Annotated in this window: 54 protein-coding genes, 2 tRNA genes and 1 pseudogene (1 of these 57 running past the window's edge); 32 read left to right on the top strand and 25 right to left on the bottom strand. The window is 64.7% G+C overall.

Annotated features, from left to right (window positions below; all coding sequences use genetic code 11):
• A protein-coding gene (locus tag CH292_RS02760; RefSeq protein ID WP_020111397.1) for an alpha/beta hydrolase crosses the window boundary here: on the bottom strand, positions 1-683 show its 5' portion. Its footprint begins 349 nt before the window's first position; only the first 683 of its 1032 coding nucleotides appear in the window; the start codon lies at positions 681-683; its stop codon lies off the left edge, out of view.
• A gap of 117 nt (positions 684-800) precedes the next feature.
• On the opposite strand from CH292_RS02760, the gene CH292_RS02755 reads away from it, so the two are divergent.
• Positions 801-2183: a wax ester/triacylglycerol synthase family O-acyltransferase gene (locus tag CH292_RS02755; protein WP_019664534.1), complete on the top strand. Its 1383-nt coding sequence runs from the start codon at positions 801-803 to the stop codon at positions 2181-2183.
• A gap of 11 nt (positions 2184-2194) precedes the next feature.
• Here the strand turns inward: CH292_RS02755 and metG are convergent, their stop codons facing one another.
• Positions 2195-3751 (bottom strand): methionine--tRNA ligase, encoded by a 1557-nt coding sequence (gene metG / locus CH292_RS02750; protein ID WP_094653945.1) that lies wholly within the window; start codon positions 3749-3751, stop codon positions 2195-2197.
• A gap of 20 nt (positions 3752-3771) precedes the next feature.
• On the opposite strand from metG, the gene CH292_RS02745 reads away from it, so the two are divergent.
• The 3 genes from CH292_RS02745 to rsmA all read left to right on the top strand — a co-directional run bounded on the left by CH292_RS02745 (position 3772) and on the right by rsmA (position 6843).
• Positions 3772-4602, top strand: coding sequence for a TatD family hydrolase (locus CH292_RS02745; RefSeq protein WP_037183572.1), 831 nt, complete (start codon positions 3772-3774; stop codon positions 4600-4602).
• A 201-nt stretch (positions 4603-4803) separates the two neighbouring features.
• Positions 4804-5931 carry a resuscitation-promoting factor gene (locus CH292_RS02740; RefSeq protein ID WP_094653944.1) on the top strand — a complete coding sequence of 376 codons (1128 nt, stop codon included), beginning with the start codon at positions 4804-4806 and terminating at the stop codon, positions 5929-5931.
• 36 nt (positions 5932-5967) lie between these two features.
• Positions 5968-6843, top strand: a complete 876-nt coding sequence (gene rsmA / locus CH292_RS02735) for a 16S rRNA (adenine(1518)-N(6)/adenine(1519)-N(6))-dimethyltransferase RsmA (RefSeq protein WP_019664538.1) — start codon at positions 5968-5970, stop codon at positions 6841-6843.
• Between the two features lie 11 nt (positions 6844-6854).
• Here rsmA and CH292_RS02730 read toward each other — a convergent pair whose 3' ends face one another.
• Complete coding sequence (locus CH292_RS02730) at positions 6855-7841, bottom strand: YafY family protein (protein WP_019664539.1); 987 nt, start codon at positions 7839-7841, stop codon at positions 6855-6857.
• A 70-nt stretch (positions 7842-7911) separates the two neighbouring features.
• On the opposite strand from CH292_RS02730, the gene CH292_RS02725 reads away from it, so the two are divergent.
• The 4 genes from CH292_RS02725 (at position 7912) to CH292_RS02710 (ending at position 11873) form a co-directional block, all read left to right on the top strand.
• A complete protein-coding gene (locus CH292_RS02725) occupies positions 7912-8847 on the top strand; it encodes a 4-(cytidine 5'-diphospho)-2-C-methyl-D-erythritol kinase (protein WP_027498738.1) in 936 nt (311 codons plus the stop codon).
• Positions 8847-10643 (top strand): ABC-F family ATP-binding cassette domain-containing protein, encoded by a 1797-nt coding sequence (locus CH292_RS02720; RefSeq protein ID WP_094653943.1) that lies wholly within the window; start codon positions 8847-8849, stop codon positions 10641-10643. Before CH292_RS02725 ends, CH292_RS02720 begins: the two co-directional genes overlap by 1 nt.
• Positions 10644-10734: 91 nt before the next feature.
• Entirely contained in the window at positions 10735-11199 is a 465-nt protein-coding gene (locus tag CH292_RS02715) for an N-acetyltransferase (protein WP_094653942.1), read from the top strand.
• Positions 11196-11873 carry a DUF4166 domain-containing protein gene (locus CH292_RS02710; RefSeq protein ID WP_094653941.1) on the top strand — a complete coding sequence of 226 codons (678 nt, stop codon included), beginning with the start codon at positions 11196-11198 and terminating at the stop codon, positions 11871-11873. The genes CH292_RS02715 and CH292_RS02710 overlap by 4 nt, the downstream gene beginning before the upstream one ends.
• 9 nt (positions 11874-11882) lie before the next feature.
• Here the strand turns inward: CH292_RS02710 and CH292_RS02705 are convergent, their stop codons facing one another.
• The 3 genes from CH292_RS02705 to CH292_RS02695 form a co-directional block, all read right to left on the bottom strand.
• Complete coding sequence (locus tag CH292_RS02705) at positions 11883-12494, bottom strand: hypothetical protein (protein ID WP_020111388.1); 612 nt, start codon at positions 12492-12494, stop codon at positions 11883-11885.
• Positions 12495-12586: 92 nt separating this feature from the next.
• The gene (gene pnuC, locus CH292_RS02700; RefSeq protein ID WP_094653940.1) at positions 12587-13240 is read right to left on the bottom strand and encodes a nicotinamide riboside transporter PnuC; all 654 of its coding nucleotides are present in this window, start codon (positions 13238-13240) and stop codon (positions 12587-12589) included.
• On the bottom strand, positions 13240-14901 hold the full coding sequence (locus tag CH292_RS02695; protein WP_020111386.1) for a peptide chain release factor 3: 1662 nt from the start codon (positions 14899-14901) through the stop codon (positions 13240-13242). The genes pnuC and CH292_RS02695 overlap by 1 nt, the downstream gene beginning before the upstream one ends.
• Positions 14902-15046: 145 nt before the next feature.
• On the opposite strand from CH292_RS02695, the gene CH292_RS02690 reads away from it, so the two are divergent.
• Complete coding sequence (locus tag CH292_RS02690) at positions 15047-16681, top strand: fatty acyl-AMP ligase (RefSeq protein ID WP_094653939.1); 1635 nt, start codon at positions 15047-15049, stop codon at positions 16679-16681.
• 87 nt (positions 16682-16768) lie between these two features.
• On the opposite strand, the gene pth is transcribed toward CH292_RS02690, so the two are convergent.
• From pth to CH292_RS02675, 3 genes are all read right to left on the bottom strand, one after another.
• Positions 16769-17347, bottom strand: a complete 579-nt coding sequence (gene pth / locus CH292_RS02685) for an aminoacyl-tRNA hydrolase (protein WP_094653938.1) — start codon at positions 17345-17347, stop codon at positions 16769-16771.
• Between the two features lie 89 nt (positions 17348-17436).
• A complete protein-coding gene (locus CH292_RS02680; protein ID WP_170945143.1) occupies positions 17437-18078 on the bottom strand; it encodes a 50S ribosomal protein L25/general stress protein Ctc in 642 nt (213 codons plus the stop codon).
• 154 nt (positions 18079-18232) lie between these two features.
• The gene (locus tag CH292_RS02675) at positions 18233-18865 is read right to left on the bottom strand and encodes a TetR/AcrR family transcriptional regulator (RefSeq protein WP_094653937.1); all 633 of its coding nucleotides are present in this window, start codon (positions 18863-18865) and stop codon (positions 18233-18235) included.
• Between the two features lie 60 nt (positions 18866-18925).
• Between CH292_RS02675 and CH292_RS02670 the strand changes: the two are divergent.
• Positions 18926-19690, top strand: a pseudogene (locus CH292_RS02670) (DMT family transporter); the annotation flags it as partial.
• Positions 19691-19733: 43 nt separating this feature from the next.
• Here CH292_RS02670 and CH292_RS02665 read toward each other — a convergent pair.
• Positions 19734-20912, bottom strand: coding sequence for an aminotransferase class V-fold PLP-dependent enzyme (locus CH292_RS02665; protein WP_033190831.1), 1179 nt, complete (start codon positions 20910-20912; stop codon positions 19734-19736).
• Positions 20913-21083: 171 nt separating this feature from the next.
• On the opposite strand from CH292_RS02665, the gene egtA reads away from it, so the two are divergent.
• Genes egtA through egtD form a run of 4 tightly spaced genes read left to right on the top strand, consistent with a single transcriptional unit; the run spans position 21084 to position 25342 of the window.
• A complete protein-coding gene (gene egtA, locus CH292_RS02660; RefSeq protein WP_094653936.1) occupies positions 21084-22313 on the top strand; it encodes an ergothioneine biosynthesis glutamate--cysteine ligase EgtA in 1230 nt (409 codons plus the stop codon).
• The gene (egtB, locus tag CH292_RS02655; protein ID WP_179277894.1) at positions 22310-23608 is read left to right on the top strand and encodes an ergothioneine biosynthesis protein EgtB; all 1299 of its coding nucleotides are present in this window, start codon (positions 22310-22312) and stop codon (positions 23606-23608) included. The genes egtA and egtB overlap by 4 nt, the downstream gene beginning before the upstream one ends.
• The gene (gene egtC / locus CH292_RS02650; protein ID WP_033190832.1) at positions 23601-24335 is read left to right on the top strand and encodes an ergothioneine biosynthesis protein EgtC; all 735 of its coding nucleotides are present in this window, start codon (positions 23601-23603) and stop codon (positions 24333-24335) included. The genes egtB and egtC overlap by 8 nt, the downstream gene beginning before the upstream one ends.
• A gap of 11 nt (positions 24336-24346) precedes the next feature.
• Positions 24347-25342, top strand: a complete 996-nt coding sequence (gene egtD / locus CH292_RS02645; RefSeq protein WP_094653934.1) for an L-histidine N(alpha)-methyltransferase — start codon at positions 24347-24349, stop codon at positions 25340-25342.
• Here egtD and CH292_RS02640 read toward each other — a convergent pair.
• From CH292_RS02640 to CH292_RS02605, 8 genes are all read right to left on the bottom strand, one after another.
• The gene (locus tag CH292_RS02640; protein WP_094653933.1) at positions 25316-26695 is read right to left on the bottom strand and encodes an ABC transporter permease; all 1380 of its coding nucleotides are present in this window, start codon (positions 26693-26695) and stop codon (positions 25316-25318) included. The two genes, egtD and CH292_RS02640, sit on opposite strands and share 27 nt — an antisense overlap.
• Positions 26692-27444, bottom strand: a complete 753-nt coding sequence (locus tag CH292_RS02635; protein ID WP_094653932.1) for an ABC transporter ATP-binding protein — start codon at positions 27442-27444, stop codon at positions 26692-26694. The genes CH292_RS02640 and CH292_RS02635 overlap by 4 nt, the downstream gene beginning before the upstream one ends.
• 83 nt (positions 27445-27527) lie before the next feature.
• Positions 27528-28181 carry a response regulator transcription factor gene (locus CH292_RS02630; protein ID WP_027498735.1) on the bottom strand — a complete coding sequence of 218 codons (654 nt, stop codon included), beginning with the start codon at positions 28179-28181 and terminating at the stop codon, positions 27528-27530.
• A 31-nt stretch (positions 28182-28212) separates the two neighbouring features.
• Complete coding sequence (locus tag CH292_RS02625) at positions 28213-29397, bottom strand: sensor histidine kinase (RefSeq protein ID WP_094653931.1); 1185 nt, start codon at positions 29395-29397, stop codon at positions 28213-28215.
• A gap of 26 nt (positions 29398-29423) precedes the next feature.
• Positions 29424-30002, bottom strand: coding sequence for a hypothetical protein (locus CH292_RS02620; RefSeq protein WP_037161441.1), 579 nt, complete (start codon positions 30000-30002; stop codon positions 29424-29426).
• Between the two features lie 340 nt (positions 30003-30342).
• Positions 30343-31326, bottom strand: coding sequence for a ribose-phosphate diphosphokinase (locus tag CH292_RS02615; protein WP_019664562.1), 984 nt, complete (start codon positions 31324-31326; stop codon positions 30343-30345).
• Positions 31323-32807 carry a bifunctional UDP-N-acetylglucosamine diphosphorylase/glucosamine-1-phosphate N-acetyltransferase GlmU gene (gene glmU, locus CH292_RS02610; protein ID WP_052061959.1) on the bottom strand — a complete coding sequence of 495 codons (1485 nt, stop codon included), beginning with the start codon at positions 32805-32807 and terminating at the stop codon, positions 31323-31325. The genes CH292_RS02615 and glmU overlap by 4 nt, the downstream gene beginning before the upstream one ends.
• Positions 32808-32861: 54 nt before the next feature.
• A tRNA-Gln gene (locus CH292_RS02605) sits at positions 32862-32932 on the bottom strand.
• 233 nt (positions 32933-33165) lie between these two features.
• Here CH292_RS02605 and CH292_RS02600 point away from each other — a divergent pair.
• The 4 genes from CH292_RS02600 (at position 33166) to CH292_RS02585 (ending at position 39266) form a co-directional block, all read left to right on the top strand.
• Positions 33166-33792 carry a TetR/AcrR family transcriptional regulator gene (locus tag CH292_RS02600; RefSeq protein WP_019664564.1) on the top strand — a complete coding sequence of 209 codons (627 nt, stop codon included), beginning with the start codon at positions 33166-33168 and terminating at the stop codon, positions 33790-33792.
• Positions 33793-33982: 190 nt separating this feature from the next.
• Positions 33983-34621 (top strand): ScbR family autoregulator-binding transcription factor, encoded by a 639-nt coding sequence (locus CH292_RS02595; protein WP_019664565.1) that lies wholly within the window; start codon positions 33983-33985, stop codon positions 34619-34621.
• A 95-nt stretch (positions 34622-34716) separates the two neighbouring features.
• Complete coding sequence (mfd, locus tag CH292_RS02590; RefSeq protein ID WP_094653930.1) at positions 34717-38355, top strand: transcription-repair coupling factor; 3639 nt, start codon at positions 34717-34719, stop codon at positions 38353-38355.
• Positions 38355-39266: a MazG family protein gene (locus tag CH292_RS02585; protein ID WP_020111372.1), complete on the top strand. Its 912-nt coding sequence runs from the start codon at positions 38355-38357 to the stop codon at positions 39264-39266. Before mfd ends, CH292_RS02585 begins: the two co-directional genes overlap by 1 nt.
• 151 nt (positions 39267-39417) lie before the next feature.
• Here CH292_RS02585 and CH292_RS02580 read toward each other — a convergent pair whose 3' ends face one another.
• From CH292_RS02580 to efeU, 6 genes are all read right to left on the bottom strand, one after another.
• Entirely contained in the window at positions 39418-40059 is a 642-nt protein-coding gene (locus CH292_RS02580) for a dihydrofolate reductase family protein (RefSeq protein WP_094653929.1), read from the bottom strand.
• Between the two features lie 64 nt (positions 40060-40123).
• Positions 40124-40495: a hypothetical protein gene (locus CH292_RS02575; protein ID WP_249277164.1), complete on the bottom strand. Its 372-nt coding sequence runs from the start codon at positions 40493-40495 to the stop codon at positions 40124-40126.
• Between the two features lie 11 nt (positions 40496-40506).
• Entirely contained in the window at positions 40507-41034 is a 528-nt protein-coding gene (locus CH292_RS02570; RefSeq protein ID WP_094653927.1) for a DUF3558 domain-containing protein, read from the bottom strand.
• A gap of 89 nt (positions 41035-41123) precedes the next feature.
• Complete coding sequence (gene efeB / locus CH292_RS02565) at positions 41124-42368, bottom strand: iron uptake transporter deferrochelatase/peroxidase subunit (RefSeq protein ID WP_094626283.1); 1245 nt, start codon at positions 42366-42368, stop codon at positions 41124-41126.
• Positions 42349-43515, bottom strand: coding sequence for an iron uptake system protein EfeO (gene efeO / locus CH292_RS02560; protein WP_094626284.1), 1167 nt, complete (start codon positions 43513-43515; stop codon positions 42349-42351). The genes efeB and efeO overlap by 20 nt, the downstream gene beginning before the upstream one ends.
• Positions 43512-44369: an iron uptake transporter permease EfeU gene (gene efeU, locus CH292_RS02555; RefSeq protein ID WP_019664573.1), complete on the bottom strand. Its 858-nt coding sequence runs from the start codon at positions 44367-44369 to the stop codon at positions 43512-43514. The genes efeO and efeU overlap by 4 nt, the downstream gene beginning before the upstream one ends.
• Before the next feature lie 151 nt (positions 44370-44520).
• Between efeU and CH292_RS02550 the strand changes: the two genes are divergently transcribed.
• The 11 genes from CH292_RS02550 (at position 44521) to CH292_RS02500 (ending at position 54488) form a co-directional block, all read left to right on the top strand.
• The gene (locus CH292_RS02550; protein ID WP_033190783.1) at positions 44521-45246 is read left to right on the top strand and encodes a lytic transglycosylase domain-containing protein; all 726 of its coding nucleotides are present in this window, start codon (positions 44521-44523) and stop codon (positions 45244-45246) included.
• A gap of 202 nt (positions 45247-45448) precedes the next feature.
• Positions 45449-46735: a phosphopyruvate hydratase gene (gene eno, locus CH292_RS02545; RefSeq protein ID WP_020111364.1), complete on the top strand. Its 1287-nt coding sequence runs from the start codon at positions 45449-45451 to the stop codon at positions 46733-46735.
• A 30-nt stretch (positions 46736-46765) separates the two neighbouring features.
• Entirely contained in the window at positions 46766-47446 is a 681-nt protein-coding gene (locus CH292_RS02540) for a septum formation initiator family protein (protein WP_230594178.1), read from the top strand.
• Positions 47443-47970 carry a DUF501 domain-containing protein gene (locus CH292_RS02535; RefSeq protein ID WP_094653926.1) on the top strand — a complete coding sequence of 176 codons (528 nt, stop codon included), beginning with the start codon at positions 47443-47445 and terminating at the stop codon, positions 47968-47970. The genes CH292_RS02540 and CH292_RS02535 overlap by 4 nt, the downstream gene beginning before the upstream one ends.
• Positions 47967-48911, top strand: a complete 945-nt coding sequence (locus CH292_RS02530) for a Ppx/GppA phosphatase family protein (protein WP_094653925.1) — start codon at positions 47967-47969, stop codon at positions 48909-48911. The genes CH292_RS02535 and CH292_RS02530 overlap by 4 nt, the downstream gene beginning before the upstream one ends.
• Positions 48912-49029: 118 nt before the next feature.
• Positions 49030-50460, top strand: coding sequence for a short-chain fatty acid transporter (locus CH292_RS02525; RefSeq protein ID WP_026347701.1), 1431 nt, complete (start codon positions 49030-49032; stop codon positions 50458-50460).
• A gap of 46 nt (positions 50461-50506) precedes the next feature.
• Positions 50507-50580, top strand: a tRNA-Leu gene (locus CH292_RS02520).
• 451 nt (positions 50581-51031) lie between these two features.
• Positions 51032-52207, top strand: coding sequence for a site-specific integrase (locus tag CH292_RS02515; protein WP_094653924.1), 1176 nt, complete (start codon positions 51032-51034; stop codon positions 52205-52207).
• A gap of 258 nt (positions 52208-52465) precedes the next feature.
• Positions 52466-52888: a hypothetical protein gene (locus CH292_RS02510; RefSeq protein WP_256977867.1), complete on the top strand. Its 423-nt coding sequence runs from the start codon at positions 52466-52468 to the stop codon at positions 52886-52888.
• Between the two features lie 63 nt (positions 52889-52951).
• Positions 52952-53569: a hypothetical protein gene (locus tag CH292_RS02505; protein WP_094653923.1), complete on the top strand. Its 618-nt coding sequence runs from the start codon at positions 52952-52954 to the stop codon at positions 53567-53569.
• A gap of 547 nt (positions 53570-54116) precedes the next feature.
• On the top strand, positions 54117-54488 hold the full coding sequence (locus CH292_RS02500; protein WP_094653922.1) for a hypothetical protein: 372 nt from the start codon (positions 54117-54119) through the stop codon (positions 54486-54488).
• 212 nt (positions 54489-54700) lie between these two features.
• On the opposite strand, the gene CH292_RS28795 is transcribed toward CH292_RS02500, so the two are convergent.
• The gene (locus CH292_RS28795; RefSeq protein WP_179277893.1) at positions 54701-54838 is read right to left on the bottom strand and encodes a hypothetical protein; all 138 of its coding nucleotides are present in this window, start codon (positions 54836-54838) and stop codon (positions 54701-54703) included.
• Positions 54839-54996: 158 nt separating this feature from the next.
• Between CH292_RS28795 and CH292_RS02495 the strand changes: the two genes are divergently transcribed.
• The 3 genes from CH292_RS02495 (at position 54997) to CH292_RS28495 (ending at position 57489) form a co-directional block, all read left to right on the top strand.
• Positions 54997-56037: a hypothetical protein gene (locus CH292_RS02495; RefSeq protein ID WP_143545715.1), complete on the top strand. Its 1041-nt coding sequence runs from the start codon at positions 54997-54999 to the stop codon at positions 56035-56037.
• Between the two features lie 28 nt (positions 56038-56065).
• A complete protein-coding gene (locus tag CH292_RS28500; RefSeq protein WP_143545714.1) occupies positions 56066-56269 on the top strand; it encodes a hypothetical protein in 204 nt (67 codons plus the stop codon).
• A 185-nt stretch (positions 56270-56454) separates the two neighbouring features.
• Positions 56455-57489 carry a hypothetical protein gene (locus CH292_RS28495; protein WP_143545713.1) on the top strand — a complete coding sequence of 345 codons (1035 nt, stop codon included), beginning with the start codon at positions 56455-56457 and terminating at the stop codon, positions 57487-57489.
• Positions 57490-57671: the final 182 nt, after the last annotated feature.

Below are 57671 nucleotides of genomic sequence, written 5' to 3'. Positions count from 1 at the left end.
AAGACTGCGCACTTCGATGCGTTGGCGTGTTCGAGCTTGCCGCTGGGGTCCATGTCGGTCAGCGGCGACATGGTCGCGATACCAGCCGGTGTCGGCAGTCCGAGATCGCGCAGCATCAGAGCGACCATGAAGGCGAGGTACCCGCCTGCGGAGTCGCCGGCGATGACGATCTGGTCGGCGCGGTACCCGGATTCCAACAGGAAGCGGAAACCGTCGACGCCGTCCTCCACCGCATGTGCGATGGGGTTGCGCGGCATCATCCGGTAGTCGACCGACAGAACCGGAGCGTCCGCGCTGGCCGAGACACGTGAAGTCAGACGCCGGTGGCTGTTCAGCCCGCAACAGACGAAGGCGCCTCCGTGCAGGTAGAGCACCACGCGGTCGTTGGAAACGCCCTCGGCGCGGATCCATTCCGCCTCGCACTCGGCGAGCGTGACCTTGCTGTGGCGGGTTCCCTTGAGCGGCGGCACCAGCATTCCCGCGTAATCGACGAGGCCCATCGGCCACGGAAGAGCGGACGTCTTGGACCACACCGTGAGGAAGGGGCGAACCGTGAGCTGCAGATACGTCGAAAGAGCGCGCGAGTGAAAGCTGCGACCGTGCATGTCGAGCCTGGTGGGGACGCCTCCGGGCGTCGGCTGGGGCAGAGCGGTGAGCACGGTGGTCATCGTCCTCGCCTCCATTTCGCGTCTTCTTGGAACTCCTGGTAACGGACAATAACCCGTGACCTAGTCTGTCTAAACATGCGGCCGTGTTCGATGTCACACCGTGATCGAAACTAGGCGGAAAGGTGATCGCAGATGGCGCTCATGCCTGTTACCGAGTCCATGTTCTTGATCGCGGAGTCTCGCGAACACCCTATGCACGTCGGCGGATTGCAGTTGTTCGTTCCGCCTGGTGACCCCCACGAATTTGCAGAAGAAATCCACAAACAATTCACAACGGGCGACGTGCACGATCTGTTTCGAAAACGCCCCGGCCGACCGGTGAACGTCATGGGAAGCCTCGCCTGGTCGAGGGAAGACGACATCGATTTCGAATACCACGTGAGGCGCGTGGTACTGCCTGCGCCTGGTCGCATCAGAGAACTCTTCCAATTTCTCTCGCTGCACCACAGTGCACCCCTCGACCGGTACCGGCCGATGTGGGAACTGCACATCATCGAGGGCCTCGCCGACGGCCGGATCGCGCTCTACACCAAGGTTCACCACTCGCTCGTTGACGGCGTGTCCGCGCTCAAGCTGATGTTGAACACCCTCACCACCGACCCCGACGACCGCACCGGCGTCGCCACGTGGGATCCGTCGCTGTTCCGGGAGAAGAAGCGCAAGGAAGCGCCGGGAGCGCTGGAAAGGGTCTCCGGGGGGTTGTCTCTCGGTCGCAAGCTTGCCGGCGACATCGCGGACTTCGTACCTGCCGCAGCACGATTGGGCGTGCGCGCCGTCCGCAACGAAGGTGCGCAACTGCCGCTGCGTGCGCCGCGAACGATGTTCAACGTGCCGATCGGTGGTGCGCGACGCTTCGCGGCCGAAAGCTGGTCGATCAGCCGAATGAACGCGGTCGCAAAGGCATTGGACGTTACCCTGAACGACATTCTGCTCGCCATGTGCTCGGGAGCCCTACGGGGATATCTGATCGATCAGGACGCCTTGCCTGAATCACCCTTGATCGCAATGGTTCCCGTCTCGCTCCGCAAGCCGGGCGAGGACAGCGGACCGGGCAACTCCGTATCCACCATCCTGTGCAATCTCGGTACACACCAACCGGATCCGCTGGACCGGCTCGCCACCATCACCGACTCCACCGTCAAGGGCAAGGACATGATGCGGGAGTTCAACACTCTCGAATCCCTCGCCTTCGGCGCCGTCACCATGCTGCCACTGCTCTTCGGACCGGTACCCGGCTTCGTCAACAACACCCCGCCGCCGTTCAACGTCATCATCTCCAACGTCCCCGGAACGAAGGACGAACTGTACTGGAACGGCGCCAAACTCGACGGAATCTACCCGGCGTCCATCGTCTGCGACGGCATGGCGCTGAACATCACCGTCGCAAGCAACGGCGACTCGCTCAACTTCGGCCTCATCGGCTGCCGTCGCAGCGTCCCACACCTGCAGCGCATGCTCACACACCTGGAGAACTCACTGGAGGAACTGGAGAAGGCGGTCTCGGCGTCTGCGTGAGGGGTGAACCCTCAGACGTCCTTCACCTCGTATTTGGGGAAGACCGGTGACGGTGCGGGCAGAGGCGAACCCGGCACTACGCGGGTGCCGATGTCGGAGAACTGGTTCGCCGGGCCGCCGAGGAGTTCGAGGATGCGAGCCGCCGATCCTGGCATGACCGGCTGCACCAGAATGCCGACGATGCGCAGGACTTCGAGCGTCACGTACAGCACGGTGGCCATACGGTCCGGATCGGTCTTGCGCAGTACCCACGGTTCCTGCTGGGAGAAGTAGCGGTTGGTCTCGCCGAGCACCGACCAGATTGCTTCCAGAGCCGTGTGCAGCGCTTGGACGTCGAATTCGCGTCGGCAGATCTCGAGCAGCGCATCGGCGCGGGCCAGCAAAGCTTCGTCGTCGGTCGTGAACGGCCCCGGCGTCGGGACCTTTCCTTCGAGGTTCTTGGCCACCATCGTCAGCGAGCGCTGCGCGAGGTTGCCGAGCTCGTTGGACAGGTCTGCGTTCATGCGGGTGACGATGGCCTCGGCGCTGTAGCTACCGTCCTGGCCGTAGGAGACCTCGCGCAGCAGGAAGAAGCGCAGCGGGTCCAGGCCGAACTCGTCGACGAGCGCGAACGGGTCGACGACGTTGCCGACCGACTTCGACATCTTCTCGCCCTTGTTGTTCAGGAATCCGTGCACGAACACACGCTTGGGCAGCTCGATGCCCGCGGACATGAGGAACGCCGGCCAGTACACGGTGTGGAAGCGCGTGATGTCCTTGCCGATGATGTGCAGGTCGGCGGGCCAATACTTGGCGAACTTCTCCGACGATGCGTCCGGGTAGCCGACGCCGGTGAGGTAGTTGGTCAGGGCGTCGACCCAGACGTACATGACGTGCTCGGGATCGTTCGGGACCTGCACGCCCCAGTCGAACGTGGTGCGCGAGATGGACAGGTCCTTCAGTCCACCCTTGACGAAGCTGACGATTTCGTTGCGCCGCGTGTTGGGCGCGATGAAGTCGGGGGTGGTGTCGTACAGCTCGAGCAACTGGTCCTGGTACGCCGACAACTTGAAGAAGTACGTCGACTCCTCGGTCCACTCCACCGGCGTGTTCGTCTCGGTGGCCACGCGGGTCCCGTCGTCGGCGACGGTCGTTTCGCCCTCGGTGTAGAACGCCTCGTCCCGTACCGAGTACCAACCGGAGTACGTGTCCAGGTAGATGTCGCCGCGCTCGACCATCTTCGACCAGATCGCCTTGCTGGCCTCGTGGTGATCGGCGTCCGTCGTGCGGATGAATCGGTCGTAGGAGATGCCGAGTGTCTCGTCGAGCTTCTTGAACACGTCGGAGTTGCGCGTCGCGAGGTCGCGGACGTCGATGCCCTCTTTGGTGGCCGTCTGCTGCATCTTCAGGCCGTGCTCGTCCGTGCCGGTCAAGAACATGACGTCGTATCCGTCGAGTCGCTTGAATCGAGCGATCACGTCCGTCGAGATGTACTCGTATGCGTGGCCGATGTGCGGGACACCGTTGGGGTACGCAATGGCGGTCGTGACGTAGAAGGTGGGCCGTGAGGCATCAGCTGGCGCAGTCATGGTGCGCCTACTCTATCGGCGTGAGTAGAGAACGTCCTGCACCACCTTTGCCGGAAGCGCTGTCGCCACTCGTCGACGCGCACACACACCTCGACGCCTGCGGCGCATCCGACGCCGGGAGCGTGGCCGAGATCCTGGATCGGGCCGAGTCCGTCGGCGTCGGGAGAGTCGTGACCGTCGCCGACGACCTCGAGGCCGCGCGCTTCGCCGTCGACGCCGCGAACTGGGACTCTCGGGTCTGGGCGGCCGTCGCGATCCACCCGACGCGGGCGAACGTTCTCGACGACGACGTCAGGGCGGAGATCGAGCGGTTGGCGTCGGATCCTCGGGTCGTGGCCGTCGGCGAGACGGGGCTCGACTACTACTGGCCGGGCAAGCTCGACGGGTGCGCGACCGTCCCCGAGCAGCAGGACGGTTTCCGCTGGCACATCGACCTGGCAAAGCGGCTCGGTAAGCCGTTGATGATCCACAACCGCGAGGCCGACGGCGACCTGCTGTCCGTGTTGACGGACGAGGGCGCGCCGGAGACGGTGATCTTCCATTGCTTCTCCTCGGGTCCGGAGACCGCGCGAGCGTGCATCGACGCCGGCTACGTGCTCAGCCTCTCCGGCACGGTCAGCTTCAAGAACGCCCATGCACTGCGCGAAGCGGCCGTGCTGATTCCGGACGGCCAACTGCTCGTCGAGACCGACGCGCCGTTCCTGACGCCGCATCCCTTCCGCGGTGCACCGAACGAGTCGTACTGCCTTCCGTACACGGTGCGCGCATTGGCGGACATCCGCGGTGCCGATCCGGTCGAGCTCGCGTCGCACGTCACCGCCAACGCCGAGCGGGTGTACGGCCTCTCCTGACGCCTACTTTCGCTCACCTTCCAGTCATCCGCTCGTGTTGCAACCTGTGCGAGTGACTGAAACGTGTGCGGCAGCGGCCCCGGGTGACCGAACGTCACGTTCGCTCCGGACCGGGCGAGCAGAGTTGCGGTAGCTCCATCAATTCGTTACCGTACCGTGATCCAGCCGACGGGCTCTGCCCGAAGAACTCAGGAATTGCTTGTGTCCAGTATTGCTCGCCTGAACTCCTCCAGGTCCACGGTGTTGTACCTGGTGGTCGCTGCGCTGCTGGCCACTCTGATCGTCGGGGGCGCCACCGCGGTCGCACGTCACAAAACGGTGACGATCGACGTCGATGGCGAAATGATCACGCTCAGCACCATGACGGGAGACGTCAACGGTGCTCTGCAGGCCGCAGGCTACGAAACAGGCGACAAGGACCTGGTAGCACCCTCGGGTGACTCGGAATTGTCGGATGGTGAGACGGTCGTCCTCCGTCGCGCTCGAGAGCTGAGTGTGACGGTGGACGGCCAGCCTCAGCAGATCTGGACGACCGCGCTGACCGTCGACGAGGCGTTGCAGCAGATGGATCTGGCCGAGGATGTGCACGTGTCCGCGTCGCGCGGCGAACGTCTTCCGCTGGAGGGCACCGAACTGGACGTGGCGTTGCCCAAGGCAGTGTCCCTGGTCGACGGCGCCGCACCTGCCGCACCGCTGACCCTGGCTGCGCCCACCGTGCGTGAGTTCCTGGAGGAAGCGGGCAAGCCGCTCGAGCAGGCCGACACCGTGACCCCCGCGCCGGACGAGAAGGTCGAGGACGGCACCGAGATCGTCGTCACCCGTGACCGTACCGAGACCAAGACCGAGACCACCGACGTCGAGCCTCCGGAGCAGCGCATCGAGGACCCGACGATGAACATGTCCAGGACCGTCGTCGAGAACCCGGGTTCGCCGGGCGTCTCCGACATCACCTGGGAGATCAACACCGTCAACGGCCAGGAAGTGGGCCGCGAGAAGGTCGACGAGGACATCCAGGTTCCCGCACAGCCCAAGGTCGTGCGTGTCGGAGCGAAGCCGGGAACCGAGGTCCCGCCCGTCGAGAACGGTGCGATCTGGGATGCGCTCGCGCAGTGCGAGGCAACCGGCAACTGGGCCATCAACACCGGCAACGGCTTCTTCGGCGGCGTGCAGTTCGATCAGAACACCTGGGAACGTCAGGGCGGACTGAAGTACGCCCCCCGCGCGGACCTGGCCACCCGCGAGGAACAGATCGCCATCGCGTCCGTCACGCAGAAGTCCCAGGGTTGGGGCGCCTGGCCCGCGTGCACCTCGCGACTCGGCTATCGGTGACGAACCATCGAGTGACGGGTGCGTAGAGTTTTCACAGTGTCCGAACATGTGAGAGAACCCGCGGCGCTGCTCGGACCCGCGGAAGTACGGTCTCTCGCCGCAGAACTGGATGTCCGTCCCACCAAGCAACTCGGACAGAACTTCGTCCACGACGCCAACACCGTCCGTCGCATCGTCGCCTCGGCGGGTGTCGGGGGAGCGGACACCGTGCTCGAGGTCGGCCCCGGACTCGGCTCGCTGACGCTGGCGCTTCTCGATGTCGCCGACGCTGTGATCGCGGTCGAGATCGATCCCAAGCTCGCTGCACGGTTGCCGCAGACGGCGGCTGAACGAGCGCCGTCACACGCCGACCAGTTGACCGTCGTCGAGTTCGACGCGCTTCGGGTCACTGCTGCGGACATTCCCGGTGACCCGTCCGCTCTGGTCGCGAACCTGCCGTACAACGTGGCGGTTCCGGTTCTGCTGCACCTGTTCTCGCAGTTACCGACGCTGCGCACCGCATTGGTCATGGTGCAGGCCGAGGTTGCGGACAGGCTCGCGGCGGACCCGGGTAGCAAGATCTACGGAATCCCGAGCGTCAAGGCCAACTTCTTCGGCACCGTCAAACGTGCAGGCTCAGTCGGGCGTTCGGTGTTCTGGCCGGTGCCGAAGGTCGAATCAGGACTGGTTCGTATCGATCGGTACGCCGAGCCTCCGTGGCCGATGGACGACGAGCACCGCCGTCGTGTCTTCGCCGTCGTCGACGCAGCATTCGCGCAGCGCCGAAAGACGTTGAGAGCAGCGCTTGCCGGATGGGCGGGTTCGCCGGTAGAAGCCGAGCGGCGTCTGCGTGAAGCCGACATCGACCCCAGTGCCCGCGGGGAAACCATCGACGCCGCGGCATTCGTGCGGTTGGCGGGCACTCGAGCCTGAGGGTTCACCCCTCATCGCTCGACTGTCGAGCGCACACTCGCCAGATACCGTTCGCTGAGAAGGCGGTGTCGCTGAGCCACTTTCAGGCACTCGTCGCGCAGTTCGGGCGGGTCGAGGACGGTGAACGGCGTGTCGAAGGCCGAGAGCCATCGTGCGATGGAGGCGAGTGAGTCACCGGACAGGATGAGGGTGCACGCGTCCTCGGAGCCGGATTCGAGGGTGCCCCACTGCTCGTCGACCATCGGTGCGATCGTTTCGATGGATGCCGCCAGTTCGATGCGTGCCTGCACTCGGGTGAAGGTGCGGTCGATTCCGGCGGCGACGAATGCCGCGGCACCGCCGTCGGGAAGTGGTCGCGGGGTGAATCGCGGGCCGGTGGGGATCTTGGGTTCCAGCCTGTCCACGCGGAAGGAACGCCAGTCCTCGCGCAGCAGGTCCCACCCGAGCAGATACCAGCGTGCCCCCGAACGCACGAGGCTGTAGGGCTCGACTTCGCGGCGGGCTTCCGTGCCGTCGTGGCGGCGGTAGTCGAACCTGAGGCGTTCGTGGTTGTGACAGACCCCGGCGACGGTCGACAGCACCGTGGCGTCGACCGCAGACACCGCCGTGCGTTCGACGACGTCGATCCGCAATGCGTCGAGGCGGTGCTGGATGCGCGACGGCATCACCTGGCGCAACTTGGTCAGCGCGCGCAGCGACGCCTCCCCGATGCCCGCTACGGAGCCTCCTGCTGCGGATTGGAGGCCGAAGGCGACGGCGAGAGCTTCGTCGTCATCGAGGAGCAGCGGTGGCATCTCGGCACCCGCACCGAGTTGGTATCCGCCGCCCACCCCGGCCGTCGCGTTCACGGGGTACCCGATCTCGCGGAGTTTGTCGACATCGCGGCGGACGGTGCGCGGCGTGACGTTCAGCCTGTCGGCCAGGTCGGCTCCGGCCCAATCACGACGTGTCTGAAGCAGTGACAGCAGCTTGAGCAGTCGTGCAGATGTTTCCCGCATGGGTTCGATGATGGCAGGTATTGCGGACGGATGCTGTCCTCGAACCGATGCTCGATTAGTCTTGAACACCGTGCTCTCAGTTGTCCACAGTCCCGTTGTCGTTCGGGCTCCGTCCAAGGTCAACCTGCATCTGTCCGTGGGTGACCTCCGCGAGGACGGCTACCACGAACTGACGACCGTCTTTCAGGCGCTCTCGCTGTCCGACGAGGTCTCGGTGGTGCCGTCGCAGGGGCTGAAGGTGATCGTCAAGGGCGCCGACGCGAAGAGTGTGCCGACGGACGAGCGGAACCTCGTGTGGAAGGCCGCTGTGCTTCTGGCGGACAAGGTGGGGCGTGAACCTCTCGTCGAGATCACGATCGACAAGGGAATCCCCGTCGCGGGCGGCATGGCCGGTGGTAGTTCCGATGCCGCGGCGACCCTCGTCGCACTCGATTCGCTGTGGAAGCTGGACCTCTCGCGCAGCGAACTCAGTGATCTCGCCGCTCAGCTCGGCAGTGATGTCCCGTTCGTTCTGCACGGCGGAACGGCGGTAGGTACGGGCCGCGGCGAGAAGCTGCTTCCGGTGTTGTCACGCAACAGTTTCCACTGGGTGCTGGCGCTGGCCAAGGGCGGATTGCAGACTCCTGCCGTCTTCGCCGAACTGGACGAGCTGAGGGCGAAAGGCGATCCGCCCCGATTGGGCGATCCGGACGCCCTGATGCAGGCCCTGGTGAGCGGCGACGCCCACGCTCTCGCTCCACTTCTGGGCAACGACCTCCAAGCCGCGGCGGTGTCGCTCCTCCCGCAGCTGCGTCGTACGTTGCGAGCAGGCCTGACCGCAGGTGCTCTGGCCGGGATCGTGTCCGGATCCGGCCCGACCTGCGCATTTCTCTGTGCCGATTCCGATACCGCGGTGTCGGTCGGCGCCGAACTCTCCGGTGCAGGCGTCTGCCGTACCGTGCGTGTCGCGAGCGGACCCGTTCCCGGCGCTCGTGTAGTCACTAGTGAATCGATTGGTTTCCCCTGATGGTCAATCTCGTCAATCTCGAAAACGTCTCCAAGTCCTTCGGTGTCAAACCGCTGCTCGACGGCGTCTCGCTCGGTGTGCAGGAGGGCCAGCGCATCGGCATGGTCGGCCTCAACGGAGGCGGCAAGACAACCACTCTCGAAGTGCTCGCAGGTCTCGAACCACCGGATTCCGGGCGCGTCAGCCGCGTCGGCGGGCTGCGGATGGCCGTCGTGACGCAGCGCGGGGTTCTGCCGCCGGGATCGACCGTCGGACAGGTCGTTCTGGATCCGCTCGGCATGGCCGAGCACGAGTGGGCCGGTGATTCGCGGGTCCGCAACATCCTGACCGGCATCGGTATCGCGGACCTCGGTCCTGCGGGCAGCTCGGGTCTCGACGCCACCATCGACAACCTGTCCGGCGGCGAGCGTCGCCGTGTCGCGTTGGCGGCAGCCCTGGTTCAGGATCTGGATCTGCTGGTGCTGGACGAGCCGACCAACCACCTCGACGTCGAGGGTGTGCAATGGCTTGCGGCTCATCTGGTGTCGCGGCGCAGTGCGCTCGTCGTCGTGACACACGATCGGTGGTTCCTCGACACCGTCGCCAACCAGACGTGGGAAGTAGTCGGCGGCAAGGTCGAGACGTACGAGGGTGGGTACAACGACTGGATCTTCGCGCGCGCCGAACGTGCCCGCCAGGCCGATGCGTCGGAAGAGCGTCGTCGAAACCTCGCACGTAAGGAGCTCGCCTGGCTGCGGCGCGGTGCTCCGGCTCGAACGTCCAAGCCCAAGTACAGGATCGAAGCCGCCGAGGCCCTCATCGCCGACGTGCCTGCGCCTCGAGATTCCGTGGCATTGGCGTCGTTCGCAAAGCGCAGGCTCGGACGGGTCGTCATCGAACTCGAGGACGCCCGCCTCGAAACTCCCGACGGCCGTGAGCTGGTGAAGGACTTCACGTGGCGTCTGGCGCCGGGTGAACGCGTCGGACTCGTCGGCGTCAACGGTTCCGGCAAGACGACGCTGCTGCGTACCCTCGCGGGCGAGCTGGAACCGGCGACCGGCAAGAGGATTCAAGGTCAGACCGTGGAGATCGGTTGGCTGAGACAGGAATTGGACGATCTGCCGAAGAACCTGCGTGTTCTCGACGCCGTCAAGGAAGTCGCGGAGCGAATCACCCTCGGTGACAAGGAGATCTCCGCCGGTCAATTGGCCGAACGATTGGGGTTCACGCCTGCGCGGCAACGCACGCCCGTCGGCGACCTGTCCGGCGGCGAGCGTCGCAGGCTTCAGCTGACGCGTGTGCTCATGGCCGAGCCGAACGTGCTGCTGCTGGACGAGCCGACCAACGACCTGGACATCGATACGCTGCAGCAGCTGGAGGACCTGCTCGACGGTTGGGCCGGAACTCTCGTCGTGATCAGCCACGATCGTTACCTGATCGAACGTATCTGTGATTCGACGTGGGCTCTGTTCGGTGACGGCAAGCTCACCAACCTGCCCGGAGGGATCGAGGAGTACCTGCGGCGTCGTGCGGTTCTCGCGGCCGAGGCGACGCCGGATTCCCTGACGACCGGGGGGACGGCGAAGAAGGCGGTGCGCGACGCCGCGTCCGAGCGGGCAGCGCGTAAGGAACTGAGCAAGCTCGAGAAGCTGGTGGTCCGGTTGTCGGATCGCGAGATCGCGCTGCACGCGGAACTCGCGGAAGCGGCCACGGATCCGGGCAAGCTCGTGGAACTCGACGCTGAGTTGAAGAAGGTTCTGGCGGACAAGGACGTCGCCGAGGAACGCTGGATGGAACTGGCTGCCGAGCTCGACTGACCTACGTGAGTGGCAATGTGGTGCCTATGGTCACTCCGCGGGCTCCGCTCCTGCCCCTGCCCTACATTTCCGCTCACATAGGGTGGGGTGCATGAACCCGACGCTGGTGCTCATGGACCCCGATCGAGTCCGGCAATGGCTCGCGGGTACCAGGGAACGGTACGTGGCCGAACGCGTCGCGACGGGAGAGACGCAGGCCGAGGCGGAAGCCAATGCGGAGATTTCCTACCGGCTCACGTTCCCCGGTGGAGTGCCCACGCCGACCCAGCGCATCTTCGACGTGTTCGACGACGACGTACGCGTCGGCTACCTGTGGATCGCTCCGCGAAACGACGCGGAACCGCTGCACTGGTGGGTGTGGGACATCGAGATCGACGAGGAGTTCCGCGGTCGGGGGCTCGGCCGGGCGACGATGCGGCTGGCAGAGGATTCCGCTCGGTCGGAGGGAGCTGTGTCGTTGGGGCTCAACGTCTTCGGTGGCAACGCCGTCGCTCGGCAGTTGTACACCTCGTTGGACTATCGGGAAACGTCGATTCAGATGAGGAAAGACCTATGACATCCGTCGTGCGTACCGCTCTCGGTAGCGAGTTCGAGAAGCTCCATCCGAAGGTGCAGTGGAGGTTCGGTCTCGCATCCGGAGACCACCGATGCCAGCTCGGCGTGGGTGTCATGGAAGAAATGCGGCACTCGACGTTGATTCCGCCGCCGGTGCTGTGGCTCGGCGGAAAACGTGGGCTGTTTCCCGGTGGGCGGGGGACGGACGTGCCGTTCACGATCGAAAACTATGCGTACGTCGACGCTGTCGGCCGCGAGACCATGGCGTTCATTCGTCGGTTCGCGTTCGCCGGATCACCTCAGGGGATGAACTCGGTGATGGTGACGCCCGCTCGCACGCCCGGCGCGGACTTCGCGCTGGACTACCTCGGCTTCTCCTCGGACATGATCGTCCAGACGACGTGCTCGGTCGACTCCGCCGGCGGCCTCGTCCTGGAGAGCGGTGCACCGCGGGTACTGGGAATCAGGATTCCGCAGCTGGCGTCGGCTCTGACCTCCGCGCGGGAGTGGTGGGACGAAGACGAACAGAAGCACCGGGTGCAGATCGACGTCACGAGCCCGCTGCTGGGCACGCTGTTCCACTATCACGGCTGGTTCACCGCAGAACAACACGAGTGCGCTCCGGCCGACATTCCGGCCGGAGCACACCCGTCGAAGCTGGTGGAACGGGAGTGACCTAGCGGGTCAGCGGTAACCCTTGGCCGGGTTCAGCAGGTCGAGAACGATGGTCTGGCCGTTGGATCGAACGTGAATCTCGGGGTTCTGCAGACCGCCGGACACCAGGTACTCGCCGAGGAGCTGCAGCAGCTCGTCCGGGCCGACGGACGTGTCCGGGGTGCGGATGTCGCCGGTGCGGCTACCGAGCTCGTTCTGAGTGAGGCGGCCCGCGATGCGCACGGACGCGACGCCCATGGCGGTGCGGCGGTCAGGGGCTCCGCCGCGGCCGGCGGCCGTGGACGTCGAGCCCGACGAGTGGGTGGAACGGCCATTGGTAGGCAGGCCGTGCTCGGAGATCTGATCGCTAGTAGTCACTTCAACCTCGTTCGAATCCTTGGAGGGCTGCTTCGGCGTTGTGCTGTCGGCTTCTTGCTTCGTCTCGGCCTTCGATGCGGAGTTCTCGGTCGACTTCGCCGCTGCTGGGTCCGCAGCCGCACTGTCGGTCGCCGCGTCCGAGGGGGAGTTCGACTTGGACGCCGAGACGCCGCTGGCCAGCTTGGGAGTAGGCGTGCTCAACCGGTGAGCCGGCGCCTGGCCGATCTTGATTCCCGCCAGCGGATAGCTGGATCCCTGCGTCATAGCGAGCCCTGCGTCATATCCAACCCCACATCAGAAGCGTGAAAACCTACTCGAAGTCCGTTCGGACCACCGAAGAATAACACTTCACCCGTTTAAGCGGAGATTTTCGAAGTACCGTTCGCCTTCTGAATGCGCAGCCACACCACGAAACCCCAGGCCACAAAGGCTGCGTACACAAGATACAGAAATGCGGACGGGTAGAAACCGGCACGGAACAGCAGCGGCACACCCACCACGTCGACGCCGATCCAGATCAGCCAGAATTCGGTGATTCCCCGTGCCATGCCGAACGTCGCGAGCAAGGATCCGGTGAAGATCCACGCGTCGGCCCATTTGCCGTAGGACCCGAGGTACCCGAACAGCTGGGCGAAGGCAGCGGTGCCGACGACCATCACCGCGATCATCGCGATGCGTTCCGTCGTCGACGCCCACCGCGGCAACACCGCCGTCTTGCGGGCCCGCGAGGTGCGCAGCCACTGCGACCAGCCGTAGACGCTGACCGCGATGAACAGCAACTGGCGCCCGGCTTGCCCGTACAGATCCAATGCCTGCGGCGTGTGAAAGGCGCCGCCGAGGAACACGGTGAACAGCAAGGCGTTGCCGATGATCCCCACCGGCCAGGCCCACACCACTCGCCGCATTCCCCCGATCGCCGACGCCAGGCCGAAGCCGTTGCCGACGATCTCGCGCCACAGGATGGGGTGTCCCGCGATGGAGACCTGCGCGTCGAGCAGCCCGAGGAGCACTATTCGCCCGCGGCGACGAGAGGCTCCAGCGTCAGTTCGGGCATTTCCTTCTCGAGGTACTGCAGACGCCACTTGTCGCTGACGAGTGCCAGCAACGCGCCGTCGGTGCGAGTGAAGACCTCGACGCCACGCTGGCGGCCGAGTTCGACGGCGGATTCGGTGTCGGTGCGGCGTGCGACGGAGTAGCCGAGCGGTTCGAGCCGGGCGTCGACGCCGAACTCGGACTTCATGCGGGCGGTGACCACCTCGAACTGCATCGGCCCGACGGCGGCGAGGACAGGGGAGGCGTCGCCGCGAATATCGTTGCGCAACACCTGAACCACGCCTTCGGAGTCCATCTGTTCCACGGCGCGACGGAACTTCTTGTACTTGTCCGCGCTGTCGACCCGCAGGGCAGCGAAGTGTTCGGGCGCGAAGGACGGGATGGGTGGAAACTCCACCTTCTTGTCGGTGAACAGGGTGTGACCCGGTGCCAGCGCGGTGGCGTTGACCAAGCCGACGACGTCGCCGGGGTAGGCGTTCTCCACGGTGGTGCGTTCGCGGCCGAACACCGTCAGTGCGTACTTCGTCGTGAACGGTTTGCCGGTCTGTGCGTGGGTGACCACCATGCCGCGCTCGAACACGCCGGACACGACGCGCATGAACGCCAGCCGGTCGCGGTGCGCGGTGTCCATTCCGGCCTGGACCTTGAAGACGACGGCACTGAAGGGATCGGTGACGTCTCGGACACCGCCCTTGACGTCGTCGCGCGGGCCGGGTGCGGGCGCGAGGGCGACCAGTGTGTCGAGGATCTGGCGGACACCGAAGTTCAGCATCGCGGAACCGAAGATGACCGGCGACGTCTGCCCCGCCAGGAACAGCTCCTGGTCGTGCGCTTGCCCGCTCGAGACCAGCAACTCGCTCTCCTCGAGAGCCGTCTCCCATTCGTCACCCTCGCGGGCGGCCGCGGCGTCGGCGTCGAGCAATTCCTCGGGGGCGATGGTCGCGCCGCCCGCGGTTCGGGTGAACCGGATGTAGTTGCCTGCGCGGACGTCGAGCAGACCGCGGAAGTCGCCCGCGATGCCGACCGGCCAGTACAGGGGCGTCGGCGTCAGGCCGATCCGCTGCTCGATCTCGTCGAGAAGTTCCAACGGCGACTGGCCGGGGCGGTCCCACTTGTTGATGACGGTGATGACCGGGATACCGAACTGTCGGCACACCTGGAAGAGCTTGAGGGTCTGCGGTTCGAGGCCTTTGGCGGCGTCGATGAGCATGACCGCGGCGTCGACGGCCGTCAGGACGCGGTAGGTGTCCTCGGAGAAGTCGGCGTGACCAGGGGTGTCCACGAGGTTGATGACGTTGGTGTCGTCGACGGCGGCGTCGACCTGGTAGTTGAACTGCAAGGCCGTCGAACTGACCGAGATGCCTCGCGCCTTCTCCATCTCCATCCAGTCGGAGACGGTGGAGCGCCTGCCTGCCTTGCCGTGGATCGCGCCTGCCTCGGAAATGACACGAGCGTGCAGCGCCAGAGCCTCGGTGAGCGTCGACTTACCGGCGTCGGGATGGGAGATGACGGCGAACGTCCGGCGCCTGGACACCTCGGCGGGAAGTTCCTTGTGAGCGTTCTTGGGGGCCGACTCGGTGGGCGCAGTGTTGGTCTCGACCGAATCCGGCGTACTCAAGCGAACCTCTTCTATTCACGGGGGCGGTGTTGCCGGTACCAGGGTACTCGTGGTCGTTCGTACGTTTTCTCGGGTAACGGCTCCGCGGGCCTGCGAATTTCAATAGCGTGGGTACAGGTCGGACCGTCGGCACAGGAGATGAGTTTTGAGCAGATTCACCGAGGAGATGTTCTCGACGGCGCGCACGAGCGAGCGGGGGCTCGTCACCGGTGAGCCGGATCAGGCGCTGAGGCAGTCCTGGGGCGAGATTCACCAGGTGGCGCGATCGATGGCGGGCGCACTCGCCGACGCAGGCATCGAACGCGGCGACGCCATCGGTGTCCTCGCCGGCCAACCGGTCGACATCGCGCCTGCGTGTCAGGCGACGTGGATGCGAGGCGGATCGGTGACGATGCTGCACCAGCCGACACCGCGTACCGACCTCGGGGTGTGGGGCACCGACACCGAGACGGTCGTGAAGATGATCGACGCGAAGGCTGTCATCCTGGGCGCCCCGTTCGACATCGCGGCGCCCATCCTCGAAGAGCGCGGCATCACCGTGCTGAAGATCGACGACATGCGGGCGGGCCGGGACTGCGATCCCGTCGACACCGACGAGTCGGACATCGCACTGCAGCAGTTGACGTCCGGATCCACCGGTTCACCGAAGGCCGTGCGCATCACGCACGAGAACTTCTACGTCAACGCGTACGCCATGATCGACCGCATCAAGTTCGACGTCGACTCCGACGTGATGGTCAGCTGGCTGCCTCTGTTCCACGACATGGGCATGGTCGGGTTCCTGACGGTGCCGATGCAGGTGGGTGCCGAGGTCGTCAGCATCACGCCGCTGGATTTCCTCCGGTCACCGCTCCTGTGGGCCAAGCTGATCCACAAGTACGGCGGAACCGTCACCGCAGCACCCAATTTCGCGTACTCGCTGCTCGCGCGGAGACTGTCGCAAGCCGAGGACGATCTCGATCTCGACCTGAGTTCGCTCCGCTACGCGTGGAACGGCGCCGAGCCCGTGGACCCGGACACGATGGCGACGCTGGCCGAGGCCGGGGCGCCGTACAACCTCGATCCCCTCGCACTCGCGCCCGTGTACGGCATGGCCGAAACCACACTCGCCGTGTCCATCCCCGACCCGGGCCAAGGACAAGTCCTCGACGTCGTCGACGCCGATCTGCTCGAGGCGATGGGCCGAGCCGTCCCGTCGACCAAGGGCAATCTGCGACGCCTCGCGACACTCGGCAAGATGGTGCCGAATCTCGAAGGCCGAGTCGTCGACAAAGAAGGCCAGGTCCTCACCCCGCGCGGCGTCGGCATCATCGAAGTGCGCGGCAAAGCCGTCACACCGGGGTACATCACCGTCGACGGACCCGTCGCCACACAGGACGAGGACGGGTGGCTCGACACCGGCGATGTCGGCTACTTCACCGAAGAAGGACTGGTCGTCGTCTGCGGCCGCGTCAAGGACGTCATCATCATGGGCGGTCGCAACATCTACCCGACCGACATCGAACGTGCAGCAGGCTCGGTACGCGGGGTGCGACCGGGTAACGCCGTCGCGATCAGGCTCGACGCGGGCGACAAGCGGGAGAGCTTCGCCGTTGCCGTGGAGACCAACGACTTCCAGAATCCCGACGAGGTGAAGCGAATCGAACACGACGTCGTTCACGCCGTGCACTCGGAAGTAGGAGTACGGCCCAGAACCGTTGCCGTCCTGGGTCCCGGATCGATTCCCAAGACGTCCTCCGGCAAACTCCGTCGATCCAACTCGGCGGGTTTGCTGGGCTGAGTGGGACCGAGTCAGCACCCTTTTTGCAGACTTCGCACGCCTTCCAGTGCGAGAGCACGCGTGCCAGCTCGGCAAAAACGGTGCCAGCTACCTCGGATGAACCTGGTTCTGCGCTGCTTCGAGGCCGACGCGCAGGAGTAGTTCGGCGGCGTCGGCGGCTTCTTCCACGATGACGCCGAGGTCCTTGCGTTCGGCCGAGGAGAAGGGTTTGAGGACGTACGAGGCCGGGTCCATTCGGCCGGGAGGACGCCCGACGCCGACGCGCACACGCGGGTAGTCCTTGGTGCTCAGGTGCTGAGAGATGGAGCGAAGCCCGTTGTGGCCGCCTTCGCCGCCGCCGAGTTTGAGGCGGATGGCACCGAAGTCGATGTCGAGTTCGTCGTGGACTACGACGATGTTCGACGGCGAGGTGGAGAAGAATCGTGCCAGGCCCGCGACGGGTTGCCCGGACAGGTTCATGAAGGTGCGGGGTTTGGCGACGATCACCGAGCGGTCCGCAAGGCGTGCTTGGACGATGTCGGAGTTCGACTTCTTGTGCGAGGAGAACTTCGCACCGATCCGGGCTGCGAGCGCGTCGGCGACCATGAATCCGACGTTGTGGCGGGTCGTTTCGTACTGTGCGCCGGGGTTACCCAGGCCGACGATCAGGGCCGTATCTGCAGTCACGGTTGATCATGCTCCCATCGAGAAGGGTGAAACGAGAACGCGCCGCTCCCGACGAGGGGAGCGGCGCGTGTCGTGATGCGGGGCTGAGATCAGCTTTCGTCGGAGCTTTCCTCGGATGCCTCTTCTTCGTCGACGACGTCGCCGGTCGGAGCTTCTTCGCCCTCGGCTTCGAGGTCTTCCTCGGTCGGGGCCTCGACGACGTTGACGAGCAGAAGCTCGGGGTCGGAGATCAGGGTGACGCCGGCCGGAAGGGTCAGGCCGCCTGCGAGGATCTGGGTGCCTGCCTCGACGCCCTCGACCGAGACCTCGACGGACTCGGGGATGGACAGTGCGTCGGCCTCGATCTCGACGACGGTCGAGTCGGTGGTGACCAAGGTGCCGGGGGCTGCGTCACCCTCGACGACGACGTTGATCTCGACGGTGACGCGCTCGCCCTTGCGCAGGACGAGGAGGTCGGCGTGCTCGATGCTGCGCTTGATCGGGTGAACGACGACGGACTTGGTCAGGGCGACCTGCTCCTTGCCGTCGATGTCGAGGGTCAGAACAGCGTTGGTGCCGTCCTTACGCAGGACTGCGGCGAATGCGCGGGTGTCGAGGGCGAGGTGCTGCGGGTCGGTGCCGTGTCCGTACAGAACAGCGGGGACCAGGCCGTCGCGGCGTGCGCGGCGTGCAGCGCCCTTGCCGAACTCGGTGCGTACAGCAGCCTTGAGGTTGTTTACTTCGTTCGACATCAGAGAACAGCTCCTTGAGATCACGGTGTGGGCAAGTGCTTCGTCGGGGCAGACACGAACGAGCACGGCCGAGGAGCCGAGCCGCGTCGATCACGGTAGTTCCTGTGCGGAGCTACCCTCGCCGAGACAACCCCGGAGACTCTACACGACCCCCTCACGTGAGTGGAAACGTAGACCTGGGGGAAGGAGCGGAGCCTGCGGAGCGACCGGACTGCAAGGTTCCACTCACGATTCCATTCACAAGGGTGGAGGCGATGGATCGGGCGACGTCGACGGCGTCGGCGCGAGCTCCCGCGGTGCTCATCACGACGGCGCCTTCGTGGATCAGGGACAGTTTGAGGCCGAGCTCGTCGGGTGCAGGCAGGCCTGCGTCCTCGGCGAGCTGGACGAACAGTGCTCGCGTCCAGTCCTTCTCGGATCGGATGACTTCCAGGGCCGGGTGGTCGGTCCCGCCGTATTCGGCGAAGGCGTTGACGAACCCGCAGCCGCGGTGGTTGTCGCGCATCCAGGAGGCCAGCGCGTCGTAGATGCTCAGGACGCGTTCGGGGCCGGTGGGGATCGGTTCGAGGTAGGCGAGGACGAATTCGCGCCATCTCTCGAAGCGTCGCTCGAGGTAGCGCATCACCAGTCCGTCCTTGGAGCCGAACCGGTCGTAGAGGGTCTTCTTCGTCGTCCCGGCTTCGTCGGCGATGAGGTCGACGCCGACGGCCCGGATGCCGCGTTCGTAGAACAACGCGCTGGCGACGGTGAGGATTCGCTCGCCCGCGGGTGTCAAAGCCTTGGTCATGGGTGTCTCCGATCACAGGTCCACTGCAAGTATACAGACCTGTATGGTTACCTCGTCGGTATGGACAAACTAGCGGCCACCGCTCTGGTGATTCTGTGGAGTTCCGGATTCATCGGCGCGGACCTCGGCACCGCCCACGCGCCCGCACACACCCTGCTGGGATGGCGGTACCTCGTTGCTGTCGCGATCCTCGGTGCCTGGTGCTGGTATCGAGGGCTCCGCACGACCTGGGCGGGGGTTCGCCGGCAGAGTGTGCTCGGCTTCTTCAGCCAGTTCCTCTACCTGGCGTGCGTGTTCGGGGGTGTCGGGCTCGGTGTTCCGGCGGGTACGGCGGCGCTGATCGCGGCCATGCAGCCCCTGGTCGTGGCGGGCCTGGCTGCACGTCTGTTGGGCGAGGGTTTCGGCGTCGGCAAGTTCGTGTCTCTGACCGTGGGATTCGGTGGAGTCGTCGTCGTGGTCGCCGGTGACCTCGGCGGTGAGGGTGCGCCCTGGTTCGTGTACCTGCTGCCGCTGGCGGGCATGGTGTCGCTGGCCGTCGGCACCGTTGTCGAACGCAAGCTGCGCACGACGGAACCGATTCCGCTCGCGATGCTGATCCAGGCGTGCGTCGCGGCCGGACTCTTCATGGGATGGAGCGCGGTTCTCGGCGACGCAACGCCGCCCGTCACGGTCGGCTTCTGGGGCGCGGTCGCGTGGTTGGTCGTGCTGTCGACCTTCGGCGCATACGGCACCTACATGTTCGTCCTGCGCCGCAGCGGGGCCACCCGTGTCAGCGCGCTGCTCTACCTCACACCTGCGACGACGATGGTGTGGGCGCTGCTGATGTTCGGCGACCCCATCACCTGGACGGCTGTGGCCGGGACGGCGATCAGTGCCCTCGCCCTGTGTGCATGGAGGCGACCAGCTCGTCGAGTTGATCGAACGTCACGAAGTAGTGCGGAGACGCGCGAATCACCGAGTCCAACCCTCGCGAGCTCATGTCCACGAGTGTCGAACGTCGATGGCTGACCGTCACGGTGATGCCCTTCGCGGCCAACTCGTCGCGCACGTCGGTGGGATTCCTGCCGTCGACGGTGAAGGACACGATGCCGCTGCGCCGGTCACCGAGGTCGTGGACGGTGACGCCTGCGACGGTGCGAAGGCCGGCGCGTAGGTGTTCGGCGCGGGCGCTGACGGCGTCCTGGACGGCATCGATTCCGATGTCCAGCAGGTAGTCGACGGCCACGCCGAGCCCGAGTCGGGACGCGACGGAGCATTCCCAGAATTCGAACCGCGAGGCGTCGGCCGCGAGTTGGTACTCACGTTCGCCGCTCCATTGCGCACTGTGCAGGTCGAGTGCCGGTGGCTCGAGTGTGTCGGCGAGACCTGGGCGGACGTAGAGGAATCCCGTTCCGCGGGGCCCGCGCAACCACTTTCGGCCCGTCGCGCTGAGTGCGTCCACCCCGAGTTCGCCGACGTCGACGCGCACCTGTCCGATTGATTGGCATGCGTCGAGCAGTACGAGTGCGCCGACTCGGTGGGCGAGTTCGGAGACCTCTCGTGCGGGATTGATCAGTCCACCGTTGGTGGGCGCGTGGACAAGTGAGACAATTCGGACGCGTTCGTCGAGCATGTCCTCGAGTGCGGCGAGGTCGATCTGGCCCGAGGGGTCGCTCGGTACGAACTCCACGGTTGCGCCCGTCGCGGCGGCGCGCTGCAGGGCAGCGATCGCGTTGGACGCGTATTCGACCTGGCAGAGCAGTATCCGATCACCGTGAGTCAGCGGGATGGAGTAGAAGAAGTCGCTCCACGATCGAGTTGCGCTGTCGCTCAGAGCAATGCCCGACGGCGTCGCGCCGATCAACCTGGCAATGGAGGTCTTGACTGCCGCGAGATCGGCCATCCGTTCGTTCGCTGCGCGGTATCCACCGACCGCCGCTTCGCGACGAAGATGTGCGACGGCGGCGTCGACGACGGGGTCGGGCGGCAGTGACGATCCCGCGCTGTCGAGGAAAATCGAGGAGACCGCGGCCGGTGTGTCCCGGCGGATCCGATCGAGATCGAACATGTCGACGCCTTCCTGGTGCACTGCTGGGGAGTCGTGGTTACTGTCGTAAGCGGAGCCCGACGGGTCGATCCGCAGGCTTCACTCCTGCAAGGCTTTCACATGTGCTCGGTTTCGAGCGGAACAGCCTCGGGTAGTCGTGGCAACTCAGCTAGTCGGGACGAACGTGAGGAGATGGCGATGACGTCCACGGTCAAGTCCCGGGGGCTGAGCTCGCGGCCTGCCGCAGCGGCCTACGTCGAACGTGTGTGCTTCAAGCTCGGTCCACCTCGACTCATCGGTGCCGAATTGGAGTGGTTGACACACACGCCGGACGGGGCGAGGCCCGCGTTGGACTCTCTGGCGGCTGCCCTCGGGCAGTACGCCCCGCGAAACATTTCCTCCATCTCGCCTGCCCGTCCGCTCCCCGGCGGGAGCGTCGTGACCATCGAGCCGGGTGGCCAGGTGGAACTGTCCAGTTCGCCGTTCCCGTCGGTGCGGGAGCTCGCTCGATCGGTCGACGCGGACTCCCGTCTTCTCGAGTCGATGCTGAACACCGCACGGATCGGTATGACGTCCGTTCCCGCAGATCGCGACCGGGAACCGCAGCGTCTGCTCGTTCTCCCTCGATACTGCGCGATGGAGGACAGGTTCACGACCATCGGCCCCTTCGGCAAACTGATGATGTGCAACACGGCCGCCGTTCAGGTGAGCGTCGACGCCGGGCGGGACCGCGAGGACGTGGCGCGCCGGTGGACCATGTTGGAGGCCGTCGGGCCCGCACTCGTCGCCGCCTTCGCGTGCTCGCCGACGCTACGCGGTGCACCGGAGGGGAGCTGGGCGTCTCAGCGGATGCGGACGTGGCTCGAATTGGACGGCAGCAGAACCGAAGTGCCCAACACGGGCGATCCGATCGCGGACTATTCGGCTTGGGCGCTCGACGTCCCGCTGCTATGTATCAGGGGCGAGAGCGAGAACTGGACGGCTCCACCGGAAACGACGTTCGCTGACTGGATTGCCGACCACGGCCGTGTCGGGCGACCACCGACCACCGATGATCTCGATTACCACCTCACCACGTTGTTTCCGCACGTTCGCGCGTGTGGGCACTTCGAGATCCGCTACCTCGACGCACAGCCCGACGGCCAGTGGGTCGTTCCCGCAGCCCTGTTCGACGCAGTGCTGTCCGGGCCCGACGTGATCGAGCGCGCAACGCAGATCGCGGCGGAGACTGCCGGCCGGTGGGTCGACGCTGCCCGCGACGGTCTCGCCGATTCCGATCTTCGTCGTGCCGCAGAAGCGTTGCTGCACTTGGCTGCCGACAACTCGTCGGACCATCGAACGCTGTTGCTGGACACCGCCGAGCGATGTCGTCTCGCATCGGCACCGACCGCACAGCATTCCACCGGAAAGGAATCGGCATGACGAGCACCGAACAACTGCGCAGCACCGTCGAGCGGGTACTCGCCCGCAGTCGTGCCCGCAGTTCGGCCCTCACCGACGCAGTAGACGACGCGGACCTCACCGCGCAGCATTCGCCGCTGATGAGCCCGCTCGTCTGGGACCTCGCGCACATCGGGAATCAGGAAGAACTCTGGCTTGTCCGCGACGTCGGCGGGCGCGAACCGGTACGGTTCGACATCGACGAACTGTACGACGCTTTCAAGCACTCCCGGTCCAGCCGTCCGTCACTTCCACTGCTGACACCGGACGAGGCGCGCGCGTACGTCGGGTCCGTCCGCGACAAGGTGTGGGACGTACTCTCCGCCAGTCCGCTGGACGGGCGCAGGCTCGAACGCGATGGCTTCGCCTTCGGCATGGTGGCCCAGCACGAGCAGCAGCACGACGAGACGATGCTCGCGACCCACCAATTACGTACCGGTCCAGCGGTTCTCCACGCGCCGCCTCCTCCCGCAGCGCAGATCTCGGCGGCCGGAGAAGTGATCGTCGACGGTGGTGTCTTCACCATGGGCACCACGCTCGACCCGTGGGCACTCGACAACGAACGACCCGCACATTCGACGTACGTCGCCACGTTCGCCCTCGACGTCGCGCCCGTGACCAATCGTCAGTACGAGGAATTCATCGCCGACGGCGGATACTCGCGTCCGGAACTGTGGAGCGAACGCGGCTGGGCACACCGAACCGCCGAAGGGCTCGTTTCCCCACAGTTCTGGGAACGCGACGCCGACGGCAGCTGGTGGCGTCGGGCATTCGGGGTGACGGCACCGATCAAGCCCGACCAGCCCGTCGTACACGTCTGTTTCTTCGAAGCCGAGGCGTACGCGCGGTGGGCAGGCAAAAGGCTACCCACCGAAGCGGAGTGGGAGAAGGCAGCCCGTTTCGATCCAGCGACCGCGACGGTACGCAAGTACCCGTGGGGAGATGCCGAACCGACCGAGGTGCACGCCAATCTCGGTCAGCGGCACCTCGAACCCGCCGACGTCGGCGCCTATCCGGCCGGAGCGTCGCCGCTCGGAGTGCAGCAGCTGATGGGTGACGTGTGGGAGTGGACGTCGTCGGATTTCGAGCCCTACCCGGGCTTCGAGCCGTTCCCGTACGCCGAGTACTCCGAGGTGTTTCTGCGCGGTGATTACAAGGTCTTGCGCGGCGGATCCTTCGGGACGGACGAGGTCGCGTGCCGTGGCACGTTCCGCAACTGGGACCACCCGATCCGGAGGCAGATCTTCGCCGGCTTCCGGTGCGCCCGAGATGTGTAGGCACCTGGGCTATCTCGGACCGAGACGGTCGGTCGCCGACGTTCTCACCGCCGGCGAGAACTCGTTGTTCGTGCAGTCCTGGGCGCCGAAGGACATGCGGGGCGGCGGCACGATCAACGCCGACGGATTCGGCGCGGCGTGGTGGGACGACGACGGTGCCCGCAGCTACCGCAATGCGATGCCGATCTGGTCGGACCCGGCGGTCGCCGACGTACTCGGTGCGACGTCGTCGACGGCCGTGCTCGGAGCCGTTCGGTCTGCAACCGTCGGGATGCCGGTCGAGCGGAGTGCCTGCGCCCCGTTCACGGACGGGACGTGGGCGTTCAGCCACAACGGTGTCGTGTTCGGGTGGCCCGACGCGTTGGCCGAACTGGCGTCGGAGGTGCCGCCGACCGAGTTGCTGGCACTGCCGGCACCGACGGATTCTGCGGCTCTGTGGGTGATTCTCCGGAACCTGCTGCGGCAGCACGATCCGGAGAAAGCGTTGCGGGTGTTGATCTCCCGCGTGGAACAGTCGTCGCCCGCTCCGCGTCTGAATCTCCTGCTGAGCGACGGTCACACGTTGTACGCGAGCGCGGTGTACCACTCGCTCTCCGTACTGGACACGGGGGACTCCGTCACCGTGGCATCCGAGCCCACCGACGGGGACTCCCGGTGGGTGTCGCTTGCGGACCGAACTTTCGTCGTCGCCCGACCGGGGCATGTCGACGTCACAGATCTCGATTGAGGGGAAAGCTTATGGCTGATATCGCTCTGGACGTGCACATCTCACCCGAAAGGCTGCTCGACGATCTTCGTTCCGATGTGCGGTTGGGTATGACGGCGGCGCCGAAATGGATTTCTCCCAAATGGTTCTACGATGCGCGTGGGAGCGAGCTGTTCGAGCAGATCACCGAACTGCCGGAGTACTACCCGACGCGCACCGAGCGTGCACTGATCGAGGCACACGCCTACGACGTCGCCGAGCGGACGGACGCCGCGATACTGGTGGAGTTGGGTTCGGGGTCCTCGGAGAAGACACGACTGCTGCTGAATGCGGGCATCAAGCACGGGTCGCTGCGCAAGTACGTACCCCAGGACGTGTCGCCGACGGCACTGGAGGGGGCGATCGAAGTGATCGCCCGCGAGCATCCCGGGCTCGAGATCCATGGGATCGTCAGCGATTTCACCGATACCCTGCAGAACCTTCCTGCCGACGGCAGCCGAACCATCGCGTTCCTGGGCGGCACTCTGGGCAATCTCATTCCCGAGGAGCGTGCGCTCTTCCTCGCCGACATCGCCCAGGCTCTGATCGCCGGTGAATTCCTGCTGCTGGGAGTCGGATTGGTAGTCGAGGAGAGTGTGGTCGTCCCGGCGTACGACGACGCGGCCGGTGTCACGGCGCAGTTCAACGCGAACGTTCTGTCGGTGTTGAACGAGCGTTTGAACGCGAACTTCGATCCAGGCCAGTTCGAACATGTGGCGCTGTGGAATTCGGACGCCGAGTGGATCGAGATGCGTTTGCGGGCTCGCACGGCGCAGGACATCCGAATCGAGGATCTCGACCTCGACGTCCACTTCGACGAGGGCGAGGAGTTACGCACGGAGATCTCGGCCAAGTTCAGGAAAGAGGGGATAGAAGCAGAACTCGTCGACGCGGGGTTCCGCGTCGACGAGTTCTGGACCGATCCGGAGAGCAGGTTCGCCCTCATCCTCGCCAGTCGGACATCACTCGGACAGCGCGACGACCGGTGAGATGGAGTTCGCTCGGCGCGACGGCATGAGCGAGGCCACCAACGCCAGCACCGCAGCCGACAGGACGGTTCCGGCGATGAGCGCCCATGGCAGCGTCGGCAGGCCGATGCCCGATTGCGCGATGGAACCGAGCAGCGATTGCGCGGCCGCCCATCCGTAGACGATGCCGAGGAGAAGGCCGAAACCCATCGACGCGATCACCATCTGCGCGCTCTCGGACACGATCATTCCACGGACCTGCTTGCGGGTGAAGCCGAGAGCGCGCAACAGGCCGAGTTCGCGGGTGCGCTGCATGACGCTGAGCGAGAGGTTGTTGACCATCCCGACGGCCGCGATGACACCCGAGAAGCCGATCAGTCCGGTCATGATCCCGACGGTCACCGTCAGCACCTGATCGAGCGATTCTTCGCTGAACTCGTGTTGCAGCATCGTTCGGTAGCTGTACATCGCCACGGCGAACGTCACCACCAGCGTGACGCCGATCAGCAGACCCAGCGCTGTGCGCGTGGCACGCTCCGGGTACCGCGTTGCGTTCGCTGCGGCCAGGCGCGCCGACGGCGTGCTGCCGAAGAGCCTGCCGACTACTCGCAGGACCCACGGCACGATTCTGTGTGCGCCGACCATGATGCCGGTGAACGACGCGGCGCCGCCGAAGAAGGCGATGAGCACACCGGCAGGGGTCACCGCGCCGACGAGCACCCCGAGTCCCAACAGCACTGCGCCACCGGCGATGAGAATGATCGACAACGTCGTGCGTGCGGCTCGGCGCCGCGAATCCTCGGATGCAGCGGTCACGACGACGCCCGTCGCCTGAATCGGCGTCACGTCGAGGACGCGTTTGCTCCCGATGTACGACGCGGCCCACGTGGTTCCCACGACGATGACGACCGGCAGCGCGACGAGTGGCTGCACCGTCGTGTATGCGACGTCGGGTAGCTTGCCTGCACCGACGGCGATCGCTCGGGCGAGGTGACTGGCGGCGACACCCACCACCAAGCCCACTGCGGCACCGAACAGTCCGACGGACAGTCCTTCCCGGGACACGGATCGACGCAGTTCTCGGCCGGATGCACCGAGGAGCCGGAGCAGCGCAATGGTTTTCGTGCGGCCGGCGACGATCGTACCGAACGTGTTCGCGGTGACGACCGACGCGACGTACAGCGCGAGAAGTACGAACACCATCGCGACGCTGTAGAGAGCGACGGCGACAGCACCTTGTCCGTCGGTACCGAAGATGTCGAGCAGGAACGCCGTTGCCTGGATCAGCACCACACCGAAGAACGATGCGAGCGCTGTGACGAGGATGCTCGCTCCGTGTTCACGACGCGGTGTCGACGCGGTGGCGGCCCTCATGCGACCTTCTCCATCGCAAGCATGTAACCGGAGATCTGCTCGGGCGTCGAACGTCCGCGCTCGTCGACGATTCGCCCGTCCGCCAGGAACACGATCCGGTCTGCGTAGCTGGCCGCGACCGGGTCGTGCGTGACCATGACGATCGACTGCCCGTACTCGCGAACCGCGGCCGCCAGGAGCGCGAGAACTTCACGGCCGGTGCGGGAATCGAGGTTTCCCGTCGGTTCGTCCGCGAAGATCAGGTGTGGCCGCGAGCCGAGCGCTCGTGCGATGGCGACCCGCTGCTGCTGCCCACCGGACAACTGATGGGGGCGATGGGACGTGCGTTCGCTCAGGCCCAGTGTGGCGATGAGCTGTTCCACCCATGCGGCTTCCATCTCGGTCGGTGCGTGGCCGTCGAGCTCGAACGGAAGCAGAATGTTGGACCTGACGTCCAGCGTCGGGACCAGATTGAAGGCCTGGAAGATGAAGCCGATCTGGCGTCGGCGAAGCTCGGTGAGTGCATCGTCGCCGATATCGGTGATGTCGGTGTTCGCGAGCACGACTTGCCCGGACGTCACCGAATCGAGGCCCGCCATCACGTGCATGAGGGTCGATTTGCCGGAGCCCGACGGGCCCATGATGGCCGTGAACTCTCCGGAACGGATGTCGAGCGACACGTCGTCGAGCGCGTTCACGTGGTTGGCTGCGTCGCCGTAGCTCTTGTGGACCCGGTGAACCCGGGCTACCGGTGCTGGTGTTGTGGTCATGTCTGTAGAAACTACGAACCACCGGGGTGAAAAGCGTCAGGCTGCAGTCTCTGCTTCGTACATCCAGAGGATGATCCTGGAGTTCACCGCACCAGACCGTGTTCGAAGGCGTACACGACCAACTGAACCCGATCCCGCAGACCGAGCTTCGTGAAGATTCTGCTGATGTGAGTCTTGACGGTTGCTTCGCTCAGGAACTCCTGTGCCGCGATCTCGGAGTTGCTCGCACCCCTCGCCGCCAGGTGAAACAGCTCGCGTTCACGTGCGGTGAGAAGCTCGAACTCCTTGGGCACCTGTGGAGTTGCCGGAGTGTCGGTGAAGTGACCGAGCAACGCCGTCGTAGCCGACGCCGCGATCACCGAGTTACCGGCATGAACGGTGCGGATCGCCGCGAGCAAGAATTCAGGATCGGCGTCCTTGAGAACGAATCCACTCGCGCCGGCCTTGATCGCCTTCGCCGCACTCTCGTCGAGATCGAAGGTCGTCAACACGAGGATCCTCGGCGGCTCGCTCGATGCGGCGACGATCTCCGCTGTCGCCGCAATGCCGTCGAGAACCGGCATCCGAATGTCCATCAACACGACGTCGGGGGAGACCTCGGCCGCCAACTCGACCCCGGCCTTGCCGTCGCCGGCCTCGCCGACGAACTCGAGATCGGGTTGCGACGAGATCAGCATCCTGATCCCGGCGCGAAAAAGCTGCTGATCGTCGACCAGCGCTACCTTTATCCGGCTCATTCCGCAGGCTCCACTCGCGTCTTTATTCGGCTCATTCCGCAGGCTCCATTCCTGTAAGTGCTCCGGGAATGTGCGCGACGAGTGTCCACACACCATGATCGTGGCTGGTCTTCAGGGTGCCGCCGGACAGGATCGCACGTTCGCGCATACCGATGAGGCCGTGCCCGCCTGTGGATTCGGATACTGCTCGCACGGAGTTGCGCACGGTAAGCGTCGTGCCGGTGGGTACGGACGCGACGGTTACCGATACCGGGCGCGACGAGTCCCCGTGCCGCAGAGCGTTGGTCAGTGCCTCCTGCGCTATCCGGTACAGCGTCAGATGACCTCCGGCACCCAGGTTCGCGGAGTCGCCGGTGGAATCGAAGTCGATCCGCAGCCCGGCCGCGCGCATTCGGTCGACCAACGTGGACAGGTCCTGCGATTCCGTGGCCGGAACGTCGTCGGTGTTGTGGCGTAACTGGGCCAGCACGCCGCGGACGTCGCGTAGTGCGTCGCGAGCGGTGCCTGCGATGGTGCCGAGGGCCTCGTCGACAGCCTCGGGATCCGCTTTGCGTGCGTACCGGGCACCGTCGGCCTGCGCGATGACGACGGCGAGGGAGTGCGCGACTATGTCGTGCATGTCGCGGGCGATTCGGTTGCGCTCGTGTTCGACGGCAATGTCCTGCAGTGCCCGTTCCTGTTCGATCTCGGCCAACGCGCGTTGGTGCTTCTCCTCGATGGACATCCGGTTCGCCAGCGCGATGCGACCCAGCGCCCACGACAATCCCAGGACAGCCCAGGAGGCAACCAGCAGGATGATCAGTTGCTGCGCGTAGTCGCCGACGGAGCGGCTGCCGTCCGGTGAGACGTTCGGGTCCCCGACGAGGGTGAGAAAGGTAGCGGCGACTATGCCGCCGACGACGGTGGACACGAGACCGATCTTGCGAACGCGGTCCGAACCGTATGCAGCAGTGGCGAACAGCACGAACAGAATTGCAGTGTCGGCGCCCTGTGTGCCGAGACCACCGGCCATCTGACCGATGGCGAAGACCCAGGAGATCGCCAGCGCCAGAGGAGGCGAGAGACGACGCAGTGCCAGCGCGACGCCGTAGCCGAGCAGGACGACAACGGCGAGCGCACCGTTGTCTGCGGCGGCGGACGGAAACAGCACGGCCGTGAAGACGGCGGCGAATCCGACGTCGATGGCGACCTGATAGCGCGCTAGCGTCCTGAACACCCGTCCAGGGTACGTACCGCCGAGTGTCAGATGCGGCGACGCGCCTTCTCGAGCGCACCGAGGGTGGTGAGCACCGTGGTGCGCTGCTTCTCGAGATCCTTGCGGCGCGCGCGTGCCGGCAGGCTTTCCTGTCCCTCGATCGCGCTGATCTGCGAGTCGACCTCGGTGAGCTGAGCGAGCAACTTCTGCACCCGCGACTCGAGCTCGATCATGTCGATGCCACTGACACCCGCCTGCTGCTTCTTGGGAGCGGCCGGCTTGCTCGCAGCAGCAGAGGAAGCAGACGACGAGCTTGCACTGCTCGGTGCCTGACGAGGAGCAGCAACTGCAGCAGCAGCCCTGGGGCGCAACGCTTTGCGAACCGCAGCCGGATCCGGCAGCTTCTCGAGACGAATGCTGTTCAGCACGGCACGAGCATCACGAGCAGTGACGCGGTACTCGCGCTCCTCCTCGTCGTCGGACGCAAGAGTGCCGCCGAGTGGGCGCAAACCATACATGCCGATGAAGTGCTTCGCCTCGTCGATGACGGCTTCTTTTTCACGGCACAGGCCACAACGCGGTTCATTGCGATAAGTTTCGATCGAGTCGGTGCTTCCGCACCACACGCACCCGCCCGGAGTCCACCGGGCGATACGGACGGTAGAAGTTGCTGCAGGGCTGTCCATGGTTTGCGCGTCGATCACGACGAGTCATCTTAGGGTACAACGCAACCCGCCCCGCACACCCCCTCCCTCCCGAACTGCGCTTTCCATCACCGAAGTGACGAAGCTCATTTCCAGGAATCAGGGGTCTGCGGAGCGGGTGTAAAGAAACCGAACGTGACGTTCGGTCACTTGGGTGGACCGTCCGTCTGGAGCGAACGTGGCGTTCGGTCCGTCAGACGGACTGAACGCCACGTTCGCTCCCGAAAGTGCGGAGCTACACCACCGGAGCCTGCGGAACGACCTAGGCCGAGCCGTTGAACAGGCTTGTGACGGACCCGTTTTCGAAGACCTCGCGGATGGTGCGGGCGAGGAGGGGTGCGATGGACAGCTCGGTGAGGGTGTCGAATCGCTTCTCGTCGGTGATGGGGAGGGTGTTGGTGACGACGACTTCCTTGGCTCCGCAGTTGGCGAGGCGTTCGGCGGCGGGGTCGGAGAGGACGCCGTGGGTGGCGGCGATGACGACGTCGCCTGCTCCGGCTTCCTTGAGGACCTTGACGGCGCCGGCGATGGTGCCGCCGGTGTCGATCATGTCGTCGATCAGGATGCAGGTGCGGCCTTCGACGTCACCGACGACGCGGTTGGACTTGACCTGGTTGGGCACCAGTGGATCACGGGTCTTGTGGATGAAGGCGAGGGGTGCGCCGTCGAAGCTGTCGGCCCATTTCTCTGCGACGCGGACTCGGCCGGAGTCGGGGGAGACGACGGTGATGTGTTCGAGGCTGTACTTGTCGCGGATGTGATCGGCGAGTTGGCTGTGTGCGTGCATGTGGTCGACGGGGCCGTCGAAGAAGCCCTGGATCTGGTCGGTGTGGAGGTCGACGGTGATGATCCGGTCGGCGCCTGCGGTCTTGAGCAGGTCGGCGACGAGGCGTGCGGAGATCGGCTCACGTCCGCGGTGCTTCTTGTCCTGGCGGGCGTACGGGTAGAACGGCAGGATCGCGGTGATGCGCTTCGCCGATCCACGCTTGAGCGCGTCGATCATGATGAGCTGTTCCATCAACCAGGTGTTGAGCGGGAAGGGGTGGCTCTGCAGGACGAAGGCGTCCGATCCTCGGACCGACTCCTCGAAGCGAACGAAGATCTCGCCGTTTGCGAAGTCGCGTGCGGTCTGCGGGGTTACCTCGATCCCCAGTTCCTTCGCAACCTGCTGTGCGAGTTCGGGGTGAGCTCGACCCGAGAAGAGCATGAGGTTCTTCTGGTTGTCGATCCAGTTCGGGGTGGTCACTGCTGTTCGCCGTCCTTTGATTTTTGCGCGTTTGCCGATTCGGCCGCCAGAGCGCGTGCTGCAGCGTCTGCTGCGGCAGTGCCTGGACGCTTCTTCTCGACCCAGCCTTCGATGTTGCGCTGGGAACCAGCGGAGACAGCGAGCGTCCCCGGTGGTACATCGTTGCGGAGCACGGTGCCTGCTCCGGTGTACGCGCCGTCGCCCACTCGCACGGGGGCGACGAACATGTTGTCCGAGCCGGTGCGGACGTGGGATCCGACTACGGTTCGGCTCTTGTTGACGCCGTCGTAGTTGACGAACACGCTCGATGCTCCGATGTTGGAGTGTTCGCCGATGGTCGCATCTCCGACGTACGTCAGGTGCGGCACTTTCGAGTGGTTGCCGACGGTCGAGTTCTTGGTCTCGACGAAGGTTCCGATCTTGGCGCTGTCCCCGATGTCCGATCCGGGGCGCAGGTAGGCGAAGGGCCCGACGGTTGCGCCGGGCCCGATGGTGGATTTGTCTGCCTGCGTTCGTACGACGGATGCGCGTTCGCCGACGACGACGTCGCGCAGAGTCGTGTCGGGTCCGATGACGGCGTCCTCGCCGACGTGGGTGCTGCCGAGCAGCTGGACACCCGGCTCGAGTCGAACGTCGGCACCGACGGTGACGTCGATGTCGATCCAGGTGGTCGCGGGATCGACGACGGTGACTCCCGCGCGCATGTGCTTTTCGACGATGTGGCGGTTGAGGACGGCGGTGACGTGGGCGAGCTGAACGCGGTCGTTGACGCCCATGACCAGGTCGGGGTCGGCGAGCTGGGTTCCGTACACGGGTAGGCCGCTGCTCTTGCTGATCTTGACGACGTCGGTGAGATAGAGCTCGTGCTGCGCGTTGGCCGTACTGAGCTTGCCGAGCGCGACGCGCAACGCGGTCGCGTCGAACGCGTAGACGCCGGAGTTGACCTCGTCGATCAGGACCTGCGCGGGGGTGGCGTCGGCGTGTTCGACGATCTCGGCGACCTGATCGTCGTCGGCGCGGACGATGCGGCCGTACCCGTTGGCGTCGTCGGGCACGAACGTCAGGACCGTCGCTGCTGCGGGAAGCGGCGCGCTCAGGTGCTCGTCGAGCAAGGCTTTGAGGGTGTGTCCGTCGAGGAGGGGGACGTCGGCTGCCGTGACGAGGACGGTTCCCTCGAAATCGTCGGGAAGTGCACCGAGGCCGCACTGCACTGCGTGGCCGGTGCCCAGCTGTTGTTCCTGCACCGTGGTGACGATGGTGCGTCCGAGTTCCTCGCTCAGTTCGAGGACGGATTCGGTGACACGCTCGCGGTCGTGCCCGACGACGGTGACGAGGTGGTCGGGACCGAGGTCGGCGGCGGCGTGCAGAGCGTGCGCGAGCATCGTCCGCCCGGCCAGCGGATGCAGAACCTTCGGGGTCTTGGATCGCATTCGGGTGCCTGCACCTGCTGCGAGAACGACCACGGCGGTATGCAACGGCAACGGGGCTCCTCGGGCGACGATCGCTGAACTGGATCTTCAGGGCAATGTTTCTCGCTCCGCCGCCAGGACTCGAACCTGAACTATCTGAACCAAAATCAGAGGTGCTGCCATTACACCACGGCGGATCATTTCACCAGCGGTTTCTCCGGTCGCCAGTGTCTGCACAAGACAGACTACTGGCCTCGAAGCTCCCGCCGAGCGCAACGAGTCTCGCATGCGGGGTGGCCCGAGGTCGAACCGCTCCCGCCGATCGGTGTCATTCGTCCCATAAGCTCGGGTTTCGACGCTGGGAGACCGGAGCTCCAAGTTTCGACGCCGGGAAACCGGCAGGAGTGACCAGATCACAGGGAGGTGCGTCATGTCCGAGCCCGAGAAGGCGCCGCGTGTCCGGATGACGGGCACGCAGCGTCGCGAACAGTTGATCGAGATCGGCCGCTCCTTGTTCGCCGAGCGGGGGTACGAGGCGACGTCGGTGGAGGAGATCGCGGTCCGCGCGAACGTGTCGAAGCCCGTCGTCTACGAGCATTTCGGCGGCAAGGAAGGTCTCTACGCCGTCATCGTCGACCGCGAGATGTCGACTCTGCTGCACATGGTCACCTCGTCGCTGTCGCAGAACCGATCGCGGGTGAGGGTCGAGCGGGTTGCTCTCGCATTGCTGACGTACGTGGAGGAGCGAACCGACGGGTTCCGCATCCTGGTCCGTGACTCTCCGGTCGCTGCTGCCGACGGCAAGTACTCGTCGTTGCTGAACGATGCGGTGAGCCAGGTCGGGCACATCCTCGCCGGCGACTTCACCCGTCGAGGTTTCGACGCCGGGTTCGCGCCGCTCTACGCGCAGGCGCTGGTCGGGATGGTGTCCATGACGGCTCAGTGGTGGCTCGACGTCAGGGAGCCGTCGAAGGAAGTCGTCGCCGCGCACGTTGTCAATCTGTGTTGGAACGGTCTCACCAATTTGGAGGCCGCGCCCCTACTGGCCGGTGAATGAGCCGAGTATTTCCCCACGTGTCGGTGAAAGAGCGGGTAGGGTTTGATTTGCGTCCATGAGACCTACTTCACAGCGACGCATGTATGTTGTTCGGACCATCTGCACGTTGACCAAGGTAAGAATGCCACCGAGTGGTACCGTTCGCTCGTAATTTGCGCAGTGGCAGTCGAGTATTGCGAAGGCGGATCCAATGGTCAGACAGGCACGCGCTGAGATCACGCGCGACACCGTGCTGTCGGGTGCCGCAAATGTTTTTCTGCGGCTCGGCTACGCGAACGCGAGCCTCAGCGAGATCATCTCTCAGTCCCAGGTCACCAAAGGTGCCCTCTACTTCCACTTCGGGTCGAAGGAAGAGTTGGCTCGCGCGGTCATCGACGAGGGCAACGGCCGGCTCATCGCGGCGTGCCAGCAGTTCAACGACGGCCGTATCCCTGCGCTGGAAGCAGCCATCGGCATCTCCTACATCGTCGTCGACATGTCGGTGAGTGACCCGATGGTGTCGGCAATGCTGCGGCTCAGCCACCAGATCGGTGACTACCGGGGCACCCAGGGCAACGTGATGTCCGGCTGGAGCGAGTCGTTCAACGCGCTGGCCGCCAAGGCGATCAAGCAAGGTGACCTCGCCGCTGACGCCGACCCCGCGACCATCGGTGCTCTCGTCCTCGAGATCCTCACCGGCGTGCACATGGTTGCCGTCGCCACAGGCAACACGGAGGAACTTCCGTCACGGATGGAACGTCTCTGGTACTACCTCCTTCCGTCACTCGTGACGGCGGGCAAGGTCGAGTACTTCCGTGAGTTCGCGGCCCGGCGCGTCATCCGGCACTAGTTGCCCGTAGCTGGACGTATGTAAAGGACGCACGACGTCGGCGGTAGGATCGATCGCGATATCCATTGCGCCGATCTCGCTCAGGAGCCCCGCAGTTGTCTTCCGATTCTTCGCTTGCACTGTCGGGCCTCGCGCGCGTCGCACTGTCGGACTCCACGCTCGCCGCCGTGCGCGACGCCGTCGGAGCCGCGGAGCGCACCCTCGTCGCACCCAACTCGGTGCGGCCGTTCGTCGCATCCGCCATCGCCGACCGCGCGCAGGTCCTCGTCGTCACCGCAACCGGCCGTGAGGCGGACGATCTGACGACGGAGCTGAAGCAGATTCTCGGCGACGCCGTCGCTCAGTTCCCGTCGTGGGAGACACTGCCGCACGAGCGGTTGTCCCCCAGCGCGGACACCGTCGGCCGACGGCTCGAGGTTTTGCGACGCCTGGCCCGGCCGGACGACAAGGACTACGGCCCGACGCTTCAGGTCATCGTCACCACCGTTCGCTCGCTCGTGCAGCCGATGGCGCCGGGGCTGGGGGAGATCGAACCCATCGGCTTGCGCGTCGGCGTCGAAATCGACTTCGACGGGCTCATCCACCGCCTCGTGGAACTGGCCTACACGCGCGTCGACATGGTCGGTAAGCGCGGTGAATTCGCCGTTCGCGGCGGTATTCTCGATATCTTCTCGCCGACGGCCGATCACCCCGTTCGCGTCGAATTCTGGGGCGACGAGGTCACCGAGCTGCGCGCCTTCTCGGTCGCGGACCAGCGGTCGCTCCCGGACGTCGACATTCAGTCGGTCATCGCGCCGCCGTGTCGTGAGCTGATTCTCACCGAGACCGTCCGTGACCGTGCGGCGGCGCTCGCTGCGGACAACCAGGCGGACGCAGCGCTGGTCGAGATGCTGGACAAGCTGTCCGCGGGTGTTCCCGTGGAAGGCATGGAGGCCCTGCTACCGCTGCTGCAACCCGGTGAGCTCCAGCTGCTCGCCGACGTATTGCCCGACGGCGCGCATGTCCTGCTGTGTGATCCGGAGCGAATCCGCACGCGTGCAACCGATCTGGTCCGTACCGGCCAAGAGTTCCTGGAAGCGTCGTGGACGGCCGCGTCGGTCGGCGGAGCGGCTCCGCTCGACGCGTCGACGGTCAACACCGACAGTCTCGGCGGAGTGAGCCTGGATCTCGGGGCGTCGGCGTACCGCTCGCTCAGGCAGATTCGTGAATCCGCACAGGCGCTGGGACGGCCGTGGTGGACCATCAGTCCTCTCGCGTCCGGAAGCGAGGACGAGGTCGCACTCGTCGTCGAGTCGGTCCCGGAGGTCCGTGGCTCCGAGGAGTTGCTCGCCGGTGTGTTCGCGATGCTCCGCGCACACGTCTCGACGGGTGGGCGCGCGGTCATCGCCGTCGCCGGTGCAGGCACCGCCAACCGCATCATCGAGCGGCTCGGCGAAGCGGAAGTACCTGCGGCACATATCGAGTCGGGGTCCGAGCCGTTGCCGGACGTCGTCAGCGTCCTGTGTGGCACGTTGAACGAGGGACTGATTCTGCCCGACGCCCGGCTCGTGGTCGTCACCGAGAGCGACCTCACCGGAAACCGCGTCGCTGCCACCGAAGGGCGAAAGCTACCGGCGAAGAGGCGAAATCAGGTCGATCCGCTCGCTCTCGTGGCCGGCGACAGCGTCGTGCACGATCAGCACGGCATCGGACGATTCGTGGAGATGATCGAGCGCACCGTCGGCGGTGCACGACGCGAGTACCTCGTCATCGAGTACGCACCCAGCAAACGCGGTCAGCCCGGCGACCGATTGTTCGTGCCGATGGATTCGCTGGATCAGCTCTCGCGCTATGTCGGTGGCGAACTGCCGTCGCTCAGCAAGCTCGGCGGATCGGACTGGGCGAACACCAAACGCAAGGCGCGCAAGGCAGTTCGTGAGATCGCCGGCGAGCTCGTGCAGTTGTACGCGGCGCGTCAGGCGGCGCCGGGCCACGCGTTCGGTCCGGACACCCCGTGGCAGCGTGAGATGGAAGACGCGTTCGGGTTCACCGAGACCATGGACCAGATGACCGCGATCACCGACGTCAAGGCGGACATGGAGAAGGCGGTTCCGATGGACCGCGTCATCCTCGGCGACGTCGGCTACGGCAAGACGGAAATCGCCGTCCGCGCCGCGTTCAAAGCAGTTCAGGACGGCAAGCAGGTGGCGGTACTCGTGCCGACAACGCTGCTGGCACAGCAACATCTGCAGACGTTCACCGCACGAATGGCCGCGTTCCCCGTGACGGTCAAGGGGCTCTCTCGCTTCACCCACGGCGCCGAGTCGAAAGAGGTCATGGCCGGTCTGGCCGACGGAACCGTCGACGTCGTCGTCGGCACGCACCGCCTGTTGCAGACGGGTGTCGTGTGGAAGGACCTCGGCCTCATCGTCGTCGACGAGGAACAGCGGTTCGGCGTCGAGCACAAGGAGCACATCAAGTCGCTCCGCACCCACGTGGACGTGCTGACGATGTCCGCGACGCCGATCCCTCGTACGTTGGAGATGAGCCTCGCGGGGATTCGTGAGATGTCGACCATCCTCACGCCACCCGAGGAGCGCCATCCGGTCCTGACCTACGTCGGCGCGTACAACGACAAGCAGGTCGCGGCTGCGATTCGCCGCGAACTGCTGCGCGACGGCCAGGTGTTCTTCGTGCACAACCGTGTCAGTTCGATCGACAAGGCCGCGAAGCGAATTCGTGATCTCGTTCCGGAAGCGCGCGTCACCACGGCGCACGGCCAGATGAACGAGGAGACCCTCGAACGCACGGTGCAGGGCTTCTGGGAACGCGAAACCGACGTGCTGGTGTGTACCACCATCATCGAGACGGGTCTCGACATATCCAACGCCAACACGCTGATCGTCGAGCGCAGTGATTCGCTCGGCCTGTCTCAGCTGCACCAGCTGCGTGGACGCGTCGGACGTAGCCGCGAGCGTGGTTACGCGTACTTCCTGTACCCGGCGGAGAAGCCTCTGACCGAGACCGCGTACGACAGGCTGTCCACCATCTCGCAGAACTCCGACCTCGGCGCCGGTATGGCGGTCGCCATGAAAGACCTCGAAATCCGCGGCGCCGGAAACGTTCTGGGTGCCGAACAGTCCGGCCACGTCGCCGGCGTCGGATTCGATCTGTACGTGCGGTTGGTCGGCGAAGCCGTGGAAGCGTACCGGGCAGCCGCCGACGGCAAACCGATCTCCACCGACGAAGTGCCCAAGGAAGTGCGCATCGACCTGCCCGTCGACGCACACATTCCGCCGGACTACGTCACCAGCGACCGGTTGCGGCTCGAAGCCTATCGAAAGCTTGCTGCTGCAACGGATTCCGACTCGATCAACGCAGTGCTGGACGAGCTCGTCGACCGCTACGGCCCACTTCCCGAGGAAGTGGGACGCCTGGTGTCCGTCGCCAAGCTTCGTTTGATCGCGAAGGAGTACGGGCTCACGGACGTCAACGTCGCGGGCACCCAGGTCAAGCTGGCCCCGATGGATCTGCCCGATTCCAAGCAGATCCGACTCAAGCGGCTCTACCCCAACGCTGCGTACCGCGCCACCACCGGTGTGGTGCAGACGCCCCTGCCTCGCGTGGAAGGCGGCGGCGTCGGTGCTGCGCGAGTGCGGGACGTCGAGTTGGTCCAGTACATCGCCAACCTCATACTGTCACTCGACGGTAAACCGTCCAGGTCGGTGTTGCTGGAGCAGACTGTGGGGGTGTGATGACGGTAGTGCTGCTGGATCCCGTTCGCCCGACGATGGTCCCGGCCGAGGCCGTGGAATTCCTCAACGGAATCGTCGAGTTCACCGAGGAGGTTCCGGTGCGCACCCGGTGGCTGTTCTCGGGTACCGCGCACGCCGACGGCTCCGCCGAGGTCCTCGTCAGCACCGACCCGTCGAACCCGGATGTGCAGCAGCGCATTCGGCGCGGTGACCGCGTAATCTCGTCGCCTAAGCTGCCTGGTGACGACCTTATCGCTGCCGTACTTCTGATGGACCGCCTTCGGGTCCGCGGTGGGTGGGAAGCTCAGCAGACACACGCGTCGTTGAGCGGTTACCTGCTGGAGGAGACGTACGAGCTCCTCGACGCCATCCACAGCGGCAACCTCGAGGATCTGAAAGAGGAACTCGGCGACATCCTGCTGCAGGTGCTGTTCCATTCTCGGATCGCGCAGGACGCGTCGGAAAATGCATTCGACGTCGACGACGTAGCAGCGGGTCTTGTACGAAAGCTGACTCACCGAACCCCGCACCTCGACGACGGATCGACCGGCCCGATCGACATCGCTGTGCAGGAGAAAGCGTGGGAGGAGAAGAAGGCAGCCGAGAAAGCCCGCGGTTCCTGCTTGGACGGCGTCGCACTGTCCCAACCCGCACTGGCACTGGCCCAGAAAGTCGTCGCGCGGGCGAGCAAAGCGGGACTGCCCGACGAGCTGATTCCCGACGAACTTCGCGTCGTACACATCGGCCTCGACCACAGTCACGGGGGCGAAAGCGCCGAGGACTTGTTGCGACGCAACGTCTTGCGTTTCGCCGACCGTATCCGCGACGCCGAAAAATCCGCCAAGGTCCACGGCGCAGTCCCCGGCAAACTCACCGCCATCGAATGGATCGAGAACTGGGGTAGGCGGTAGGTCCGCCCCCTTTGGCGCACGAATGGGCCCTGCTAGCTACCGGTACGCATGAATGTGACATCCAAGCGATGAGGGGCTGGTCGGCCGGTTTTCCGGAGCGAATGTGACGTTCGGTCAATGCTGCGCACCTGGGCGTGCGTCTGCGATGAGGCTACTTACGCCAGAACAGATGATGTGTGACGCGGCTGGGGCTGGGGATGGTTTCGTGCTCGAATCGGTCGTCGAGTTCGTCGGGTGACTCCCATAGTTTCAGCCCCGACCCGAATTCGACGGGCGCGACAGTGATGTGGAGACTGTCCACCAGGTCGGAGTCGAGGAACTGGCGGATTGTCGTGACCCCGCCGCCGAGACGTACGTCCTTACCGTCGGCCGCCTGCTTGGCTCTGTCCAACACATCTGCCGGCGAACTGTCGACGAAGTGAAACGTTGTGTCGGAGAGTTGGATCGAGGGGCGCTCGTGGTGCGTGAGTACGAACACCGGGGTGCGGAACGGTGGCTCATCACCCCACCACCCCTCCCATTCGTGATCCGTCCACGGCCCGCGTTGAGGTCCGAATTTGTTCCGGCCCATGATCTCGGCGCCGATGTTGTTCGAGAAATCGCGGGCGAAGTAGTCGTCCAAGCCCCGGGACCCACTGGAACCGGCGTTGCCCGGAAAACTTGCCGTGGCGAAGAACCACTTCATCAACGTCAGATGGTCGAGACCGAACGGGTTCTCGAAACTCTGGTCGACGCCTGCGGCGACCCCGTCGGATGAGATGGTGAAATTCTGTACCCGCATTAGCTGTGCCATGTGTCTCCCCGCATCGAAGGTGCCGTTCCGGAGTGTAGACCCGGCACCTTCGCGAATCTCATCGTCAATTGGGGAACATCTGCGCGACGTCGGATGCAGTAGCCGCATCGGTGTCCGAGTACTGCTCGAAGAACTTCTGAAACACCGCCTGCATTTCTTTCACCACCTGTATGTGGCTGTCGATGACACCGACCATGCTGTTCTGTCCACCCGCTGCTTTGTCGGACAGTATCTGCGCGAACTGTCTGCCCATCTCGAAGTCCCCGTAACCCTGGACTTTCGCGAGGCCGAAGGCAGACTTCCGGTGTTGGTGCAGTCGTTCGATGTAGGCCACACACGATTCATTGCACGCCCTCGCGACCGACTCGTCGAGAAATAGTTGACCTGCGTCGGCGGCCTGGGCGAGGTTTTGCCAATACGTAGTCTCAGATGACACCAAAGTTCCTTTCAGTTCGCCGGGAACGCCATAGCGACGTCACGGACGTGGTTTTCGGCGATGTCGCAGACGTCGCTCCGCGCGATACCCGCTTCGAGGGTGAGCACGGTGAACGTGGCTACTCCGCTTGCCGTGTCGAACGCGACGTCGCAGGTGTCGCTTTCATCCACGATGTCGACTTTGTAGACCACCGCTGTCCTCCCAGCGATCGAAACGTCGGAGAAGTCGCTGTTCTGAGGGTTTCCGCGTACGTCCTCGAGTGTGTGTGTTTCCGAGAAGTAGACGGTAAACGAGTACCACGGATCTCCCGCTGGACCTTCCCAGCCGCAGATGGTCCAACCCGGGGTGGTGTAGCCCTTGTCTGCCATGGAGTCTTTGGATGCTGGGTCGAGGCCTGCGGCGGTGATGGTGGAGTCGGGGATGGTGCAGGGGTCGAAGGTTTGGTCGGTGGGGGAGTCGGCGATGGCGTCGCCGGTGATGTCGGTGGAGCAGCCGACCAGCAGTGCGACGCTGATCGCCGTCAGACAGGCCTTACGCATAGTCTCCCCCTCGCAGAAATCACGTCGTCAGGTTAGACGCACGCGAGGTCGGATCGGTTCCACGCTGTCCGGTCGTAAGAATGAACCATTCAAGCGAAGAGGGTAGACCCCCAGAATTCCGATTCACCCAACCCGGGCGGGCAGGCGAAGACGGCGGAGCCGACGTGTTGGATGTATTCGTTCAGTAGGTCTTTGCGGGCCAGGGCCAGCTGCATGGGCACGAACTGCTCGAGTGGGTCTCGGCAGTACGCAATGAAGAACAGTCCTGCGTCCAGGTGACCGAAGCCGTCGGAGCCGTCGGTGAAGTTGTAACCGCGCCTGAGGATTTGGATGCCGTCTAGGTTCTCCTTCGAGGCGAGACGCACGTGGGCGTCGGAGTCGATCAGCAATCCTTCAGGACCCTTGGAATCGAGGTCGAGAGCGTCGAATTCGTCTTTCAGGCCCAGGGGTGCGCCGGTTCCCTTACTGCGCCCGATGACTCGTTCCTGCTCCTTCAGCGTGGTCCGATCCCAGGATTCGATCAGCATGCGGATTCGACGCGCAACGAGGTACGAGCCTCCGGCCATCCATGGTTGATCGTCGTCTTCCCCGACCCAGATGTAATCGTCGAGCAGTTCGGGATCCTCGGCTTTGAGGTTTGCCGTTCCGTCTTTGAATCCGAACAGATTTCGTGGTGTCGCCTGGGTGGTCGACGTCGAGGACGTGCGCCCGAATCCGAGTTGGGACCACTTGACGGATACGGTGCCGAATCCGACGCGTGCGAGGTTGCGGATGGCGTGGACTGCGACCTGCGGGTCGTTGGCGCAGGCCTGGATGCAGAGGTCGCCGCCGGAGCGGCGTTCGTCGAGATTGTCGGCGGGAAAGTGCTGCAGGTCGGCCAGGGACGTCGGCTTGAGATCCGCAAGCCCGAAGCGAGTGAACAGTCCGGGCCCGAATCCGATCGTCAGGGTCAACGACGACGCGGACAATCCCAATGCCTCACCGGTGTCCGACGGCGGGCGGTACTCACCCGCGCCGACAGCGCCACCGTCGAATGTTTCTTCGCCCCGGGTGAGCCGCTCCGCCATGAGCGTCCACTTCTGGAGCAGCGCAACGAATTCGTCGCGTGACTCGGTGGTGATGTCGAATGCGACGAAGTGCATGCGGTCCTGTGCCGGAGTGACGATGCCGGCCTGGTGCGCTCCGCGGAATTCCACGATGTCCGACGCTTGGTCCTCGTCCGACTCCGTGCATGCGGCAACGGCTCCCGTCCCGACGAGGGCCGCGCCCACCCCGACGGCGCCGAACAGGCGCCGCCGAGAGAAGCGAGAAGTATTACTGTCCGGCAACGACACCCTGTACCTGACTTACCTCGGCGGACAGTGCGTCGATCTTGTTGGAGAGTTCCTGACGCTGGGGTTCGGTGACGGTGTCGTAGAAGACGAAGCCGTCGCCCTGGCGGTACTCGGCCAGTTCGGCGTCGAGCTCGGCGAAGCGTGCATCGATGGCCGATCCCAGTTCTGCGTCGTTCTGATCGATGATCGGACGCACTGCGGCAACTGCTGCCTGGGAGCCGTCGACGTTCGCCTGGAAGTCCCATAGGTCGGTGTGCGAGAAGAAGTCTTCCTCACCGCTGATCTTGGTCTTGGCCACCTCGTCGAGCAGTCCCTGGGCGCCACCTGCGACCTGAATGGGGTCGATGGTGAAGTCCTCGGCCTTGACCTTCTCGGCGAGTTCTGCAATGTCGGCCTGAAGCTGATCGGCCATCTGGTTCGTGTCGGGCTGCAGTCCCTGCTCCCAGAGATCTTTCTCGATGCGGTGGAAGCCGGTCCAGGTGTCACCGGGCTCGACGTCCGGTTCACGCAGATCGATGCGCGGGTCGAGGTCGTCGGGGAACGCCTCGGCAACCGGTTCGATTCGCTCGTAGTAGCTGCGGGTGACGGGGAACTGGGTCTTTGCGGCTTCGATGTCGCCGGACTTCACGGCGGCGACGAACGATGCCGTGGTCTCCTGGAGCGCGTCGACCTGACTGACGACGTATCTTTTGTAGCCGGTTGCTGCCTCGTCGAGCAGTCCGTTCTCGTCGGCCTGACGCACGGCGTCGCCGGAGACGACGAAGTCTGCGCGGATTCCGTCGCCGACCATTCCTGCCTTGCAGGCGGTCTGGTAGGTGCCCGGGTCGGGCAGGGCGACGATGAGCTGGCGCGTCAGGCCCGGTCCAATGTTCTCGACCTCGCCCATGACACGGTCGCCTTCGCCGTAGACGTAGAACTCGGTGACCTTGGTTCCGTTGTTCGTGATCTGGAACGTCGAGTTGCCGGTCGTTCCTTCGGACGTCGCGACATCGCACGTGGTGTCGCTGGCGGCGACGGCGATGTCGCCGGAACCGGACTCGGATCCGCCGTCGGACGACGATTTCTCGGTGCAGCCGGCGAGAGCGAGCGGCAGAGCCGCGAGTGCGGCCAGCGCAAAGGTGGTACGGCGCAAGGGAGTGCCTTTCATGAGGTGACTGCGGGTTCGGGTACGCGAACCGGCCGAAGGAACAGGTAGAGAACGACAGCGAGGTAGAGCACCCATCCGGTGACCTGCAGGACGGTGGGTTCGGGTCGGAAGTTGAAGATGCCGGCGAGGACGGTTCCGTACCAACTGGACGCGTCGAACTGCGCGGTGATGTCGAAGGCCGTCGAACCTCCGCCGGGCAGAATCCCGCCGATCTGCAGTGCACGGATTCCGTACGCGAGAATGCCTGCCGCGACGACGATCAGGAAGATGCCGGTGTATTTGAAGAACACCGCGAAATTGATGCGGATGGCGCCGAAGTACAGCAGAACCGTCAGTCCGGCGGCGGCGACGATTCCCAGCAGAAGTCCCAGCAGCGGCCACGAACTGCCGCCCGTGTTCTCCGCGTATCCGACCATCAGCAACGCAGTTTCGACGCCTTCGCGTCCGACGGCGAAGAACGACAGCGCCAGGACCGCGAGTGGTCCGACGGTCAACGCTCGCTCCATGCCGGAGCGGAGTTCGCCGGAGATGTCCTTGGCAGCGGTGCGCATCCACAGCACCATCGCGGTGACGATGCCGACGGCGACCAGCGAGGCGGCTCCGGCGATGATCTCCGCGGTCAGTCCGGTGACCGTCGACGTTCCGTAGTGAATGACGAAAAAGATCGCTGCCACCATGGCAACAGCCAGCCCGACTCCCAACCAGACCCACTTCAACGCGTCGCGCCGCTCGGCCTTGACGAGGAAGGCGACCAGGATCATGACGACGATGCCCGTTTCCAGGCCTTCACGGAGGCCGATCAACCCGCTTCCGAACATTTGGGTGGCGATGGGCGGAGCGGCTAGGACGGACACGTTCGGTGCTCCTGAAGCGTTGCGAGAAAGGGTAGGGAACCCTCATGTGGTTGAGAGCAACATACACCCTCGTGCATATTGGAAAACCCCTTTGACCTGCACATGCTCGGCGCTTTAGGTTTCTATTACTTTTCGTGTGCAGGATGGACCTGTGAAGAAGCGAGTGGCCTACGTCGTTGCTGTGGTCGCGGTGGGTCTGTTGGCTGCGGCGTGCGGCTCGTCGGAACCGCCGCGTGCGATTCCCGAAGGCATTCCTCCCGGAGCGGGAACGCCGGTGCCCGAGATCGACTTCAACGCACAGGGGAGAACGGCGGACCTCCTGCTCGACTGGGCGGAGCCCCAGGCCGACGCCATGAACATCTCGGTTCCGGCGTTGGCGGCCTACGGTCACGCCGCCGCGATCATGTCCGACACGGCACCCGGCTGCGGCATCGCCTGGACGACGCTCGCCGGAATCGGCTACATCGAAAGTCGCCACGGCACGTACCAGGGCTCGTCCGTCGCCCCCGACGGTCTTGTGTCGCCCGCAATTCGCGGCATCCCATTGGACGGCGGCCCGGGCGTCGCCGAAATTCCCGACACCGATGGCGGCCAACTCGACGGCGATCCGGTGCACGACCGCGCGATGGGCCCGATGCAGTTCATTCCCGAGACCTGGAAGAAATGGGGCGTCGACGCCAACGGTGACGGTATCGCCGATCCCGACAACCTCGACGACGCAGCTCTGACCGCAGCTCGCTATCTCTGCGCGCGCGGAGGTGATCTGCGCACCGCGGAAGGGTGGGAGCGCGCGCTCATGGCCTACAACCAGTCCGGTGTCTATCTCCGAGACGTCCGCGACGCTGCAGCCGCCTATTCAGTCGGCACCACTGCGTGACTCCGCAGGCTCCGCTCTTGCTTTCCCTGGTCACTCCGCAGGCTCCGCTCCTGTCTTTCCCTGGTCACTCCGCAGGCTCCGCTCCTGTCTTTCCCTGGTCACTCCGCAGGCTCCGCTCCTGTGCGTCGCGGGGAGGTCAGGCGAGCGGCTAGTCTGACACCCGGCACTTACCCGCCCGCCCCCGTTACAAGGAGAAGCATTCGTGGCCATCATTGAGCAGGTCGGAGCTCGCGAGATTCTCGACTCCCGTGGCAACCCCACGGTCGAGGTCGAGGTCGCACTGGACGACGGAACACTGACCCGCGCAGCGGTTCCTTCCGGAGCGTCCACCGGTGAGCACGAGGCAGTCGAGCTTCGTGACGGCGGCGAGCGTTACGGCGGCAAGGGCGTCGAGAAGGCCGTCAACGCTGTTCTCGACGAGATCGCACCGGCTGTCATCGGCCTCGACGCCATCGAGCAGCGGGCCGTCGACCAGGCTCTTCTCGATCTCGACGGCACCCCGAGCAAAGCGCGTCTCGGCGCGAACTCGCTGCTCGGTGTTTCCCTCGCGGTGGCGAAGGCGGCTGCGGAGTCCGCTGGACTCGAGCTCTTCCGTTACCTCGGCGGACCGAACGCACACATCCTTCCCGTACCGATGATGAACATCATCAACGGTGGCGCGCACGCGGACAGTGGCGTCGACGTCCAGGAGTTCATGATCGCGCCCATCGGTGCGCCTACCTTCAAGGAATCCCTGCGCTGGGGTGCCGAGGTCTACCACTCCCTCAAGTCGGTTCTGAAGGCCAAGGGCCTGTCGACGGGCCTCGGCGACGAGGGCGGCTTCGCGCCCGACCTGGCCGGAACCAAGGAAGCGCTCGACCTCATTCTCGACGCCATCGCCAAGACCGGCCTCAAGCCCGGACAGGATGTGGCGCTCGCACTCGACGTCGCAGCCACCGAGTTCTACACCGCAGGCACCGGCTACGCCTTCGAGCGCGCTACCAAGTCCGCCGAGGAGCTGTCGGCGTTCTACGGCGAACTCGTCGACGCCTACCCGCTCGTCTCCATCGAGGATCCGCTGGACGAGAACGACTGGGACGGCTGGGTTGCCCTCACCGAGGCCATCGGTGACAAGGTGCAGCTCGTCGGCGACGACCTCTTCGTCACCAACCCGGAGCGTCTCGAGGACGGCATTGTCAAGGGTGCGGCCAACGCGCTGCTGGTGAAGGTCAACCAGATCGGCACGCTTACCGAGACCCTCGACGCCGTCGACCTCGCGCACCGCAACGGCTACAAGACGATGATGAGCCACCGGTCCGGCGAGACCGAGGACACCACCATCGCCGACCTGGCGGTTGCCGTCGGCAGCGGTCAGATCAAGACGGGTGCGCCCGCGCGTTCCGAGCGCGTTGCGAAGTACAACCAGTTGCTGAGAATCGAAGAAGCTCTGGGTGACGCGGCGCGTTACTCGGGTGAGCTGGCTTTCCCCCGGTTCAATTACGAGGGATAGTTTTCGGCTCGATTCGACGAGGGTGATTGCATGGCGGCACGACGAGGAAGATCCGGGACAAGCCCAGGTGGGCGTGATCCCCGGCCTCGTGGTCGCTCTGCATCCCGGGGCCGGACGTCCGGAGCTGCGTCGGGAGACGAGCGCAGCTCCGGTCAACCGGCGCCGGAGCCGTCCGATCAGGCGCGTGACGCCGTGGTCGGCGGCAAAGCAGCTCCCCGACGGGTGGGCGCGCGGGCTTCGTCCGGCGGTGAGCGCACGTTTCTCGGCCTGTCGACGGCCAAGGCCGTGGTCCTCGCTGTCGTCGTGTGCGCGTTGGCGTTGACGCTCGCGATGCCGCTGCGGACCTATTTTTCGCAGCGCGCCGAGCTCGAGCAGGTCCTCGCCGAGCGCACCGGACTCGAGCAGGACGTCAAGGACCTGGAGCTCGAGAAGACGCAACTGAACGACCCGACGCGCATCGCAGCCAATGCGAAGTCCAGGCTCCGCTGGGTGATGCCGGGGGAGACGCCGTACACGGTGCAGTTGCCGGGGGACGTCGGTCCGCCGGTGGACGACGTGGAAACCACCAAGCAATCCGAAGGCCCGTGGTACCGGGACCTGTGGGAGTCCGCGGTGCAACCGCAGGGGCCCGTGGAGGAACAAGAAGTGGTGCCGGATCGGGCTGTTCTGCCCGAGCCTGCACCGGACATCGAAGGAGGACCGGTCGGGTGAGCTCGGCAGTCTCGAAGGAAGATCTCGACGCCGTAGCGGCTCAACTCGGACGCGAACCCCGCGGTGTTCTCGCCATCGCGTATCGATCCCCGGACGGTAGGCCCGGTGTGGTGAAAACTGCGCCCAAGCTGCCCGACGGCACCCCGTTCCCCACCCTGTTCTATCTGACGGATCCGCGCTTGACGGCCGAGGCCAGCCGTCAGGAATCGGCGGGCGTGATGCGAGACATGACTCTTCGGTTGGCCGAGGACGAGGAACTGGCCGCCGGATATCGCCGCGCGCACGAGTCCTACCTGGCCGAGCGCAACGATATCGAATCTCTCGGAACCGATTTCACCGGCGGAGGTATGCCGGATCGGGTCAAGTGCCTGCACGTGTTGATCGCTCACTCCCTCGCCAAGGGCCCGGGCGTCAACCCACTCGGTGACGAGTCGGTGGCGCTCGCCGCCGAGACCTCGTTGCGCGGCACCGCAATTCCCGCCGACTGGCCGACCATCGCCGAACTTCGCGGAGAGACTTCATGACTCGGGTAGCAGCCATCGATTGCGGCACCAATTCCATTCGCCTCCTCGTTGCGGACATCAAAGACGGTGTTCTGACGGATGTTGCGCGGGAGATGCGCGTCGTGCGCCTCGGCCAAGGCGTCGACGCGACGGGTTCCTTTGCGCCCGAGGCGATCGAACGCACCCGCGTCGCTCTCGAGGAATACGCTGGCATCATTCGCGAAGCCGGTGTGTCGGCGCTGCGCATGGTCGCGACGTCCGCCACCCGCGACGCCGCGAACCGCGACGACTTCTTCGCGATGACGCGGGAGATTCTGGATCCCATCGTGCCCGGTTCGGTCGCCGAGGTCATCACCGGTGACGAGGAAGCACGGCTGTCGTTCGCCGGTGCCGTCGGCGAACTCGACGCCAAGGGTGCACCGTTCGTCGTCGTCGACCTCGGCGGCGGGTCCACCGAACTTGTTCTGGGTGATCGCAAGGGTGTGCGTGCGGCGTTTTCCGCCAACATCGGGTGCGTCCGTCTGACCGAGCGTTTTCTGCACTCCGATCCGCCCACCGCCGACGAGATCGCCGGAGCTCGCGCGTACGCCCGCGAGAAGTTGGAGGAAGCGTTCGAGGACGTCAACATCGGCGAGGCCTCGAGTTGGGTCGGCGTCGCGGGCACCATGACCACCATCGCCGCCATCGCTGCAGGTCTGCAGGAGTACGACGCGGACAAGGTCCACCTGACACGAGTGTCCTTCGGAGACCTGTTCGACGTGTGCGACCGTCTGATCGGAATGACTCGCGCAGACCGAGCGGCGTTGGGGCCCATGCACCCCGGACGGGTCGACGTCATCGGTGGCGGTGCCATCGTGACCAGTGTTCTGGCCGAGGAGTTCGAGCGTCGCGGCGCCGTCAGCACCCTGGTGGTCAGTGAGCACGACATTCTCGACGGCATCGCCCTGTCCGTGAAGGCGTAGTTCTGCAGATTCGCAGGTAGTACCTGCGGCGATGCTCCTTGCGTCGGTGTCCGATTCGGTGAACTCTGTGACGTGCGACACGCACGCGCAGGGGACTACGCCGAAACGAGGATCATCGATGACGACGACGCAGGCACCCGCAGAGAAGGGCCTGGCACGACTCGCGCAAGGACTGGCTCGAGCCACCGAAAAATGGTTCCCCGACGCCTACATCTTCGCTTTGGTGGGCGTTGTCGTCGTCGCGGTGGCGGCGTTCGCGAACGGGTCGTCGCCGCAGAACGTCGTCGACGCCTTCGGTGGGGGTTTCTGGGATCTGACGGCGTTCACGCTGCAGATGGCGATGGTGGTGCTCACCGGGTACGTCGTTGCGACGTCGCCTCCGGTGGCGCGGCTGATCACCCGACTGGCGCTACTACCTCGTTCACCCAGTAGCGCAGTGAGTTTCGTGGCCCTGCTCTCCTGTACGGTGTCGTTTCTGAACTGGGGATTGAGTTTGGTCTTCAGCGGTCTGCTCGCTCGCGCGATCGCGCGACGGTCGGACATGCAGGCCGACTACCGGGCTCTCGGTGCCGCAGCCTTCATGGGGCTCGGTGCGGTGTGGGCACTCGGAATGTCCTCGTCCGCGGCACAATTGCAGGCAACTGCGAGTTCCCTGCCTGGACCGCTGCTGCAGATCACCGGTGTTCTCGATTTCGGCAAGACGATCTTCACGTGGCAATCGTTGGTGACCTGTTTGATCATCACGGTGATCACCGTCGTCATAGCGCATCTGTCCGCTCCGAAGGGCGCGGCGATCAAGACTGCGGAGAGCATGGGCGTCGATCTCGACGACACGATCGACGAGCCGGCTCCGCGGTCGCGTCCCGGCGAGTGGCTCGAGTACAGTCGGGTCCTTCCGTTGCTTATCGGTGCAATGACGCTGGGATGGCTTGTGTCGCAGCTACTGACGTTGCCCGTGCTGTCGGTGGTGTCGAGCCTGAACGGCTATCTTCTGGTCTTCCTGATCCTCGGTCTCGTCCTGCACGGAACGCCCAGAAGGTTTCTCGACGCAGTGTCCAAAGCAGTGCCGGCCACCGCGGGCATACTCGTTCAATTTCCGCTGTACGCGGCGATGGCTGCCATTCTGGTCGAGGCCGAGGGACGGGGAGGCGTCACGATCTCCGAGCACCTCGCGAACTTCTTCACCGACATCGGCAGCGGCGGCGGTTTTGCTGTGGTCATCGCGATCTACACCGTGATCCTCGGGCTGTTCGTGCCCTCCGGTGGAGGTAAATGGCTGGTCGAAGCCCCCTACGTCATGCAATCGGCTACCGACGTGCAGATGAACCTGGGCTGGACCGTCCAGATTTACAACGTCGCCGAGGCCCTGCCGAACCTCATCAACCCGTTCTTCATGCTTCCGCTCCTCGCCGTACTGGGCCTGCGGGCACGTGATCTCATCGGATTCACGTTCCTGCAGTTCATCTTCCACTTCCCAGTCGTCCTGCTGCTGGTGTGGCTCCTGGGCATGACCTTCGACTTCGTGCCACCGGTCATCCCCGCCCAGTAGCGGACCGATATGATCGTCACCGCTGGAACCAGCGTTCCCAGCAATCGCCCCTATAGCCCAATTGGCAGAGGCAGCGGACTTAAAATCCGTCAAGTGTCGGTTCGAGTCCGACTGGGGGCACCGGAGTCCACATGGATCCACAATCTCGCTGTCGAGCAGCGTATTTCGTAGGTGGTCGTGGACTGCCGTAGACTGTGCTGTATCTGAATGGACAAGTAAGGCAGCGGATTTTAATCCGCCTAGCGGCTCTCGTGGCCGTGCCTGTGGTTATATTTCTGCAGGTCAGGGCGTTTCGCATCTTGGCTGAAATTCTCGGTGTCACAAGTCTGTCACAACTCGGTACGAACTGCGCCTTGGCGTACAGGGGGTGCAATGAATGTGGTTGCTAGACTATGTAATTCGAGATTCTTCAGCCGTATTGCAATGTGTCAAATGCTTCGAGCACGCCGCGCCTGGCCACCTGGTCCGATCGGCGTTGTAAATTGCATTTTCCGCACCGTCTATGTCAAAACGCCAGTTCAGCACAGTTTTGCTCTGCAGATGTGTCGGTGACCTGCGCTAGGCTGCCGATATGGACTTCCGACCAGGCCGTGCACCTGCGGTGAGCAATGTCGCAGGCAGCCCCGTGGGCGGCAGATCGTTGGCGGTCGAGCCGGAGATCCCGCCTGCCGTCGCGAAGCGGATCGCGGCCGCCGTGCAGTCCTCCCGTTCCGAGGGCACGCGCAAGACCTACGCGGCTGCGTGGAGACGCTTCACCAGTTGGTGCGCAGCGAATGGTCACGTGACGCTTCCGGCGCACCCGATCACCGTCGCCGCTTACCTCGTCGACGCCGCCGATACCCGCACCGAGACGGGGGAGCGGGCTTACGCCGTCGCCACCTTCGGCACGTGGATAGCGGCCATCAATCACCAGCACCGCACAACCGGCCACATGTCGCCGTCTGCACACGAACTCGTCATCGCAACCTTGTCCGGGATCCGGCGGGAGTACGCCGCAGCGGGGGATCGGCCCCGCAGCCCGCGAGATCCACTCCTTGTCGACGACATCAAGCTACTTGTCGAGACTGCGCGGAAGCGGTGCCAAGGCTGGGCCGACGAGGTGCTCGAACGTCGGGATTCGGCGATCCTGCTGCTCGGGTTCGCCGGCGCCTTCCGCCGTAGCGAGTTGTCGGAGATGGCGTGCGGAGATGTCACCGTGCACCGGCACGATGGCCTCCACATCCGGCTACGGAAGTCGAAAACCGACCAAGAGGGCAAGGGAGCGGTCAAGGCCCTGCCCTACACCGAATCCCACGAGACGTGCCCACCCTGCGCGTACGTCCGGTGGGCACAGGTCGTGGCCGCGTTCGATGCTGGCGGCCGTCCCTCTGTAATCCGACTACTTCGCAAGGGCGAGCCGTTCGAGGCGCATGTGTGCCGTGGGGGAGTGCCCCGCACCGCAGCCCGGGCACCGCTGTTACGAGCAGTCGCAAAAAATGGCAACCTCGGTGCAACCGCGCTGTCCGGTGCCGCGATTCACCAGACCATCCGCCGCCGCGCCGAACACGCTGGCTACGACCCCGCTACTCTCACGAAACTTGGTGGGCACTCCCTCCGCGCCGGATTCGTCACCCAAGGCACCCGCAACGGCGCCGACGGTTCGTCAATCGCCCGACAGACCGGCCACGCCAGCCTCGACTCCGTCGAGATGTATCGCCGCGAGCGTGCGCCACTTATCGGCAACGCCGTCAACGAGATTGGGCTGTAAACAGCGAAACGAGCGGAATTGCGTTCGATGCAACTGCGTAACAACAGTTACGAATGCCATGACCTGCTCGTCTATCTGGGTGTCAGCCTAGCCGTTGTCGGGCTCCCCACGTAGCCTCACCTGGGCAGATAGGTCGCGCACTGGACAGGATTCAACATTGTTGTGTTTGATGCATCGCGTGGGTGGGGCTGATATCCCAGGTGCGGCGCATCTGGTGTTGACCGATGGGGTGGTGTACATCTTGATCCTGAAGAAGCAGTGTTCGACGCGATGTTGGCCGGTTGGCAGCATCAGCAGCGCACTCGTTTCCTGAGCGACGAGGGGACGATTGGGCCGCGGTTGACGTTGATCCGGCGATTCCCCCAGTTCACCACTTCCTATACGTGGCAATGGGAACCGGCCGCCGGGCAGGACTTCATCGTGCATCTGCGATCTGGCGTAGGCCGCACGCCGATCGCGGTGTCGACCGCACGATCGTACGAGATGGCGATCTCATTGTTCAAGGAGTATGTCACCGACCGCCGATACGGCTGGCCGACACGGTGCTTGGAGCGTTTTTCTGTTGTGCCGCAACAAGTCTTCCATGACGGCAATTCTGTCGCGCATGTAAAGATGTCGAATTTGGGCGCGATGACAAGTGATTTTCGAGCGAGCTCTGAGGGGCAAAGCGCAGATTTATGAGGAGGACCCCAAGCAGCTTTCCGGCCAGAGACTGCTCGGTGCATCGAGGGGCAAGATGGGGTGATGACGCAGCTGCGGATTGTCGTTCCCGAGGACTTCATCATGGATGGAATGGCATCCATCCCCGAGGTAGGTGATCGTGTCGGCTACCTGCTGCAGTTTCAGGAGGGCCGACCGCAGGCCAACCCCGAGATGTCGAACCGTGTTCTCGCGCGGGTCGAGGTATTGAACGAGGGCCGACTCTCAGCAGGGAGGATCGACCCCAGCGGCACATCCCACCCGGGTACCTACTCGATGCAGTTGCACGGCGACGGCTGGCGCGCGTACTTCCGGTCGAGTCGCCTATATCAGGACACGGCAACCCTGACCGGGACGTTCGGGGCCGGTTGGCCCGGGGTGATCCCGATCGACACCGAGACCACCGGCGTCGTAACCAGATGTCAGCTGATCACGCGTGTCAGCTACCCCGACTCCGCCGGCAGACACACTCAGCCATCGACGGACACCCTCGGACCCGTCCCTGAGGGACAGAAGGGTTTCCGGCTCGGCCTGGTACCCGTCGGGCCCGCACCCCAAGGCGCGTCGGGGTGGGTCGCGATGAGCCCGCCGCAGGACGGTCCGTGGACCCGTGAGGCTGGGATCCTCGTGGAGCTCGAGACCAGCGCTCCTCAACCACACTAGGGCGCGCGCCGCGGCCGCGTCCCACCTACCGAGTGCGAGCCACTCGAAATCCCGCGCGCCATGCGATGAGGCCAGAGACCGCTCCGATGACCGCAGCTGCCACGGGCCCGGCGATCAGGTAGGGAACAAGATCGGCATCTCTGCCTGGGCAGAGGGAGTTCGTCGACGGTGCGGCAAGCTCGCTCATGAGCGAGGTCAGCGGCGCGCTCGAAATACACTGCGTCGGCTGCCCTAGCCACCATGAAACTAGAGCGACACAGACCAGGCCGCCGACGAAGAACGCAATGGCCCCTGCCGCAATCAATGAACGCACCAACGCATCGTTCCAGCTCGAGCCGTAGTCCTGTGAACGAGGGTCCGGTGCGATGCGCTGCGGCCGACGCGAGAAACGGGCTCACCCTGAAGCCGCTGCCCGGCCCGTCTTATGCTGCTATTTGTGGATCGACAGCAGCACGGACTGCGCGAAGACTATTTCCCGCCGGGATCAGTTGCTGCCCAGTTCTATTCTCCATCGGTCCGTCGATACACGCCCCGGCACGGTGAGCTGTTGGAACAATACGGTGGTCTCTCGTCGACCTGGGCGGAGTTGGCTTTGGCTGCGTGCTTGCGTCGCCTGTCGACAAGCTCGTTGTCCGAAGCGTGGGGTGTCGGTGTTGCCGACGCATGGACGGACGGCCCGGATGCGTTCTGCGTCGTATACCGGTACATGACTGTCGCGAAGACTTTGGGAATTCGTATGACGAAATCGGGGCCGCATCCTGCTGCGGAGACGGAAGACGCTGAGCGCTTCGGCCGAGAAGTGGCCGATTTCGACATCGGAGAACCGTTGGGGACCGTCGCGAACAACCTCCGGCCTGATAGGAACGGAATCGACTGGTGGGGCTACCTCGACGCAAAGACACCAGTGAAACCGACCTGATTCGTTCGACGGCCTGGCTGCGCGGCGTTCGTCCGTCCCGACTGACAACGTACCGAACGAGGATGGGTTACGGTAAGCCGATGATCACTTCCCGCCGTCGAAAGAATGCCGCCGCGCACTGATCCGCCCGCGAGGCACCGAACACCGCTACCTAGGCGCGGTTGTTACTACGCGGGGCCATCGCGGAGGGTTTGTTGGTTCTCTACCCGGTATCACTTCCACGATCCCGCGGCCACCGCGTCTTCGATCGACGGGGGACAGAACGTCCCTGCGTCCTTGGTGCTGCCACCGCCGCCCGCGGCCGATCTTTCGCCGCCGACGTACGAGACGCCGAGCGACTTCACTGGCAAGCTTCATTCCGCGCCGGTGCCACCGAATTCACTGTGTCAGTTCGCATTCATCGGTCACCGCTATCGAAGAATTCGCGGGCGACGCCACCGGTGAATGCCTTCTGGACGCCACCACGATGCCTCCGTACACCACCATCGAGACCCAACAAGGAGCGCTCATGACCACCTGGATCGAAGTACTTATCACCATGGTCGACGGACCCGACCGCCCCGTGACGGGGATCGCGATGCCCTACCGCCATACCGACGAACCCGTCGTCTGGTACACCGGAACCTACGGCGAGACACCCATCCTGCTCGACCTCCCCAGCGCAGGAATCCAACTCACCCGGTGGGGCCACCGCTTCCGAATCGAATCCTTGGACGGCCGGCTGCTGCTCTGCGGTGACGGCGATACGGCATGGGACTTTCGTGACGATCCGCACCGCCCCCGGCGCACTGCGCAGCGGCGGGTGGTCTTCGCTGGTCCGGGCCACGAGATGGTGTTCGGGCGACGAGCCGCGCACTGGGTGGGCAACCACTGGGCGACACCGACGGGACCGGTCACCGACGTCGACGTGGCCGGACGGCCCAGTTGGGCAGTCACTCTCGCCGCCGGACCCCCCGTCGGCGGCACAGAGCAGACCGACATTCGCATCGTCGTCGACGCCGAAACGGGAACAGTGGTCGCCGAGCACTCCGCAGACGGCATCGAGGGCGCGGTGTACCAGGAATTTCGGACACTCGATGCCGCCGATGCCGGGGCGTTCCGGTGGGATGGTCCGGTCGTCACCGACGAGGAGTCGCGGCGCGCAGCGGGCCGACCCGCTCCCGGCCTCGAACAGGAACGGGCCGCTGCCTGGTTCCACAACAACGTTGTCGCAGAAGCGGTATCGCTGCCCGTGGTGATCGACTTCTCCGTGCGCCGCGCGGATCTGCACGACGCCGACTCAGGAGCCTTCACCGCGTACCTGACCACCACCCCGGCCTCGCGCGGACCGTCGGTCTACCTTTCCCGCCGGGCGCGCTCCACGCAGCCGTGGGCGGTGCTCGTCCCGCAGTTTCAGGTCTCCTGGTGTACAGCCGACTTCGACTGGACTGTCGTCATCGCCGGAGGGAGCCTCGACGAGCAAGGTCTGCGCCGGTTGCGCCGGTGGCTACACCCCGACGACCCGGTGATCGGGACGCCCCCACTTGCCCGACGCGCGGTGACGACATGACTATGCACCAGGAGCAGAGTCTTCGGCGGTGCCGCGTCGGACGTTGTCGGTGCGGGTGCCGGGCTGGGTGATCGACGATGGATCCTTCCCCCGAGCGACTGCCGGAGACGTGGTCGAGGTGTTGCTCGAGTTCCACACATCCGATGACACCTCGTCGCTGTGCGAACAGCAGCTCACCGCCATCGCCCGTCCGGCTTACGGCCGCCACCGCATCAGCAGCGCGCCAGCGTAGCGTCCTAGTCCACTGTTCGTCGGCGAGATACCGGCGGACGGCAGTCCGGCGGCCGCGCAGCGTCAGACGAACACCGCACCTTCGAATACTGCACCTTCGCCAGTACAGTTCATTTATAGCCAATCCTAGCTGTCGGTGCTCTGCCCTACTGTCAGGCAAGGTCTGGTTCCGCTGATGGGGGAGTGATGGGCAAACCGAAAAACGCACGTTGGAAGAAGTCACCTAAGGATGCCGGCGGGCACCCACGCGTTCGATTTCCTCGCAACCTGGAGTCACCAGAAGCTGCGATTGCACGGGCGTTCCTGTCACGCGCATTGATTCCGTCACGCGCTCGTATCGATTCACGAACCGAGGAGGCCAGGCTTTTCGAAAAATGGCGTGTCAACCCGAGCCAGCCCCGACCCGGCAGTCCTCTCGATCTCGACGACTCCGGATATTTCTCGGCGGTCGTCACTGAAAACGTATCGCCATCACCAATTCGCGACCACGCGCTCTTCCCAACGATGGCTGCTGCGGAGAACTTGACCACGGTTGTTCGACTGATCGACGACTGGGATCGCAACGGGCAGATGCGCTCGATGTCAGTAGTCACTTTATGTCGATCTGCGCTTGAGTCGTCCGCTCGGGCGGTATGGCTCTTGTCACCGCCAGAACGGTCGGAACGTCGCAGTCGCGCACTGCGCATGGTCAAAGCAGAGATACTCGGACAGAAGAAGTTCCTGACGAAGCAGGTCGCTGGGTACGAATCTCAAGGGACTCGGTATGAGTCCGAACTCGCCGCGTTACGTTCCGACCTCGACAAAGCGATCGATGTACTCAGCGACTTGGACGCGGTGGCGGGAGCGCCAACAATTGAGCAGCAGATCGAACTGGCTTCTGCATGGGTCGACGAGACAGCAGTGAATCCACAACACACCCCGATGGCCGGCATGGCGAAAACGATGTACTCAATCGCATCGGGCTTCGCCCACGGTTACACTTGGACGACCAAACACATGCAGGAAACCACCGACCTCTTCAACATCACAGCTGACTTTCTCTACGTTGCGACAACGATGCTGAGCGCTGCGGTGATACTGCACGAGACGCAGTCGGCCGCATCGTCAAGCGATATCAGCGAGCTATGCCCCGGCCACTTGCGCGATGTCGCCCGGATATTCCACCAGAGATACGTTTTCGTGGAACGAGAACAGTCGGACTTAAACTCCGTTGCCGACTGACTGGCCGGTGACACGGAGTACGGGGCCGAGAGCTACCGTCTGTTGCACGGCGATAGGTGCCACCGCCGGCTGTCGTCATGATGTCTGGCTCTTGTGACACGTTCGTGGGTCGCTAATCGCGCCTAAGCGGCCACACGCCGTCCCCCGTCTAGGTTTTGGCTTGTCGAAGGTCAAAACCGAAG

Source organism: Rhodococcus sp. 14-2470-1a, assembly GCF_002259425.1.
GTDB lineage: Bacteria > Actinomycetota > Actinomycetes > Mycobacteriales > Mycobacteriaceae > Rhodococcoides > Rhodococcoides fascians_E.
Note: the sequence above shows the minus strand (reverse complement) of the source record. Positions and strands in the feature narration are given on the sequence as shown.

Excerpts from the sequence above, each read along its gene's own strand:
- CH292_RS02755 (WP_019664534.1), top strand. The coding sequence starts at position 801 with ATGGCGCTCATGCCTGTTACCGAGTCCATGTTCTTGATCGCGGAGTCT.
- metG (WP_094653945.1), bottom strand. The coding sequence starts at position 3,751 with ATGACTGCGCCAGCTGATGCCTCACGGCCCACCTTCTACGTCACGACC.
- CH292_RS02730 (WP_019664539.1), bottom strand. The coding sequence starts at position 7,841 with ATGCGGGAAACATCTGCACGACTGCTCAAGCTGCTGTCACTGCTTCAG.
- CH292_RS02720 (WP_094653943.1), top strand. The coding sequence starts at position 8,847 with ATGGTCAATCTCGTCAATCTCGAAAACGTCTCCAAGTCCTTCGGTGTC.
- CH292_RS02715 (WP_094653942.1), top strand. The coding sequence starts at position 10,735 with ATGAACCCGACGCTGGTGCTCATGGACCCCGATCGAGTCCGGCAATGG.
- CH292_RS02710 (WP_094653941.1), top strand. The coding sequence starts at position 11,196 with ATGACATCCGTCGTGCGTACCGCTCTCGGTAGCGAGTTCGAGAAGCTC.
- CH292_RS02705 (WP_020111388.1), bottom strand. The coding sequence starts at position 12,494 with ATGACGCAGGGATCCAGCTATCCGCTGGCGGGAATCAAGATCGGCCAG.
- CH292_RS02680 (WP_170945143.1), bottom strand. The coding sequence starts at position 18,078 with ATGTCGAACGAAGTAAACAACCTCAAGGCTGCTGTACGCACCGAGTTC.
- CH292_RS02675 (WP_094653937.1), bottom strand. The coding sequence starts at position 18,865 with ATGACCAAGGCTTTGACACCCGCGGGCGAGCGAATCCTCACCGTCGCC.
- CH292_RS02665 (WP_033190831.1), bottom strand. The coding sequence starts at position 20,912 with ATGTTCGATCTCGATCGGATCCGCCGGGACACACCGGCCGCGGTCTCC.
- egtA (WP_094653936.1), top strand. The coding sequence starts at position 21,084 with ATGGCGATGACGTCCACGGTCAAGTCCCGGGGGCTGAGCTCGCGGCCT.
- egtB (WP_179277894.1), top strand. The coding sequence starts at position 22,310 with ATGACGAGCACCGAACAACTGCGCAGCACCGTCGAGCGGGTACTCGCC.
- egtC (WP_033190832.1), top strand. The coding sequence starts at position 23,601 with ATGTGTAGGCACCTGGGCTATCTCGGACCGAGACGGTCGGTCGCCGAC.
- egtD (WP_094653934.1), top strand. The coding sequence starts at position 24,347 with ATGGCTGATATCGCTCTGGACGTGCACATCTCACCCGAAAGGCTGCTC.
- CH292_RS02640 (WP_094653933.1), bottom strand. The coding sequence starts at position 26,695 with ATGAGGGCCGCCACCGCGTCGACACCGCGTCGTGAACACGGAGCGAGC.
- CH292_RS02635 (WP_094653932.1), bottom strand. The coding sequence starts at position 27,444 with ATGACCACAACACCAGCACCGGTAGCCCGGGTTCACCGGGTCCACAAG.
- CH292_RS02630 (WP_027498735.1), bottom strand. The coding sequence starts at position 28,181 with ATGAGCCGGATAAAGGTAGCGCTGGTCGACGATCAGCAGCTTTTTCGC.
- CH292_RS02600 (WP_019664564.1), top strand. The coding sequence starts at position 33,166 with ATGTCCGAGCCCGAGAAGGCGCCGCGTGTCCGGATGACGGGCACGCAG.
- CH292_RS02595 (WP_019664565.1), top strand. The coding sequence starts at position 33,983 with ATGGTCAGACAGGCACGCGCTGAGATCACGCGCGACACCGTGCTGTCG.
- CH292_RS02585 (WP_020111372.1), top strand. The coding sequence starts at position 38,355 with ATGACGGTAGTGCTGCTGGATCCCGTTCGCCCGACGATGGTCCCGGCC.
- CH292_RS02580 (WP_094653929.1), bottom strand. The coding sequence starts at position 40,059 with ATGGCACAGCTAATGCGGGTACAGAATTTCACCATCTCATCCGACGGG.
- CH292_RS02570 (WP_094653927.1), bottom strand. The coding sequence starts at position 41,034 with ATGCGTAAGGCCTGTCTGACGGCGATCAGCGTCGCACTGCTGGTCGGC.
- efeO (WP_094626284.1), bottom strand. The coding sequence starts at position 43,515 with ATGAAAGGCACTCCCTTGCGCCGTACCACCTTTGCGCTGGCCGCACTC.
- CH292_RS02540 (WP_230594178.1), top strand. The coding sequence starts at position 46,766 with ATGGCGGCACGACGAGGAAGATCCGGGACAAGCCCAGGTGGGCGTGAT.
- CH292_RS02530 (WP_094653925.1), top strand. The coding sequence starts at position 47,967 with ATGACTCGGGTAGCAGCCATCGATTGCGGCACCAATTCCATTCGCCTC.
- CH292_RS02525 (WP_026347701.1), top strand. The coding sequence starts at position 49,030 with ATGACGACGACGCAGGCACCCGCAGAGAAGGGCCTGGCACGACTCGCG.
- CH292_RS02515 (WP_094653924.1), top strand. The coding sequence starts at position 51,032 with ATGGACTTCCGACCAGGCCGTGCACCTGCGGTGAGCAATGTCGCAGGC.
- CH292_RS02505 (WP_094653923.1), top strand. The coding sequence starts at position 52,952 with ATGACGCAGCTGCGGATTGTCGTTCCCGAGGACTTCATCATGGATGGA.
- CH292_RS02495 (WP_143545715.1), top strand. The coding sequence starts at position 54,997 with ATGACCACCTGGATCGAAGTACTTATCACCATGGTCGACGGACCCGAC.
- CH292_RS28495 (WP_143545713.1), top strand. The coding sequence starts at position 56,455 with ATGGGCAAACCGAAAAACGCACGTTGGAAGAAGTCACCTAAGGATGCC.